Genomic DNA, 56,638 nt, shown 5'->3' with positions numbered 1-56,638 from the left:
GGGAGGCTGCGCCAGTACGCGGCGGACCGCTCGGGACCGTACCGGGAGCAGCTGCTGGCATTGGCCGCGCTGGCCGGCGAAGGCGACCTGATCGCCCAGACACTCGACGGTTTCCAGGACCAGCTCTCCGCCCGTTCGGTCAACAACGCGCTGGAGACGGACGGTTCTTCGCGGGTACGCAGCGCCGCGGTGGCGGAGCAGGCCGCCCTCATCCGGCCCCCCGGCCTGGGGTCGTTGCCCCATCCATTCGTCCTGTGGCCGACGTCCCGGTTCCAGGAGATCCGCTCCGGACAGTTCGCCTTCCACCGGCTGAGCATCGTCGACCGGTTCGGCCGAGCCCTGCCGGTGGTCGTGCCCGACGAGATCCAGCTGCGGGACTCCATCGGCAACGGCACACCCGCCCACGCCTTCCGTCCCTGGATCGCCGACGAGTTGCGTCCGGGCCTGGACGAGAACGGCCACCCGATCACCGTGGTCACCCAGGACGCCGGCCGCTTCGTGGAGGTCAAGCCGCGACTGCCGCAGCCCGCACGCACGCGGCTTCATCCCGTTTCCGCAGCCGACGACGACACCCCCGCCGAGGGAGATCACGCAGGCGCTGCCCTGTGCGGCTGGCTGATCTCCAACCACCTGGACCGCACCCTGCTGTGCTACGGCCCGGACGGGGCGGCCCTCGGCGCAGTCGACGCGGCGGTGACCACTACCGGAGTCACCCAGCTGGCCTGGCTGCCGCTTCCCGGTTCTCCCTACGAGCGGCGCGAGGACTTGGCCGAGGACCACCCGCACCTGCACGACCTGGTCGCCGCACTGCTGGCGCGCGACCCCCGCACCCTGGTCACCCTGCTGCGCGCCCTCGACCGCACCCTGACGACGATCGCACCGAACGGCGACCAGACCCCCGGGACCACCCTCGGACGCCTGCTCGGCCGCCCGCTGGCCCTGGTACGGGCCTGCGCCAGCATCGACCTGGACGGCCCCGCGCAGTACGACCCGTCCTGGCGCAACCTGCTGGACCCCGAGCCCCCGGCGCTGCTCGGCTACCGCTGGCCGGTGCGGCTCGGCGAGCGCGACGACCTGGACGACGGGCTGCTCGGCTACTTCCTGGAACGGGACTACGGCACCCTGCACACCGTCCTGGCCGACGAGGACCTCGGCGACCTGGACGATCCGGCCGGCTATCTGCGGCCGATCGCCGCCGGGTACGGACTGGCCCTGCCCGCGCGTGCACCGCGTGACCACGACACCGCGAGCTCGGCGCGGCTGACGCTCCTCGTCGACCCGTACGGGACGGTCCACGCCACCACCGGAATCCTGCCGACCGCGCACCTCCGACTGCCTGGGCAGGTGTTCGAGGAGCCGTTGGACGCCTTGGCCGCGGCGTTCCGGTTCGGGCCGATGCCCCTGCTCCCCGTACCGGGCGACGAGGGCCCGGCCCTGCCGCGTCCCTCGGACCGCCACGGCGCCTGGAGCTGGCAGCAGAAGTCCCCGGCCGGCGCATGGCACGGACTGCCGACCCGTCCGATCACTCCGGAACCACACTTTCCACTGCCGAGCCCGCAGTTGCGGACCGGCTGGCTCCAGCTGCGCCCAGCCGAGCCCGAGGAGGACCCCGCATGACGACCGGCATCACCGGCGAAGAGCTTCCCCCACCGGCCTACGCCTTGGGACGGGGAGGTCTCGACCACGCCCTGACCTCCGCTCCCTTCCCCCTGCAAGCCAGCCACACCACCGCGCCACTGAACCGCGCCGACCTGGACCTCGTCATTTCGGCGGCCCCCGGCGAGGAGGTACTGTGCCGGGGCCTGGTGATCGAACTGCCGATGGGAACCACCGCCCAGGACCTGGTGGAGTCCGCCGACGGCATCAGCATCACTCTGTCGGACGACTTCTGGAACCCGTCGCTGGAGACCACCGACACCGCGGTCCGCTGCCTGTTGACCCCCCAGGACGACGGATTCATCTTCGACGAGGACGGCCTGACGGTCGGGCTGCGTGGCCTGGGCATCAACCGCGAGCACGGCAATACGCGCATCAGGGTGTTCGAGGACTACGAGCCGCTGGAGCAGAGCACCACCAGGCAGCCGGTGACCCTCGTCTTCGCGAAGGCGCCCTACCGTCCGGAGATCGAATCCGGATCCCCCAACCGGTTCTCCGTGCACCGCTACTCGGGCAGCGGCGCCGACACCGCACCCGCCACCCTCGTCACAGCGGGGTCCACAGTCACCCTGCGCTGGCAATACCGGCAAGGCGTCGAACGCCACCTGTTCGGCCAGTACCTGACCGCGGACTACTCGGCGCCCGGGATCGACGTCTCCGACCTCAGCCGCTTCGACACCGAGCCGCTCGTACGAGCGACCACCTTCACCTTGCGCACCCGCGACCAGGAAACCGGCGAGACGACCTACGACACGGTGACCGTGCAGGTCGATGAGCCGACACTGGCCGGGCTCGCCCTCACGGGCCCCCTGAGCGGGTACGACGGCACGTTCACCCTCGCCGTACCGGTGACCGTGGCCGGAGAGCTCGTCGCACAACAGGGACTCGAGGCATCGAGGGCGTTCCACGCGTCCACCGCCGTCTCCGTGACGGACACCCTGACCGTGGAAGCGGGCGCGACTGTCGATGGCACGTTCCAGGCGGACGGCTCCATCGAGGTGCTCGGCGACGTCGAAGCGCAGCACATCACTACCGGGAACCTCACGGCGAAGAAGACCGTGAGGATGCTCGGCGGAGCGAGCGTGCCAACATCACCAGGCAGTTCCCTGACCGCCAATACCGACGGTCTGTTCGTGGGTTCTGCGTCCGTCCCTGGTTGGGGTGTCAGGCCAAGCTTCACCGTGCAAGTGAACGACGACCAGCGGACGATGCGCGCCATCACAGACGATGGCCATCCCAGCGAAGCCGTCTTCATGCCTGTGCTGCGTGGCGAGAAACTCACTGCCAGCGGCATTGACCTGGGCAACTACACGCCCCTGCTCTTCGTGTCCTTTGGCAGTTGACGAACGGCGTCCCCCCGAAGACCGCAGCCATTGAGAAGGGCCGACATGACCAACGAGGCCGCTGCCGCACCCCTGCTCACCCACAGCTTGTACACCGACCCCGATCCGCTGGAATCCAACCCTTCAGGTCCCACTGAAGCAAAGATCACTCTGCTGGTCAGCAACGGAGGCTGGAGCGAGGTGCGGTGTACCGGCATCACTGTCACCTTCCCCGTCGGCCAACGTGCCCGGGACCTGGCCGCAACCTCCCAGGACGTCATTGCCACATCGAAGCCGGACGACTGGGAGGCAGCGGACCCGATCCGCACCAACAGGTTCGTACGCTTCACCTTCACCCCGTCCGGAGGCTGCACGGTCATCACGGACAAGTCGCTTCGGTTCGACTTCTTCCCTATGGCCGTCAACAGCACCGTGGGCGTGTCCTACCCCGAGGTCACCGAGACGACCGCCACCGGAGAGGAGTCACCGGAGGAGCGGCCCGCCATCCTCAGGCTGCCCAAGTTCCCGGTCGGGATCCGCAGCGGTGCCGTCACGGGAACCAACCTCGCGGTCTTCGCCGAGAAACACACCGAAGCGGACCCTCCACTGGTCCGGGTCGCCCGCGGCAGCAAGGTCACCATCGCCTGGAAACCCGCGCCCGGGCTGGCCCGCATTCTGCACTGGGAGGACAGCGACACGGGAACCGAGATCGCGGACGGCGCGGGCAGCCTGACATGCGGCCCACTGCTCCGGGACACGACATTCACCCTTCAGACCGTCTCCGAGGCCGGAGGTGAGACCGTGAACCGGTACGACTCGGTGACCGTGGCAGTCGACGTGCCCTCGTACCCGAAGTTCACGGTGCCCGGTGAGGTGGGTACGCCTGATCCCTCCATGCCCCTGCACATCGACGGACAGCTCACGATCGGGCAGTCGCTCACCGCGCCGAGCGCCCTGGTCACCGGAGACCTGAAGACGCAGGCCACACTCAGCACGCCGTCGGTCGAAGCCAACCATCTGCGCTTCTCGGGAACGGTGAACGCCACACAGATACACGCCGCGACGGATCTCACCGCGGCCAGGGTCACCACCACGCAGGGGCTCACCGCGACCGGGACCGTACGCATCCTCAAAGCAGGCCGGGAGAAGCTGCCCGCCAACGGAGGCACACAGACCATGACCACGGACGGGATGGTGGTGGCCACCGCCCACGGAGGAAGCGAACTCACCATGAAGGTCACCTCCTTAGCACGCACATTCCGCACCACCACCGTGGGTGGATACGGCAATCTCATAGTCCCCGTCCACGCCGGCGGGGACGTCACTTGGGCCGTCGAGGGCACTCCTGACTCCGACCAAGTCGACTTCTACTGGTTCGCATTCGGCGTTTGACCGCGTGCACGGACTTCTCCCCGCCTCCATCGCGAAGGGCAGCCATGAAATCCCCCAGCCCGGCAGATGAAGAGACGCTGCTCACCTACACCTGTACAACGGTCCCGGAGCACGTGTACGCGAGCCCTCCGGACGGCGAGCTCTCCTTGTGCGACCTGCGGATCACGGTGACCAACCACCATACCGAGCCCGTGTACTGTGCACTCCTCACCATCCGGCTGCCCGTCGGCGCCGGGGCCCCGCAACTCGTGGCATCCGGTAGCGGGATCACCCCTCTCGCCGTACCCGCCACGTGGTCGGTGGTAGCGCTCCAGGAAGACGTGCTGATCGCCGTACCGCAGGACGGCATGGCCAGGTTCACCCCCACCGAACATGCGCTGCGGCAGACGGTGACGCCGAGCCTGGCCATCGAGCTGAAAGGGCTCCGGATCAGCCGTGAGCCGGGCACCGCAGTGGTCGAGGCCCTCGAATCCGCTGCTAACACCCCCGAGGGGCCACCGTCCGAACGCACCCGCTCCTTCGAGATCGTCAAGCGAGGGCTCGGACTCGCCACCGCGGGCCTTGCCGAGGAGGTCTGACCCATGGCGTCAACGGCTGCCAACTTCACTGCCCATCTGAATCTCCCTGGAGACCCGCCCCACCCCACCCCGGCAACCCTGGTTCGTCCGGGCGACACGGTCGTCCTGCAGTGGAGCGGGCCGGCAGGGCAACACACTTTGTACAGCGAGGACGAACCGTCGGGAAGGCTCATCACCTTTCCGTACGTCACCCAGCCCCTCGCCCGCGACTGCGTGTTCACACTGAAGACCGTCGCGAGCGGGATGAAGCGATACGACTCGCTCACGGTCACCGTCGACCGGCCCGTACTGCCCGGCGTCGAAATCGGCGAACTCGTGAGCGGCCCCGACCTCACCATCACGGCCCCGCTCACGGCTAACGGCCACCTCACCGTCGACGGCGAGACCGACGTGTCCGGTACCTGCACCGCCACCGCGGTTGTGGCCTCCGGCCCCGTGGAGACCAAGGCCCTGACTGTCACTGCAACCACTACCGGCGTCGACAGCGGGTCGCTGCTGAGCACGGATGATGAACTCACGGTGACTGGCACCCTCCAGAGCGACGAGTCGCTCAGCATTCAGGGAGGCCCCGTCGAGATCTTCGACAAGAACATCCGCAGCGGTACCGAGATCAGCCCTTACAACCCCGCTCCGAGCGACGGATTCATCGTCACCACATCCGATCCGGATTCCGGCACCTACCCCTCGGACGTCCAGCTCAGCGCAGGCAACTATCACACCAGTGCCGCCGCCCGCGATTACGCTCGTGGCACGGCACTGGCGGCACTGCCGGTCCACCAAGGCGAGCAGCTGAGCAGCACCGCGTCCGACGCCCACTACTACCTGATCCGGTTCTCAACCGGCTCGTAGCTGTTACTGAGGTTGTAGGCGTGGTGTCGTCAGTGTGAGCCCAGTCGCGGTGAGGCATCCGTCGATGACGCCGCTGCAGTACTGGATCTGACGGAGGCCATGTCGTAGTCGGCGGATGAGGTGGTCGGGGCTGGTGAAGGCGGTGTTTGCCTGGCTGGTCCGGCGGAGGACCGACCAAATGCCTTCGACAGGGTTGAGATCGGGTGCGTAGGCCGGTAGGTGATAGGCGTTGATCCAGTCGTGTGCGTCGATGAAGGCCCGCATGCGGCGGTCTTTGTGGACGGTGAAGTCGATCCGGGGCGCGGTTCCGGTCTCGTCGACCGGCCCGTTTCCCCGGACCGCTTCCCGCACCCGGCGTGCCCGTTTCCGAGCACCGGGCGCTCCACAAGCCCTGTTCAGGGCTTGTGTGTTGTCCTCATTCCAGGCCGGGCCATGGAGTCGGGATGACTGTTCCCCGGTAGCGGTAACGCGTGGTGGTCACCTTTGCCGGGTTGAACAGCGGTCTCTCCTCCGAGGCCGGCCACCATCCGACGTCGCAGTAGCGTCGACGGAGATCCTTCCATGTGGACCGGCGGTGCTTGCGACGCAACCAGCTCCCGACCTGGCGCCACGTGTAGTAGCTCAGGTAGGCGAAGGTTGCGCTGGACACGCCGGCCCGGAAGTAGACGCACCAGCCCTTCAGCGTCGGATTGAGGTGACGCAACAGGGCATCGAGCGGCTGGCTCGTGTCCATCGTCCGGCACAGTGTTCTGACCTTGCCCGTCACTGCCTTGACGGCTTTGCGGGACGGGTAGGTGTAGATGTAGTGCCGGTTGCTGCCCCGTTTCCGGTGGCGCTGGATGCGCCAGCCGAGAAAGTCAAGGCCCTCGTCAATGTGGGTAATCAGGGTCTTCTCCGGTGACAGGCGCAGGCCCATCGTGGACAGGACTCCTGCGATCTCCTCCCGGAGGGCTTCGGCGTCGGCCTTCGTGCCCGTAACCATCAAGCACCAGTCGTCCGCGTAGCGGACGAGCCGGTAGTTGGGCAGTCGGTGACGGCGGCGCTTGGCCCGTTCCGTCTGACTGGAAGCGGGCCCGCCGGGTCCTTGGGCGATGTGCTCGTCCAGGACCGTCAGGGCCACGTTGCTCAGCAGCGGCGAAAGGATCGAACCCTGCGGGGTTCCGGCGCGGTTCTCCCTCAGCATGCGATCCTCTCCGAGGATGCCTGCCTTGAGAAACGCCTTCACCAGTGCCAGGACGCGCTTGTCCCCGACTCGTGCCCGCACCCGGTCTATCAGGGCCGAGTGTGAGATCTCATCGAAACAGGCCGTGATGTCGCCTTCAACGACCCACTCATAGGAGCGGGATGCGAAGTAGCGCACCTCAGCCACTGCGTCATGAGCGCGACGGTTCGGACGGAACCCGTAGGAACACGGGTAGAAATCCGCCTCGAAAATCGGCTCCAGCACCAGCTTCAAGGAAGCCTGGACCACCCTGTCGGCGATGGTGGCGATCCCCAGGCGGCGCAACTTGCCACCCGACTTCGGGATCATCCGCTCCCGCACCGGCAGCGGGCGGAAACTGCGGTCCTTGACCTGCGACCGCAGCCCGTCGAGGAACTCCCCGACACCTTGCCCAGCCTCGATGGAACGGGCCGTATGTCCGTCCACTCCGGCCGTGCGTGCTCCCTTGTTGCCCCGCACCCGGTCCCACGCGACCAGAAGGAACGCGGGGTCGGCAACGAGGTTGTGTAGATCATCGAACCTGCGATGAGGATCATCACGGGCCCAACAGTGCAGCTTGGTCTGGATCTTCAGTACCCTGCGCTCCGCCCCAAACAGGACGGAGTCAAGCTCGTCGGTATTCACCGGCGACGGCCTCCTGACCTTCCAGTACGTCCACTGCTGACTTGCTGGTCTCCTTCGCCATGTACGCGCCTCTCGCGCGTTCGGACTACTACGAGACCTCCGCCCCGCCCGACGGCCATCAGTCGGCAACGGACCTGCCCGCCGCCGCACCGGATGCACGGCGGAAAGGGCGACCGCAGGCGGTTCCCACGTTCACCACAGAATCGATCGAGGAGGGAGGTGCCCGCCTCTACCCCGACAGCCTCGCCATGCCTACGCCGCAGACCTTCGGCATGGCCTCCCCACCGGACCTAAAAACCGGCTTCGGAGTTGAACGCCACCCAGACGAGTGACGGTCACGCGCTGCAACCCGGCCCGTATCCGTCAGATTTGAGCCGAGCGGGACACTTACGGGGCGTCAGACAGCGGTTCCTCTCGTACACCTTCTCCTCACTGCTTGCCGGACCCAGGCCGTCTGACAGTGCCGACCCGTCCCGTACTTTGTCAGGGCTGCTTCCCGCCGCCACCTGCGTTCCCAGGCAGCGACTGCCCTCAGCTTCACCGGACGGCTGCGACCGCCCAGCGGTGGAGTCCCTTCACCTCCACTCGATTCCGTCGCGCCTCGTGGCGCACTTCAAGTTGTCCCAGATGAGGACGATCGGGCCGTTGAGCTGCTGGTGGGCGGCGATGAGGAGGTCTCGGTAATCGGTCCAGGCGAAGCTCTTGCGACCGCCACTTTTGTGATCGGTATGCCGTTTGGGTCGGTAGATCAGGCGAGACCGTTCGCCGGGCTTGTAGCAGCACAGGGCGGCTATGGAGAATCGGCGCTGGGAACGGCCGCGGACCCGGATGACCGGGGTGGATCCGCGCCTGCTCCAGGTGCGGGAGGTCGGCGGCGTCATCGAGAACCCGGCCTCGTCTTCAAAAACGATCCAGGCCCCGAGCGCCGCCGCGGTGGTTCCAAGTGCGGCCACGCCTTCTTCACCCAGCCGGCCACGGCCGCCTCGTCACGCTCAACGGCCCGACGGGCCGGAACCTGGTGACTCCAGCCGTGCCGCCGCAGCATCTGCGAAATGCCCGACAGCGTCATGCTCTTGTGGAACCGCCGCCCGATCAGCGTCTTGATACGAGCCAGGGTCCATCGTTGATCCGGCCAGCCGTGAGCGACCGGGCCTTTGGCCAACTCCTCCTCAAGCACAGCGAACAGTGCCTCGCTCAGTTTCGGACGGGACGCCGGGCCACGGGAACGAACCGCGTCCTGGCCGGCCTCCCGCCAGGCCCGCCGCCACCGCTGGACGGACCGGACGCTGACCCGTAACTCCTTCGCGATCTCCGTACTGCCCCGCCCGGCAGCGAACATCCCGGCTGCTTCCATCCGGACCCGCTCGCGGAATGCTTGCCTCTCCGCCGTCAGGCCCCCACCCTGCGGATACCTCATACAACCGGCATACCGCAACGATCAACAACAGTCAGGCCCTACGACAACCCGCCTTCAAGGTCAGTAACCGGCCGATCTCAGGCAGCGCGAGAGCCGGTAAGTCCCTCTCATGGGCCGCTGGTTCAGACATAGCCGGGGAAGTTAGCAAGACCCCGCCTGACCTGCCACTTTCTTCAAGCTAGTTCAGTCAACTCATCGAGCGTGCCACTTCGCCCATCACCCGGATCCGGACAGACTGCCGCACGTGTGCGGACGCCACGCCCGCGGTGTCAACAGCGCGGATCACCTGTACGTGAAGTCCGCGGCCGCGGCATGGCTCGCCGACCGCGGCGAGCAGGCCAGCTTCGAGTACACCCGCCCCAACGGAGCGCCACTCGGTTCCGTCGTCGACGTCCGCTGGCCGCACGGCGGGCTGCGGGTGCACCTGGATCAGACGGTGGCACCGGTGTGGGACGGCGAGCGTGAGCCAGTGCTGGGCATGTCGGTGCCAGTGGACCGTGACACGCTGATCCGCCGCTGGTACGTGCATCGGATCCGCCTGGACAACGAGGGCACTGCGCGCCGCGTTCAGATCGGCACCGATGCCTTCGCTCGACCTACCGAGTGGTTCGCCCTGGACGAGTGCGAGGTGACCGAGCGGGGCCTGTCGACCCCGGCAGTCGAGCGAATCGTCCGTTCGCACACCACGCCCCCGCCGACTCGCCGGCCATCGGGGAAGGGCAGGAAGGCGCCAGACTCGCGGGCCCAAGCCCAAGTCCTCCTTCGCCGTCTCGATGAGGCCCGCACCGTGGGGGCCGTGGTCGTAGTGACCAGAGTGAGCAACACCCTTGCCGCCATGAACGGCGTGGACCAGGAGACGCGTACGCAGATCGACGCCGCCCTTGAGGAGGCGAAGGTCTGGCTGGAGGAACAGGCCATAGTGCGCCAGCAGATGTTCTCCCGTCTGGGCAAGGCTGTGACCGAAGAGAACGTTCAAGAGACCCGCGGGCTCCTGGCCCGTGTAAACGCGATCGCAGCCCACGACCGCACCAACGCCGAGAACCACACCGCAGAAGCAGCAGCCGAGTTCCTTGCCGCGCTGGTCAAGGAGCGGGTAGAGATTGCCCGGAAACTGCAAGCCGAAGCCGAAGCCGAAGCCCAGGATGAGGCCCGCCAGAGGAAAGTGGACGCGGCGCAGCGGATACGAGTGACTTTGCGCACCTTGCACCGCCACGGCAACTTCATGTCCCAGGCGAACAAGCGCCGCTTGGTCAAGCAGCTCGTCGAACTGGCCCCCATGGCCGATACTCAGCTCCCACCCCACGAAGCACGCCAGATCGACACCTGGAAGGCGCGCATGGAACGCGAGCGGGCGGCTGCACCCGAACGTGCACTCCCGGCTCAGAGGCAGACTGGCAGGGTGCGGCCGCCAAAGGCCCAGGACGAGAGGCCGGAGACGAAGAAGGACGAGCCCCGGCTGCATCACCAGGTGGCACGCGGGGACTGGTACACAGGGAAGTGTCCGCGATGCCACGCCGAGCCGGGGAAGCCTTGTGCCAACGACGACCGCGTCGGACCTGGTAAGACGCGACAGATTCCCCACGACGAACGCTTGCGCCGGATGCGGATGATCCTGCGAACCGGCAAGGCCAAAGCCCAACCTGCGCAGCCGCGTAGGGACAGGCGGGGAGAACGGGGGAGCGGTTCGCCGGCGCGCACCTGGCACGCGGTGGACGTCACTTGCCCGAAGTGCGATGCCGCACCTAACACCCCGTGCACACCCCACGGCACGCATCGCGAACGGGCGGATTGGGCAAAGGAATTCACCCGAAAGCTCTGGGGATGACCGGTGCATCGCCCGAGTCAACCCGGGCGGTCTTCGCGCTGTCAGGCCGACCGCGGTGGCCTGCGTCGGTAGCCGCGCCCTGCTTGAGGAGAGTCCGTCTTCAGGCCCGGCAGACGCCCTGCCGCTGCGCGTCCCTTACCACGCCGCGATCACCCCGCTCGCCGAGTAACCGGGGAATCCTGCGCAGCGCGCTGAACATCCGCGAGCTTGTAGATGGTCGGCCGCCTCCGATCGATGACACCGTCGAGGCGGCTGCAAGGGATCTCCACTCCGGCTCGCCGCAGCACGGACCGAATGGTGCGGCCGACCATGTTCAACCGGTCGCGCCGCCCCTCCCACTGCCCCCATGCGGCCGGGTCCACACCCACCAGGTGGTCGGCGATCTGCGCGAGAGTCAGCCACTCGGGATGGCCCCGCGCGGCGAAGGCATCCACGATCTGGCGAACGACCGCCGGGCAGTTCGTGGACACCTTCGCCGACGGAGTGGATGAACAGTCCGTCGGCTCCGGGCGCGGCTGCGGGACCACGGCGTCCTGCGCCAACTGCTGCCGCTCTTGCCCGACGACCGGTTCGAGGGTGGTCAAGATGCGGGCAATGTCCGGCCCAGGCGCTCCGGCAGCGATCGCCTGCGCCGTTAGCTCGGTCACGTGCGTGCTGGCGTTGCGCAGCGCGGCCACGCAGCTGTTGCGCAACGCCACTGCGTCTGCAAGCTCTTCAAGCAGCTGCGTCGATTCCACACCCAGCACAACGCCAGCCGCCGGGCCGGGTGCCGCCTCCAACCGACAAGTTCGCCCCAATGGCTCGTGCTGTTCTCCCACCGGGGCCTGGCCAGGGAGTCTGTTCAGCCTCTATGACGCTGCCCGGTCGATCGCCGGCAGCCGAGCCGCACTTCGGCCAGAGGCTCCCAGACGATCTCGCGTCGGTCGTGCCATTCGGCGACCAGCGTGAGGGTGTCGACCGGTACGGTCACCGACTCGCCCGGCAGGTCGGACAACACCACTTTCAGCGCGCCGCGGTCGGGCGTCAGGTGTACGTCGGAACCGGCATAGTGAGCTGCCCCGAGTTTCGTAGCGGCCGGTTTGCGTGTTTTCAGGCGGCGTTGGGGTTCGCCTGGGATCGGTAGTAGTGGGCCTCGAATTCCTCGGGTGGAAGGTAATCGAGGGCGGAGTGAAGGCGCTCGGTGTTGTACCAGCCGACCCACTGGACGACAGCGCGTTCGACCTGGCCAGCGTCGTGCCAGGGCCCTTGGTGTTCGATCAGTTCGGCCTTGAAGGTGCCGTTGAGGGCCTCGGCCATGGCGTTGTCATAGCTGTCGGCGACGGAGCCGACGGACGCGGTCGCGCCGGCCTCGATGAGCCGTTCGCCGTAGCGGATGGACACGTATTGCGAACCGCGGTCGCTGTGATGAATGAGACCCGAGCCCTTCTTGATCCCGCGCCGCCACAGGGCCATCTCCAGGGCGTCCAGTGGAAGATCGGTGCGCATGTGGGTGGCAAGCTGCCATCCGACGATCATCCGCGAGTACACGTCCAGGACGAAGGCGACGTAGACCCAGCCCGACCAGGTGCGGATGTAGGTGAGGTCGGCGACCCAGAGCTGGTTGGGGCGGTGGGCGGTGAAGTGCCGGTTGACCAGGTCCGGCGGTCTGGGAGCGGACGGCTCGGGGATGGTGGTGCGGCGCCGCTGCCCGCGGATCACGCCTTCCAGGCCGTCCTCGCGCATCAGCCGCTCGATGGTGCAGCGGGCCGCGGCGATGCCCTCGCGCCCCAGCTGGCGGTGGATGCGTCTGGCTCCGTAAGTCTCGCCGGAAGCAGCGTGGATACGGCGGATGCGTTCGGTGAGGTGTGCGTCGCGCTGGCGCCGGGCGGACATCGGGCGCTTGCGGCGGGCGTTGTATGCCGAGACCGACAGGTCCAGTTCCCGGCATACGGGCTCGACCCCGAAGTCGTCGCGGAGGTGGTTGATCACCGCGTCGGCCTCGTGCGGGGCTGGTCGAGCTCCTTCGCGAAAAACACGCTGGCGGCCTTCAGGATCTCGTTCGCCCGTCGCAACTCGGCTATCTCTTTGCGGAGTTGGGCCAGCTCAGTCCGCTCGGCCGTGGTCAGCAGGTCGGACCGGCTGCCCTGGTCGGCCTCGGCCTGGCGGACCCAGCCACGCAGGGCTTCCTTGTGGATACCGAGGTCACGGGCCACGTGAGCGACCGGACGGCCTGAGGTCTGGACTTCGCGGACGGCTCGCTCGCGCAGCTCGTCGGGGTACTTCCGTGGTGCGGGCATCGGACCTGCGTTCTCCCATCTGCCGAGGCGATCATGCCTGGCTTCAGGGCCGCTACAAAATCCGGTTCAGTTCATAGGCATGTGAGAGGTGGGGGTAGGACTGCGTGGGGATCAGCGGCCACCGGTCACCGACCACTGCCTGCTGTGCTCGCCAGGTCATCTCCCACAGTCGCCGGTGCTGTGCCCCGGGATACCCCTTGCTCTCGATCGCCACGGTGCCGATGTCCGGGCGGGCCAGGGCCAGGTCGAACGGCTCGATGCCGGCGGCGGCCCGGGTCACTTCGGCGACGAACTGGTCGACCTCGGCGGTGGTCGCGGTGTTCTGTGGCCCGGAGTGCAGAACGGTGTTGTGCATCCACTGCGGCTGGACCGGGATCAGGCCGGGCTGCTCCACGAGCGCGCGGTACGTGTAGGGCCGCATTCGGAAAGTCCCATTCCGGCTTGGCGACCTGGGTGTTTCCGGCCGTCTCATTTGAGGGACACGCCACTTCTGTCTCACGATCTTGTCCCCAGAGGTCTGCCGCCACGTACGTCCCGTCCTTCGGCAGCCCGATGCGCCGTCAAAGGCTGATCATCTGCGGACTCTTGCTTAAACGGCACGTTTCCGCCGTACTCCCTGGCGGCGCCCTCGATCAGTTACACCACACCAGGGGACATGACCCAGGCCCGCTGCCCGCCGCGCTCGGTGGTACGCCAGGGCCCACTCCAGGTCGCGGCGGATGTCCTTCGGACACCGCCAGACCGAGTGACCGTCAGCGGGAAGGGGCCTCTACCTGCGGCCGACCGGGGGCGCGTCGGAATGATGTGCTGTCACCAGGGCGCCTCGAAGGCACGGGCGCCCCGCGGATCTCGGGACTCAACGCGTTCCATGCCGCTGAAGGCGGCGACACGAGTCCCCCGGGTACGGGGTACATCGAAGCCGTCGATCCCGCCGCCGAATGCGCCGAGGAGATCTCCTTCCGTGGAGAGCAGACTTCCCTCCGTCGAGTAGTCCGAATTCGGCAGCGGGGATTTCCACGGGTCGGCGATGCGGAGGCCGCTGAGGTCGCTGATGCCCTCCGCGCGGTACAGCGTGGGCTTTGAGACACCCTCCGGGCCACGTACCTGGTCCCAGAAGCCCTTCCAGTCCTGGCCTCGCTTACGGAGGTAGTTGGCTTTGCGGGCGAGGAAGGTGTCGTCGTCCGGGGTCTGCTCGACGAGTACCCGGAAGGCGTCGGCGTTGTGCCCGAGCCTGGCTGCCAGCTTGACCGCTTTGGGCAGCAGGAACTTTTCGGTGAACCATGACCCCGCGTCGACGGCCAGCTCCGTCGCGATGCCGGGATTGCGTCGATGGAGTCGGTACTGCTCCCTGAACGTCTTTCCCCAGGTCTCCTTCTTCGGCGGCGCGGAGATCTTGTTGCCCATCCACCGCAGTGCCCGGATACCCTTGTTGGCCAGATTCGACCACTTCAGGAGATCGGCCAGGACAGGCGGAGCCAGCCCAACGGTGCACATGGTGACGGTGGCGTCGACGAGGAAGCTCTCGGCGCCCAGTACGCCGCCCAGGAGCGGGAGGCTGGTTGGCTTCCAGAGGAACTTCTGGTCATCGAACACGTCCTTGCGGAATTTCGTCGTATTCGGGTTCTCGGTCATGTCTCTCGTGATCTCCCACGGGTCAGTGAGTAGCCTCAGCTGATAGACCCAGGAGAGACCTGCGGAGGTCGAGGGAGAGGACCGAGGGGTGAGTTCTCGCTCCTTGCACAGTGTCCGCTCATTGATCGCCGATGCTTCACCGCGGATGGTGGAGAGGTTTTCGACGGCCTCGACCAGAGCCCGCAGCCCGGGATCTGCCTCCTTCTGTTGCTCGGTGACGGTCTTCATCTGCTCGGCGAAAGTCTCGGCGAACTCGCAGCTGCTTCTGGTGAGGGGTAGCGGTCCCACGGGCTCGTCGAACAGGAGGGCGCGATTGCGCCCCTGGTAGTAGCGCAGGGCGGTCTCGTTGCCCAGCACCTCGAAGGAGGACACATCGGAGACAGCCGTCTCGTACGAAGTCGTCTTGCGCACCTCGCTCTTGATCGGCAACTCGACCGGCGTATCCAGGTAGTTGCCCGATTGCAAGCTAGCAGCCGTTCGCAGGAGCGAGCCCAACATAATGTCGGGGCGGACGATCCGGCCCTCGGTCTGGACGGTCACTCCGTGCGGGAGCGACACGATCGCCCACGTACCGTGCGCGTTGCCGGCTAGCCTCTCGTCTCCCGCAACCACGGCCGCGCTGAGCGCCTCCGTCCCGCCGTTGGCGATCAGGACCCGGATCCCGCTGTCCTCACCGTACTTCTGGCCCTCCTCAGGGAGCAGCTCCAGGATCTGCTTGTTCCGGTTGGTTCGCTCGTCGCGCGTATAGAAATCCCGGAACCCGACCGGTTCGAACGCCTCCGGACTGCGACGGTCGTACTGCCCGGGGATGGGAACGAGCTTGCCAATGCTCTCCACAAGTCTCTTTCCCTGCGAGAGATTTCCCCCGTACCGGTCCTTGACGAGCATGTCCAGCAGCCTACGGGTATACGCCTCGAACCCGTTCTTCTCGGCCCAGCTGCGGGAGCCTCCTGCCGTCGGCTCGGTGAACTTCCGGTTGAGGTACTTCCGCCACTCCCTGTCGTCGCCACCCATCCTCAGGTGGTGCAGGACCCCTGCGATGTTCCAGTCGACAATGCCGATTCCGTTACCCAGGTCCTGCACCTTGAGGGTGATGGGGGCACCGGTGTCCGGGTCCCGGCCGAACCAGAGGGTCTTGCTCTCCGGTGGTGGCGGGTCGTCATAACCGTCCATGGGTACGCTTCCTATTCGTCGACGTAGCTGCCGGGGGCGTGGAAGAAGAGGTGGTCGTCGCCGAGGTGGGTGTGGGAGTCGAACAGGAAGTCGGGGCTGAGCCGCCCGCGGAGGATCTCGGACCTGGCGACCATCTTCTCGAACGGGACCGGCTTCGGAGCGTCCTCGATGGTCTCGGTCTGGGTGGCCAGCCGACCGCCGAACCAGAGGAAGGAGTCAGTCCCGAAGGCCCGCGGCAGCACGGTGTCGAGGCGACCGCCCAGAGCGGTGACGATCTTCGGCACCTGCGTCAGCGGCTCGCCCTTGTTGGGTGTGAGCGTCCCGTCGGCCGCCAGATAGAACGCCTGGCACTTCTGACCCTTGACCAGCACAACCGTGGTCTTGAGTGGGATATCTCCGCTCGCCTCGGGGAAGCTGTACGCGGTGTCGACATCGCGGGTAGCCGGATCGTTCGTATGCTCGCGCAGCAGGCGGGGTTTGGCCAGCCTCAGCACCGGGGCGCCATTGGTAGTGGAGGTGCCGGTCTTCTCCAGTTGGTAGACGCAGTCGCGCCAGAACACGACGTGAGACTTCGCCGGTTTGGAGGCATCGGGGTAGAGGCCCACGATGGCGTCCGGCGGCTCGGGCAGGCCGAGATCCCGGACCGGCAACTGGTTGAGGCCGTTCGGACTCACCACGGTGCAGACTCCACCCCGGTAGTTTCGCGGGGTCAGCCACACTGTGCAGCCATCGGACGCCGCTCCGGTGCGGGTGATCAGGAGGGACCGCCGGAAGCCCAGCCACTCGTACGACCATGAGCCCGCCGGATCGGTGGACCCCACCGCGAAGCCGTTCACATACTGGCCCAATCGCTCGGCGGGAACGGCGATTTCGATGGTCTTACGGCCCGGAGGGACAAACATCGTCCCGACCGGCGACTCGCCCCGGTATCGGAATCGGCCTGTCAGATCGGGCTTGACCGTGGGCAGAGCGACCGGGGAGAACATCGCCTTCACGTCATCCGCCGTCGGCTTGCACTTCTCTCGGACCAGGCTCATGGCTCGCACCAACCTGGAAATGATCGCCGGAAAGCCGTCCAGCGGATGATCCGGTACGGGCATCAGATTCGGGCGTTGCGGGTGAAGGGGCAGGCCGAGAAGCTTCGCGATCTCCTCCTCGGTGGTTCGGGGCCTCCGGTGGCCGATGATCTCCACCGTTCCGTACTCCCAATCGATCAGATAGGTCTGCAGAAACTGGATGGGAACCCAGTGGTGGACCTTGACCTCGACGCTCGGCGCAATCAGGTAGCCGAGCAGCCACGGCCCCCAAGGGATCGACCTCTTCTCGGTGGTCACATGGTCGGTTGTGATGGTGGTCAGGACGGTGAAGGCCGAGAACCGCGAGGGGTTAGCCTCCGGCCTCAGGGTGAACACCGCTTCGAGGTGCGGTGTCAGCGCGGACTTCGCCAACGCAGGGTCGGAGTCCTTGCTCGTGCGCTTGATCGACCAGGACACGTACGGACCGTCATGGGTGGTCGATCCAGCTGCGGCCAGCTCGTAGTCCTTCAGGGCCCAGGACGCCCCCGTGGTGTAGCTGTAGCTCAGCCCCGCAGTGGGGGTAGTGCCGAAGAAGCCAACGTTGGCACCGATGGTCGTCGACGTACTCACGGTCTTCTCACCATTGTGGGATGTCGGCGAGAAGTCACTGATCACCCAATCCGCGCTGTTCTGGGTGGTCGTTCCCGCCGGGGCGGTGGGAGTCACCGGCTGGACGGAGATAGCAAAGCTGTCCAGAATGTTGCCATTGTCGGCGAGGTCGCGTTTCTTTCCCAAGTCACCGGGGGCGAAGCGGCCGGCCAGATACGAATAGGAGGTGGTCGCGCCGGATCCCGCGTCGTGATGCTCTCGGATCCGCGCGGTGTCCACCACCGTGCCCCGTGTACTGATCCGCACCGCCCTGCCCCGGCGCCGCACGTTCGGCGTCGCCGCCTCTTCGATCAACTCGAACTGCAGCGACTGCTGATACGTGTGCGAGGGCTCGAAACTCGTGGCCCGCCGGGTCGCGTACCGGATGCTCTGTGCGTCGGAACTCGGCGCGTTGGCCGCAGGCCACCCTTCGATCGTCCCCGAGCGTGTCTGCGGCTGATCCTGAGCGTACTCCCCGTCTGATGAGTACACCTCCTCGGCTGTCTGCAACACGTGGTAGCCCTCGCCCGAACACTGCTCGTCCGTCTTGGCCATCGCGCACTCCCTTCGTCCACGTTCTGGTTTTATAGGTGGGAGCTAGCCACGTTTGTCGACGGCTTCCGAAGACTTGGCCGCCTCGCCGCCTCGGAATGGCGGTGAGTTTCAGCACCGCCTCGACTGTCGGCTGACGTCGCGTCTCAGCTGGAGCCCGCCGATTACGCAGGTAGGCGAGCATCCGGCGCCGCGCCGTGATGCTGCGGCCGGGTGTTGCCGGAACTCGTCGACACGGTTCCCCCCCACAAGAGGGGTGGTGTCGGCCGTCATCGACATCTGGTGTCGAGCCCTACGTATAAATTCAACGCTCTGCCGGATCCCGTGGAGAAGATACCTGTACTGACTGAGGTAATTCGGAATGACCCGAAGGCGCGAAGAAGTGAACGGCGGGAGCGCGATCACTACCCGCGCCTCCTGGCGACTGGACTGGCGCGGCCCTCCGGGCTCCGGCCGATTTCCTCAGTTCAGAGAAGGGGGCGGGCTGATCAATGCGGCGGAGAGCCTCCGGTGTACAGAGGAGACCTCAAGCTGCTCGGGGGCGGCATCGATGCTTCCCCGGGGCGCCCCGCCCCGCCCGCCCCGCCCGGCCCGGCCGACGCCGAGACCCCGGTAGTGCCGCCGCAGAGTCTTCAGTTGGCCCGGCATACCCCACCTCCGAGCAGCAGGAGCGGGGAGCAGAAATCCCGGTCACGATCAGCTGCGCCCTCTCCACGATCAGGCCGGAGAGAGCCGCTGCATAGATCGAGACCGGGATCAGCACTACGACGAGTGAACGATCACACGGGAGTTCGTCTCATCACGCCGTCCCTTGGGCCGGACAAAGGCTACGGTCAATGAGAAAGGGACAGGCGAAATGCGAGCCTACAATGTCCTGTCGCGTTGAGCTTGTCTGTGGATGTTGTGCTGCGCTGCGTGGTTGCCATTTTGGGTGAGAACGCTCGGCTCGGGATTCTCAGTGCACCTGGCTTCTGCGGAATCCGAAGTGGGGCTGGGAGCCGAGTCGTCGCAGGACCGCCAGGAGGAACCTGGCCTACACGTTCATTGCCCTCGTCACGAAGCTGGCGGGGATGGAGTGGTGTCGAGGGCCGCCGCGCGGAGGGCGGCTGCCACACGGATGACCGGCTCGGCCGATGGGTGGGGAAGGCGGGCTAGCAGCAGGCGTCGCTGTTCTTGGGGCCCGCCGCGGACAGGCAGGATGCGTACCCCCGGTGGCGCGGCGGCAGCGAGGGAGGGCGGCACGGTGGTCAGCCCGCAGCCGGCGGCGACGAGGTGGAGCTTGGCCAGCCAGTCACGGGCGGTGTGGGCGATCTCGGGCCGCTCATCCAGGCCGGGCCACACACCCATCAGCCGGTCCTCTCCGGAGGATGAGCCGGCGATCCAGCGCTGTCCGCGCAGGTCGGCCACGTCGACGAAGTCGCCGCGGGCAAGGGGGTGCGCGGCGGGCACCGCGAGGCACAGCGCACGTTCGGTGAGTGTCTGCAGCGCGAGCGCGGGCGACTCGGCGTCCGGCGGTCGGAACGGCGGTGCCGACGCGAGCAGGGCCAGGTCGAGACTGCCGGCTCGCAGGGCGCGCACCAGCGCCGGGGTGCTGCCCTCTCGGCCGACGACGTGCAGGCCGGGGTCCGTGCGGCGGAGCGCGGCCAGGGCTTGGGGCAGTAGGACGGCGCCGGCGCTGGGAAACCATCCCAGGCGGACCGTCCCGGACTGCCCGGGCAGTCCGGACAGCTCCCTCGCAGTCGCTCCGATCTCGTCGAGGACGATCGTCGCGCGGCGCATGACGACGCGGCCTGCCGGGGTGAGCCGTACTCCGTCGCGCCGCCGCTCCAGCAGCTCCGCGCCCGCCGCCCGCTCGATTGCGGCGATCTGCCGGGACACCGCCGACTGGGTGTAGCCCAGCGCTGCCGCGGCCGCGGTGAAGGTTCGTTGTTCGGCTACGGCGCGGAAGACGCGCAGCGCGGTCAGTGACACATCTGTGAATTCCATGACGATTGCGCATACTAACCGTGCTGAACTTTCGTTGGACTCATGAATGTGGCCCTTTCTAGTGTGGCCTGCATGAACACTTCACGCATCGCCCTCGTCACGGGTGCCAACCAAGGACTCGGTCGCGCCCTCGTCGAAGGATTGGCGTCCCGCATGAACCCGGACGACCTGGTCCTGCTCACCGGTCGCAACCACCAGCGCGTGAAGGACGCCGCCCGCGAGGTCACGCAGCTGCCCGGCGCACGCGCCCGCGTCGAGGGCCGGGTCCTGGACGTCACCGACACCGACGCCATCGCCCGCCTCGCCGACGAACTCGGGGGACGGTACGGCGGGGCCGACGTCGTCATCTCCAACGCGGTCGCCCGTTTGCTGCCCGAAGAATCACAGGCCGAGAGGGCCGACGAATTCATCGACGTCTCCAACACCGCCACCCACGCGATCCTGCGCTCCCTCGGCCCTGCCCTGCGCCCGAGGGGCCGACTGCTCGTCGTGGCCAGCAGATTCGGCACCCTCGGCCACCTCGACCCACGGCTGCACCACCTGTTCGACGGCGCGAACCTGGAGCAGGTGGAGTACGCCGTCGAGTCCTGGCGCCGAGCCATCCACACCAGAAACGCCGAAGAAGCGGGCTGGCCGCGCTGGCTGAATGTGCCCTCAAAGGTGGCCCAGGTCGCCGCCGTCCGCGCGATCGCCGCCGAACGCCGCGAACATGATCTCGCCACCGGCACTCTGATCGCCTCCGTGTGCCCCGGCATGGTCGACACCGCAACTTCCCGCCCCTGGTTCAGCGACTACAGCCAGGCCCAGTCCCCCTCCCAAGCCGCAGATGCGGTGCTCGACCTGGTCTTCGCCGACCCCGTGGATCCCGCCCTCTACGGCGAGTTGGTCCGCTTCGGCAAGGCCCTGCCCTGGCTCGACGGCACACCCCCGGTCGAGCAGGACCGAATGCTCACACCCTGAACACAGGGCCACCACGCACGATTCACCCCCCCCCAGCAAGGAGTTCACTCATGAGCGCCATCACCACCCCGTTCGGTTTCTCCAGCACGGCCGCCGAGGTCGCGGAAGGGATCGACCTCACTGCCCGCCGGGTTGTGGTCACCGGCGCCTCTTCCGGGCTCGGGGCAGAGACCGCCCGCGCCCTGGCCACCACCGGCGCGGCAGTCACTCTCGCCGTCCGAGACGTGGCAGCAGGCGAGCGGGTCGCCAAGGACATCACCGAGACAACCGGCAACCAGGAGGTGCGCGTCGCGCACCTGGACCTGACCGATCCTGCGTCCGTCACGGCCTTCACCGCCGCATGGCAGGGCCCACTGCAGGTCCTGGTGAACAACGCCGGCGTCATGGCCTGTCCCGAGCAATACACCGAACAGGGCTGGGAGTGACAGTTCGCCACCAACCACCTGGGCCACTTCGCCCTCGCCACCGGCCTGCACGATGCACTGACCGCCGCCGACGACGCCCGGATCGTCGTCGTCAGTTCCACAGGCCACCAGCAATCACCGATCGTGTGGGACGACGTCAACTTCGCCTTCCGCCCCTACGATCCGTGGCTGGCCTATGGTCAGTCCAAGACCGCCAACGTCCTCTTCGCGGTCGAAGCGACCCGCCGCTGGGCCAAGGACAACATCACCGCCAACGCGCTGATGCCTGGCGCCACCTACACCAACCTCCAGCGCCACACCGGCGGCCGCGGCAGCGGAAGGGTTCCCCTCCGCCTGATCAAGACCGTCGAACAGGGCGCCGCCACCTCCGTTCTCTTGGCCACCTCACGCCTCCTCGACGGCATCGGGGGCCGCCAGCGTTATCTAGTGCTGTCGAGCATTCTTGCAGGTCAGCAACCTGAATGCCTTTAAGGCACGTTAGGCAAGTAGCTCGCCCGCGTTCCCGTACCCGTCTCCCGAGGCCCCGGCACTCCGCCCGCTTCTGCTGGGCACGCGCCTGTGGCGCCGGGGGGAACTGCCCCACTAAGGCGTCTGCGGATCCGCACCCGGCTGGCCCCGATACCGCCCGCTCCCGAATCTGGGGCGGCCCTCTGCCAGCGGCCCCCCCACCACAAGTAGGCACCAAACCGCGTTAACCGGTTAAAAGTCACGATGAGAGCTTGTTGGAAAACCAGTGCGTCAGCGGGAGGCATTGCTGCCGCCTCGCCCTGCTCGGGTCGCCGACCGCAGGAGACCGTGCTGGAATTCTGGGCACTAGCCCGGTGCTGTGGGTCCGGTGGTTGCAGGGGGGAGCAAGGAGCTCGTCATGAAACTCTCCCGGCTTGTTCAAGCGTCCGTGCTGCTCACCCTGGCCCTTTTCACTTCCGCTGTTCCGGCAGTTGAGGCGCAAGCGCCTTCCTCGCAGCGTCGCGACACGGGATGCGGTGAAGGGGGCGGCGAGTACAAGGACGCGACCGTGCCCGCGGTGGGCCAGACGTGGACTGCGGATTTCGGGGTTGATACGCCCATCGGCAAGGGCCCGTTCCTGACCACGATCACGTTCCGTTCGGCGACCGAAGCGACGATCAAGGTGGTGAAGGGTCCGGGGACGCTCACGGGCCTGACGCAGCAGATCACCTACAGCACGACGCGGCTGCGGCCCTGCCAGTACGCTCTGTCCTGGCACGAACCCGTCAGCGGCGTCTACGTCACCCAGGTGGAGGACTACACCGAGCAGCAGGTGTTCGACACCATCGTCAACGGCACGCAGTTCTTCCACATGACCGGCAAGTTCTACGCGGGGGCCCCGGTCAAGCGCGGTGCTTGACCGTCCGTCGGGAGGCAGGGTCCGCGAGGGTGTGCGACGGTGAGGTCATGAAGGTGGGAATCATCGGCGCCGGGCGCCTTGGTGCCGCGCTGTCCGGGCACTTCACCCGGGCCGGGCACCAGGTGATGATGGCCGGCTCCCGCGGCCCGGAGAAGCTGGCCACGCTCGTCGGCGAGCTCGGCGAGAACGCGTCGGCCGGGACACCCCAGGAGGCCGCCGACTTCGGTGACATCGTCGTCCTGGCCGTCCAGTGGGACCAGAAGGAGAGCGCGGCGGCCGCTGTCTCTTCCTGGCAGGGACGAATCGTCCTCGTCCCGATCAATCCGCTGCGGGAGACGCCGAGCGGTCTGGAGCACGCCGACACCGGAGGGCGCCCGCCGACCGAGGTCGTCGCCTCGCTTCTCCCGGGCGCCCTTGTGGTTAAGGGCTTCAACACCTACCCGGCGCAGGTCCTCGCCGAGGACCCCGTCGTCAACGGCGGGCGCCGCATCGTCCTGCTCGCCGGGGACGATCTCGACGCCAAACGCAAAGTGGCCGAGCTGGTCGACAGTACGGGTTTCCAGGCCGTCGACACCGGATCGCTCGCCGAGGGCGGGCCCCTGTTCGACAGCGGCGGACCGCTGGGCGGCCCGCGCAAGGACCTGCTGGCCCTGTGACACCGCAGTCCTCGGCGTGCCGGGCGGCCGCTGAGCAGTCCGCGCCCGGCACTGACCACTGGTGAGGCAGGTGAGAGAGGTGGTACCCGTCCTGGGCCTTGGCTCCATCGGTATCTGGAGCAGTTGGTTCCGCTCGGATGATCCTGCCGAGGCCGGGCAGATCCGTGAGGCAGCGGCGGCGCTGGAAGACATGGGTTTCGCTGCCCTGTGGATCGGCGGCAGCCCGGGCTTCGACCACGCCGCTCGCCTGCTGGCGGCGACGAACCGTGTGGTGGTGGCCACCAGCATTCTCAGCATCTGGCAGTACGAGGCGGCCGATGTCGCCGCGCGGCAGGCTGCCCTCGACCCTGCCGACCGCGAACGTTTCCTCCTTGGTCTGGGCGTCAGCCACGCCCGGTTCGCCACGCGGTACGCCCGCCCGTACTCCGCGATGCAGGACTACCTGACCGGCCTCGACTCCGCCCCCGTGCCGGTGCCTGCCGAACGGCGTGTGCTGGCCGCTATCGGCCCGAAGATGCTCGGGCTGGCCCGTGACCGCGCGGCGGGTGCCATCCCGTACCTCGTCACGCCGGAGTTCACGGCGCAGGCCCGCGAAATCTTGGGGCAACGGCCGTTCCTCGGGCCGGAGATGAAGGTCGTCCTGGACGCCGACCTGAACCGCGCTCGCCATACTGCCCGTGACTACCTCGCCTCCTACCTGGCCCTGCCGAACTACACCAACAGCCTCAAGCGCGCGGGTTACACCGAGGAGGACTTCGCAGGCGGCGGCAGTGACCGCCTCCTCGACGCCCTCGTCGCGCTCGGCGGCGTGGAACGGATCCGTAGGCGCATCGAGGAGTTCCACAAGGCGGGGGCCGACCACGTCGCGGTGCAGGTGGTACTGCCACAAGGGCAGGGATACCACCAGCTTCTGGCGCAGTGGCGTGAACTGGCGCAGGCACTGCCCCTATGAGTGGGTGTTCCGCGAGCGTTCGGTTGTTGTGGATGCGCGCCAGCCGGTCCTGCGGCATGCCGATGCGCAACTGCGCGAGGGCGTAGCCGACCAGGGCGTGGTCGCGGGCCTGCCCGACCGAGCGGTGCGCCTGGCCGAGCCCCCGTGACTGCCACTTCGTCCCCGTCGCAGAGGGGTCGTTGCCGTCGGCCGCCGCTTCCCGCGCGGAGGCCAGGGAGTCGGCGGCGCGGTGCAGCCGGGAACCGGCATCGGCGGGAAGAGTTCCCCCCTCGACCCCTGTCAAGGTCACCGCCGCGTCGGCGTAGGAGGCGGAACCGGGGCAGGACGCCAGTTGTGATGGCCTGCCTGAGCCTGCCCTGCAGCTCCGGCAAGCTCGAGGGCACGTCAACCGCGTCATGCTCATGCGGCAGATGAGTAATAGTCAAGACTTGTGGATCGTTGAAGTTATCGTCTGATGCTCCGGTGCCATCGGATCTCGCCTTCGTGCCATTCGTCGGTGGGTGTGAGGCCGGCGGCAGTGGCGACGGCGGCGGATGCCCGGTGTTCGGGGTGGATGTGGGCGATGGCGGTGTGCACCGGCTGCCGGCTGAGCCAGTCGACGAGTCCTCGGGCTGCTTCGGTGGCGATGCCCCGCCCTTGCCACGGGGTCCCCACCACCCAGGCGATCTCGGCGATGAGTCCGTGGCCGGAGGGGCCGACCGTCGCCTGGACGGTGCCCGTCAGGGAGGACTCGTCCCGGAGCCGGATTACCCAGTTCAGCCAGGAGACGGCCGGGTCGGGAGAGCCTGCGGTCATGCGCTGGTAGCGCGAGCGCAGGGCTTGGGGGGTGTCCGGAGTGCCGCCGATGAAGGTGTGCAGGGCCGGGTCGGACAGCACGGCGGCCATCTCCTCGGCGTGCTCGACGTGCAGCGGCAGCAGGTCCAGCCGCCGGGTGCTGAGGGCCTGGGCCGCGAGGGTGCTCACGCTGCGACCGCCTCGGGGCGTTCGACGAGCTGACCGCGTTCGAAGCGGGCTCCGGCACGGACGAGGGCGACGAGGTGGGGCGCGTCCACCGCCCGCCACCGCTGCTGGGCGGACTCGACGAGTTTGAAGACCATGGCCAGGGCGGCGCCGCGGGAGCCGGCGCCGTGGGTGACCTTGGTCCGCAGCCGGACGGTGGAGAACGTGGACTCGATGGGGTTCGTGGTCCGCAGGTGGATCCAGTGTTCGGCCGGGAAGCCGTAGAACGCCAGCAGCTCCTCCTGGTCATCGGTGATCTTCTTGACCGCCTTGGGGAACTTCGCGCCGTAGAGCTGGGCGAACGTCTTGATCGCCGCCTCGGCGTGGTCGCGGTCCTCGGCGTTGTAGATGTCCTGGATGGCCTTCTTCGCGGCAGGCTGCGCGGACTTCGGCATGGAGTCGAGGACATTGGCGGTTTTGTGAACCCAGCACCTTTGCTCGCGGGTGTCGGGGAACACCTCGGCCAGCGCTTTCCAGAAGCCCAGGGCGCCGTCGCCGACCGCGAGGATGGGGGCGCGCATGCCCCGGCGGGCGCAGTCGCGCAGCAGGTCGGCCCACGACTCACCGGATTCGCGGTAGCCGTCCTTGAGGGCGACCAGTTCCTTGGAGCCGTCGGCGCGGACGCCGATGAGCACCAGGACGCAGGCTTTGGCCTCCTCCGGGCGGACGTTGAGGTGGATGCCGTCGGCCCATACGTAGACGTAGTCGACCTCCGCGAGGTCGCGGTCCATGAAGGCGGCGTGGTCGGCCTGCCACTGCGTCGTCAGCCGGGTGACCGTAGCCGCCGAGAGCCCGGCGGAGGAGCCGAGGAACTGCTCCAGGGCGGGCACGAAGTCGCCGGAGGACAGGCCGTGCAGGTAGAGCAGGGGCAGCACCTCGCTGATCTTCGGGGACTTGCGGCACCACGGCGGCAGGATCGCGGACGAGAACCGCTTGCGCTCGCCCGTGGCCTCGTCGACCCGCTTGTCGTTCACCCGCGGCGCCTTGACCTCGACCACGCCGGCCGCGGTGGTGACCTTCCGGGGCTGGTGATAGCCATTGCGGACCACCAGGCGGCGCCCCTTGTCGTCGCGCTCATCGGCCAACTCGGCTATGCAGGCGTTGACTTCGGCCTCAAGCGCGGCGGCCAGCATCCGCCGTGCGCCTTCCCGAACGACCTCATCCAGCAGCGAACTGCCGCTTGGTGTGGTGCCGTCCTCGTTGACCACCGTAAGCACGGACGTGCCTTCCCGACCGACGCTGCAACGTCGGCCTTGCTCGATGACCTGTCGATCGATCCATCAGGAAGGTACGCCTCCTTCCGTCAGGAGTGATCCACAGGTCATGAGCATTGCTCCCGCGGGGGCTGAATCGGCTCACCCGGCACCTGAAGAGGCAGATGTGGCACGGCCCTCCGATCGCTGATCCGGTGGGTTGGCCAATCGGTCGAGCGCTGCCGCGCCGGCGGCACTGTGCTGAGCCGCGATGCGACGACGGCCTGCTGCTGGGCTCGGACTGGAACTGCCCGCGGTGCAGGGGGACCGGCGACTCGATCGTCGTGCGCAGCGCCGCGCGGTCGCGGCCGCCATCGACGCTGCGATGCCCGGAGCCTCGGAAGCCGAGCAGCCTTGGCGGCGGAGCGGGAGGCGCTCACCGCACGCAGTGCCAAGTTGAGTCGCTCGCGTGTTCAACTTGCCTATGTCATGGGAACATTGACCGCATGAGTGGCCATAGCGCAAGGTCTTGGCGGTCGGTGGTGTGGCGGGTGGCGATCCCGGTCCTGGTCTTCGCGGGCAGTACGACGGTGATGATGACGCTCCGGTTCTCCTGGACCCCGCGAGCCGACGGTGACCGTTGGGCCGTGGCGATGGCCGTTGCCGCGTTCCTCAGCGGCTTGGCCGTCAGCGCCTTCGAGTGGATCCGCAGCAGCGGCAGCACGCCCGGGACCGGCCCGGGCTCGGCCGACAGACAGGAGGTCACCGCGGGCCGGGACAGCGAGAACATCGTGGCCCGCGGGGACATCGGCGTCGCCGGGACGGGCGCGCCAGGACCTGCCGGGCGACGTGGGCCGGCGGCACCGCTCGATCAGCGCGTGAAGTCGGGCCGCCGCAGCCGGAACATCGTGGCCGGCGGAAACGTCGCGCTCCCGCCGGAGGAGAGGGAGTAACAGCCGGTGGGTGACGGGGACCGCCGAGAGGTGCGTCAGCAGGTCCGCTCCGGCAGGGGGAGTGTCAACACCCTGGCTGCGGGGGACGTGGGCGACGTACATGTGACCAACAACTACTACAGGGCGAAATGGGCCGGTGTGATTGCGCTGGCCGTGGCCGTCGTCTTCGGCGTGGTCTACCACTTCGCCGGCGACCCGGATGTCAGGGACGCGTTTGCCAGCGGCCCGTCGCTGCATGTCACGGTCCAGACCAGAGACAGCGTCGTGAACCACAATGGGGCGTGGCTCTTCCCGGGAAGGCTGCTGAGCCCCGGACAGACGCTCCACACCGACCAGGTGGCCGCAGTCATGTCGAAGCGGTCCGACAAGGTGGACACCTACGAGACGACCACGCTGGTGACTGTTGAGGGCAACCGCAGCCACACCGTCGACATCACGGGCATCCACATCAAGGTCCGCACCAAGGCCACCCCGGCTCCGGGCGGGACCCTGCTTGTCTATCCGTCCCAGGGCGAGGACACCAACATCAAGATCGGGTTCAATCTCGACGAACCGGTCCCCGTCCCCCGGAACGCTGACCCCGAAGGAAAGGCGTTCGGCGGACACTACTTCGACGGCCACTCGGTCTCCGTCAAGGCGGGGGAGATCGTGAACTTCGGCTTCACCTTCCAGACCGTCAAATGGGATGTCACCTACGACCTCGTGCTCGACGAGGTCATCGACGGCGAGCACACCACACAGACAGTGACCAACGGATCCCGGCCGTTCCACACCAGGGGATTCGCCTCGGCCTACGACCAGGCGGTCGGCCCATACAGTCGGGACGGCTCCTTCGCCGTCACCGACCGCGCGAAGGCGATGGAAGCGATGTGCGGCACGCCCTGCACGGTCCGGCTTACCCAGGGCGCCGCGGCCACGGCGAAGTAGGTGGGAGCAGGTGAAGCCGACCAGGATGAGCACGAACCGCAGGATGACGCTGGTGCTGATCGTCGCCGTGATCGTGGCCGGGTTCGCCGGGTACCTGGCCAGACAGTGGGATGCCGGGGCTCCGCACTCCGCCACCCCGCACGCCGGCGCGACCACCCACACCCCGGCGAGGTCCACCCCCGCACCGAGCCCCAGCCCGACCGCCGACAAGCCGTCCGCCTGGTGCGCCGCCGTACCGAACGTGGTCACCGTCCCGCCGCCGAAGGTCGAGCTCCTGTTCTCCACCGCCACCTGGCGCAGCTGCACCACCAAGGTCACGCGCAGTGGAGCCGGAAAGGGAGGCGTCCAGTACAAGGTCGACGTGACCTTGCCGGTCTTCTGGTCGGCGAACCCGGCCGTCGACGCGCTCAACTCGGAGATCAGGAGCCGGATCGACGGCGACGTCAAGGGTTTCCTCGCCGCCGTCGACGAGACCACGTCCGACGTGGCTCAGGGTGCGGCCTTCACCTTCTCCGAGCAGCCCAGGATCAATCAGGTCGGCCGACTGGCCGTGATCCAGTTCACCGGCCAGGAATATGTCGGTGGATCCCACGGTGGGGTGATCGACGACTGGATCAACATCGACACGGGCACCTGGACGATCCTGGACAAGGACCAGATCCTTCTTCCCGCCGCCCGGCAAACCGCGGGTGCCACCAGGCTGGCCAGGTTGATCGCCCCAAAAATCATGGGTATGAACGGCGGCTCCTGCACCACGGACGCGGAAACCCTCCTCGCCGGCGGCCAGACGCCCGAGGGAACAGTCACGCCCAGCAGCTATCAGAAGAACATGAAGATGGGCCTGCAGTTCGGCGGCCAACTCGTCGTCGACTTTCCCCCCTACTACCTCTTCGCCTACGGCTGCGGCATCGGCTCCGCCACGCTCGATCTCGGCGATCTCAGCGGCCTGATCAACCCGGATATGGCCGCCCTGGCCAAGGCGACCGTCGCACCCGAGGTGGCCCCTTCACCCTTCAGCCGCTGAACCGAGGGCGCTACGAGCCATCCATCAGTGCCGGTCGCCGGTGTGTCCTGTGTGGCCGGAAGTGCGGCAGGCCCCCGCGCCGGGCATCGGCGCGGGGGCCTGGGCGGGCATGCGACGGCGGGGCCCGCCGAGGTCAGGGCAGGTCGGGCAGGGAACGGGTGGAGATCTCGTGGGCCTCGTCCGCCGGGAGTCCGAGCATGCGCAGGATCATCTCGGCCATCTGCTGACCGGCCTCCGCGTCGAGATCGCGCGCCGAGTTGAGCTGGATCAGGCCGATCAGCGCGCCGCCGACCGCGGACAGGGCCACGAGCGGGTCTTCGAAGGTGAAGCGGCCGGATGCCTTGCCGACCTCCAGGTCGCGCAGGGCGCGCGGCCCGAGCCCGGTGGCGGCGTTGATGTGGGGCAAGCCGCGCAGCCGCAGGATCTGGGTGATCTCGGGATGCGAGGCGGCCAGCCGAAGCGTGAGGCGGATGCTGGCGGCGAAGACAGCGGCGGGGTCGTCGATGCCCTCGGTGGCACCGTCGAGCAGCTGGCCGTACTCCTCCAAGGCGTCGCCGACCGCGGCGTCGAAGAGGTCGTTCTTGGTCTCGAAGTGGTTGTAGAACGTGCCGAAGCCCACGTCGGCGCGGTCGGCGATCTCCTGGATGCTGGCCGAGGTCTCGCCGGTCTCGGCCAGGATCTGCCGCGCGGCGCCGATCAGCGCCTGGCGGGTGCGTGCCCGGCGGCGTTCGAAGCGGTTCGCACTCGCCGGGCCGACGGTGGTGTCGGGCTGGTTCTGCATCTCGCCAGTCTAGGCGCATTCAGATCTGATGATTCCATCACTCCGGCGCTTGACGATCGGGTCCCTCAAGTCTGATGCTTCTATCAGTTCAGAGTTTCTCATCAGAAGCGTGTCCGTTCGAGCCACCACTAACGGAGCCCCTATGTCGGACGACCGAGCCCGCCCGCCCGGACCCACCACCGCACACCAGGACCTGCACAGCGAGCACGGGCCGCTGCGCGGGGAACATCCCGGCCGCGCCCGGCAGCCCGTGATCAAAGTGGCGGACCTGGCCTGGCTGGAGTTCGAGAAACCCGATCTGGCCCGCGCCGAGGTGTTCGCCCGCGACTTCGGCTTCGCCGTCGCCGCGCGCACCGGCCGGGCGCTGTACCTGCGCGGCACCCTGCCCGGCTCGGCGTGCGTGGTAGTGCGCCACGGCCGTGCCTCACGGTTCCTCGGCCCGGCATTCCGTGCCGCCGAGCGCGCAGACCTCGACCGCCTGGCCCGCGCCACCAGCCATCCGGTCCGCGACTTCCGGGAGTTCGGCGGCGGGCAGGTCGTGGACCTGACCGACCCGTCCGGCTTCCCGGTCCGCGTCGTCCGCGGCACCGAGCAGCTCCCGGCCATGCCCGAACAGCCCCCGCTCCCCCTCAACTTCGGCGGCCGCCGGGCCCGGACCAACGCCACCCAGCGCCCGCCCCGCGCACCCGCCCGCATCCAGCGGCTCGGCCACGTGGTCCTGGAGACGCCGAGGTTCACTCAGGCCCTGGACTGGTACCTGGACACCCTCGGCCTGATCGTCAGCGACTTCCTGTTCCTGGACGGCCAGCGCGACCGCGGACCCACCATGGCGTTCATCCGCTGCGACCAGGGCAGCACCCCGGTCGACCACCACACCCTCGCGATGCACCTGGGCCCGCGCACGGGCTACGTCCACTCCGCCTACCAGGTCACCGACCTCGACGCGATCGCCGCCGGAGGGCAGTACCTCGCCGAGCGCGGCTACAAGCGCAGCTGGGGCATCGGCCGGCACATCCAGGGAAGCCAGCTCTTCGACTACTGGCGCGACCCGGACAAGCTGATGGTCGAGCACTTCGCCGACGGCGACCTCTTCGACTGCGACCTGGAACCCGGCTGGGCCCCGATGTCCGCGAGCGGCCTGGCCCAGTGGGGCCCGCCCGCCACCCGCGACTTCCTCGGAGCCAACCCCACCCCCGCCCTCATCCGCGAGGTCGTGCGCGCACTGCGCGCCGACAACGAGATCGACCCCGGCCGCCTGCTGGGCCTGATGAAAGCGATGAACCGATGAGCGTCAACGTCCTGCGCACCGCCGACGGCTGGTACGCCGTCCGCGATCAGCGCGCCGTCCACGTCCGGACCGCGGCCGTCACCACCGCCGAACTGCTGGCCGACCGGGACGCCGTCACCGCCGCCGTGCACAGCACCGACGCCGGCGTTCCGGTCGCCGACCTCGTGGTGCTCTCACCGGTCACCCCAGGGTGCCGGGTCGTGGCCCAGATGGCGAACTTCGCCTCGCACGCGGCCGATGCGGGCCTTGCTCCGAAGAGCGTCCCGCTCGCGTTCTTCCGCAAGGCATCCGGATCGATCAGCGGCCCGTACGAGGGCATCGTCAAGCCCGCCCACGTCCGGCTGCTCGACTACGAAGTGGAGATCGGCCTCGTCATCGGCGCACCGCTCCCGGTCGGCACCCGGGTCTCCGCCGCGAACCTCGCCGACCACATCGCCGCCCTCGTGGTCACCAACGACGTCTCCGCCCGGGACCTGCAACTGCCCAAGACCCAGTTCTACGAGGCCAAGTCCTACCCCACGTTCACCCCCACCGGGCCGGCGCTGGTGCTGCTGGAGAAAGGCGACCTCGACCGGTTCGCCGAGCTGCGGCTACGCCTGTGGGTCAACGGCGAACTGCGGCAGGACATGCCCGCCTCCGACATGATCCACCGGCCTCTCAAGGCCCTCCAGGCGCTCACCGGCTTCCAACGGCTGGACCCCGGCGACCTGCTGCTCACCGGCACCCCCGTCGGCACCGCGCTCAGCGCGCCGCCCAAGCCGGTCGAGATCCTGGGCTCGCTGCTGCCGGCCGCGACTAAGTGGCGACTCTTCTTCAAAGCCCAGGCCAAGAACCCCAAGTACCTGCGGGACGGCGACCTGGTGGAGGCCGCCGTCGCCACCGACGACGGCAAGCTCGACCTGGGCCGCCAGCGCACGACGGTGAGGTACGCGCGGTGACCGAGGACCTGCTGTGGCCCCGCTACCGCGGCCCCGACGACCTGCCCTCGATCGAGGCGATCCCGCTGGAGACGCGAAGTCTGCCCGGCTCGACGTACGACCTGCTCGTGCGCGCGGCGAGCACCTGGCCGGACCGCACCGCCCTGACGGTGCTGCCCAACGCTGCCCGGTGGCGCGGGCCGGCGCGGTTGACGTTCGCCGGCCTGCTGGAGCGGGTGCACCGCTACGCGAACCTGCTGCACCGTCTCGGGGTGCGGCGCGGCGACGCCGTAGCCCTGATGGCGCCCAACTGCGCGGAACTCATACCGGCCACTCTGGCCGCCCAGCTCGCCGGGATCGCCGCGCCGCTCAACGGCGCACTCGCCCCGGCCCACCTGGGCGAGCTGCTGCGGCGCTCCGGCGCTCGGGTCCTCATCGCCGCAGGACCGGAGCTGGCCCCGGAGGTGTGGGCGAAGGTCCCCGAGCTGACCGGCGCGCTGGACGCGATCCTGGTGCTCCGCCCCACGGGGGCGCAGGCCCCTTCGGTGCCGCTGCCGGGACTCGCCGGAGTGCTGGTCGGCGAACTGGCGGAGCTGTCCCGGGACCACGACGCGTCCGGCTTCGAGGGCGAGGCGCCCGCAGCAGGTGACCTGGCGGCGTTCTTCCACACCGGGGGCACGACGGGGACCCCGAAGCTCGCGGCCCACACCCACGCGGGCGAGGTCGCCAACGCCTGGATGATCGCCGCCAACTCGATGCTCGACGGCGACGCCGCCATCTTCGCCGCCCTTCCCCTGTTCCACGTCAACGCCCTGGTCGTCACGCTGCTGGCGCCGCTGTTCAAGGGCCAGCAGGTGGTGTGGGCAGGCCCACTCGGCTATCGCGAACCGGCCCTGTACGCCGAGTTCTGGTCGATCGTCGAGCACTACGGCATCACCGCCATGAGCGCGGTACCGACCGTCTACCAGGTGCTCGCCCAATGCCCCGTCGGCGCGGCGGACATCAGCAGCCTGCGGCACGCCATGGTCGGCGCGTCGCCGCTGCCCGACGCCGTCCGCACCGCGTTCGAGGCCCACACCAAGGTGACGCTGATCGAGGGCTACGGCCTGACCGAGGCCACCTGCGCCAGCGCCCGCGGCTTCCCCGACGCGCCGCGCCCCGGCGCTGTCGGGCAGCGCATGCCCTACCAGCACGTGAAGGTCGTCCACCCGGACTCGTGGACGGAGCTCCCCGCCGGGCAGACCGGCCTGCTCGCGATCGGCGGCCCAACCGTGTTCGCCGGTTACGTCACCGGCCGCGACGACCGAGGCCGTCCGGTCCTCGACGGCCTTGGCAAGCTCGTGGACGGCTGGCTCGACACCGGCGACCTGGCCCGTCTCGACGCCGACGGGTTCGTCCATCTGGCCGGCCGCGCCAAGGACCTGATCATCCGTGGCGGCCACAACATCGCCCCGGCCGTCATCGAGGACGCGCTGCTCGCCCACCCGCACGTCACCGGCGCCGGCGCGGTCGGACGCCCAGACCCGCACGCGGGCGAGCTCCCGGTGGCGTACGTGACCCTCGCGCCGGAAGCGGACGTGAGCGAGGACGAGCTCCGCCAGTGGGCCGCCGAACACGTCCCGGAAGCCGCGGCCGCGCCGAAGACCGTCACCGTCCGCACCGCGCTGCCGGTCACCGATGTCGGCAAGCCCTACAAACTCGCCCTGCGAGCCGACGCCACCCGACTCGCCGTCGTGGAGGCCCTGGCCGCCCACGGCCACGATACCCACGTCGACGCGGCGATCGAGGACGGCTCCGTCCTCGTGTCCGTCACCCCCGGCACCGGTGACCGCGAGGCCATCAGCGCGGTCCTCGACCAGTACGCCCTGCGCTGGATCTGGTCCCGGCCGACGCCCGGACCGGTGATGTCATGACCGTCCGCGCCGTCCCGGTCGTCGTCATCGGCGCCGGCCCCACCGGGCTGGCCGCGGCGACACTGCTGGGCCAGTACGGCATCGAGACCCTCGTGCTGGACCGCTGGGAATCGGTCTACCCACTGCCGCGGGCGGTCCACCTGGACGACGAGATCTACCGGCTGCTCGCCCGCCTCGGCGTCGCCGAGGAGTTCGCCGCGATCTCCCGCCCCGCCCACGGCCTGCGGCTCCTGGACCGCGACCTGCGGGTGCTGGCCGAGTTCCGGCGCGGCGCCGACCTGGGCCGCCACGGCCACCCCGAGGCCAACATGTTCGACCAGCCCCAACTGGAGGAGCTGCTGCGCGCCAACCTCGAACGGCACCCGACCGTCACCCTGCGCGGCAACGTGGAGATCACCGCGATCGAGCAGTCCGACGGAGGGCCAGTACGAGTCCGACTCACCGACCGGAGCACCGGCGAAGCCGGCACCGTGACCGCCGGGTACGTGCTCGGCTGCGACGGCGCGAACAGCCTGACCCGCGCGACGATCGGCTCCACCATGCACGACCTGGCCTTCACACAACGCTGGCTGGTCGTCGACCTCGCCACCGACGCCGACCTGGCCCAGTGGGAGGGCGTGCACCAGGTCTGCGACCCGGCGCGTGCCGCCACCTACATGCGCATCGGCGAGCGCCGCCACCGCTGGGAGTTCCAGCTCCTCTCCTGTGAACACGCCGACGACTACCGCGACATGACCCGCCTGCACCCCCTCATCCGACCCTGGACCGGCGACCTCCCCGCGGAGCAACTGGAGATCGTGCGCACGGCCGAGTACACCTTCCGCGCCCAGATCGCCGACCACTGGCGCAAGCAGCGTCTCTTCCTGCTCGGCGACGCAGCCCACCTCACGCCGCCCTTCATCGGCCAGGGCATGGGCGCGGGCCTGCGCGACGCCGCCAACCTCACCTGGAAGCTCGCCGCCGTCCTCGACGGCCGCCTCCCCGAACACGTGCTGGACAGCTACGAGGCCGAACGCAAGCCCCACGCCCGCTCGATGATCACCCTCGCCAAACTGGTCGGCACCGCCATGACCGCGGGCGGGGATACCGGCAGTGCGCTTCGCCGTCTGCTCGCACCCCACCTGCACCGGCTTCCCGGCCTGAGCAATCGCATTCTCGACAGCTGCACCCCGGCCCTGCGCCGCTCAGCCCTGGTCGACCGCGGACGGCTCGGGCTCGGCCTCGCGGGACGTCTGTGCCCCAACGCCCCGTTGCCGGACGGCCGACGCTTCGACGACCTGGCCGCGGGCCGCTACGCGCTGGTCACCTCCGCAGCCGTCACGCCCGCACTGCGCTCCAAGGTCCACGACCGCGGCGGTGTCCTGGTCACCGCCCCGCCCGGCACCGCCCTGCACCGCTGGCTCCGCCGGGGCCACACCGCAGCGGCACTGGTCCGCCCCGACGGCACCGTCCAACGCACCGCACCTGACCCGAAGGCCCTGTGCGGGCTCCTGCCCGCACCGAGCTCCTGCGGGCGTTTCCGAGGGTGATTCTGTGTCAGTGCGAGGCGAGTTGACGGACGCGGCGGCTACACCACTCCAGCGGACGTGACCAACAGCTCCCTGTTCTCACTGGCGGGCCACCATCCACCGCCGCAGTAACGGTTGCGGATTTCCTTCCAGGTGGACCGGCGGTGTTTGCGCCGCATCCATCGCCATACCGTCTGCCACACGTAGTGGCTCAAGTAGGCGAAGGTCACAGAGGACACCCCGGGCCGGAAGTAGGCACACCAGCCCCGCAACGCCATATTCAGTCGACGCAGCAGGTCGTCCAACGGTTGATTCACTTCGACCTCTCGGCACAGCGTCTTCACTTTCCGCTTCACGGCCTGGACGGCCTTCTTTGCGGGGTATGTATAGACGTAGTGCTGGCTGGTTCCTCTCTTGCGGTGGCGCTGGAGGTGCCACCCGAGAAAATCCAGCCCTTCCTCGATATGGGTGATCAGGGTCTTCTCCGGTGATAGGCGCAACCCCATCGTGGACAAGACCTCTGCGATCTCCTCGCGCAGAACTTCGGCATCCGCTTGGGAACCGAATACCATCAGGCACCAGTCGTCCGCGTATCGCACAAGGTGATAGGTGGGCAGACCGTGACGGTGTCGTCTGGCTCGTTCCAGCTTCCCAGCTCCGGGGCCTCCTGGCGCCTGGGCGATGTACTCGTCCAGGACGGAAAGCGCCACGTTGCTGAGCAAAGGCGAGAGGATCGACCCCTGTGGGGTTCCGGCAGTGGTCTCCCGCAGCAGACGGTCCTCACCGAGGATGCCCGCCTTGAGGAATGCCTTCACCAGGTCCAGTACGCGCTTGTCTCCAACTCGACGCCGCACTCGGTCCATCAGGGCCGAATGTGAAATCTCGTCGAAACAGGCCGTGATGTCACCCTCAACGATCCACTCATAATTGCGTGGTCGCGAGGCGAGGTAGCGCACCTCGGCTACCGCGTCATGGGCCCGGCGATTCGGACGGAACCCGTAGGAGCACGGGAGGAAATCCGCCTCGAAAATCGGCTCCAACACCAGCTTCAATGATGCCTGGGCCACCCGGTCGGCGATGGTCGCGATCCCCAGGCGGCGAAGTCTCCCACCTGCCTTCGGGATCATGCGCTCCCGAACCGGAAGCGGGCGGAAACTACGGTCCTTCAACTGCGACCGCAGAGCGTCGAGAAAATCCCCGACCCCCTGCCCGGCCTCGACCGAACGAGCCGTTCGCCCGTCCACGCCAGCCGTGCGGGCACCCTTGTTACCCCGCACTCGATCCCATGCCACTAGAAGAAAGCCGGGATCGGCAACGAGGTTATAGAGGTCGTCGAACCTGCGATGAGGATCACCACGAGCCCAACGGTGCAGCTTGGTCTGGATATTCAGTACCCGTCGCTCCGCCATATATACGGCGTGCTCCAGTTCGTCGGTATTCACCAGCGAAAACCTCCCGATATTCCAGCAGCCTCGACTGCTGACTTGCTGGCCCCCTTGGCCCTGCAGCCGTCTCTCACGGCCTCCACGGCGGGTCGTCACGCCCGCGACTACTACGGGGCCTCCGCCCCATCCCACGGTCCTCAGCCGGCAACGGACCTGCCCGCCCCCGAAATGGCTATCCGGCAGGAGGGCGACCGCGGATGGTTCCCACGTTCACCATGTGATCGATCGGTCAGGGAGGTGCCCAGCTCTACCCCGGCAGCATCGCCACGTCTACGCCGCAGACCTTCGACGTGGCCTCCCCACCGACGGAACTAAACGGCTTCGGAGTTGAGGACCGGCCCGAAAGGCCCAGCCCTCACGCACTGCGCACCGGCCCATATCCACCAGATTTGACCCGGCTTCGCTGTTACGGGGCGTCAACCACTGGTTCGCTCTCGCTACACCTTCTGACCTCGCCGAACGGGCCCGCACCGTCTGGCAGTTCCGGCACGTCCCGCTGTTGTCGGGGCCGCTTGCCACCCTCCCCGGCGTTCCCCGGATCGGGCTGCCCCCAGGCTTCGATCAGGCCGCTGCGACGGCCCGACGGGTGTGGTCTTTCACCACCTCTCGATCAACATCGCGCCTCGTGGCGCACAGCTCCCGCACGAAGAAAGCCGGCGCCGCCTTCAGGATCTCGTTCGCCCGCCGGAGTTCCCGGTTCTCCCGTTTGAGTTCGACGATCCGCTGGGCGTCTGTGGTACTCGTTCCAGGCCGCTTGCTGTCATCGACCTCGGCCTGGCGCGCCCAGTTGCGCACCGCTTCGCGATTGATCCCGAACTGGTCGGCGACCCTCGCGATCGAGCCGGTGCTGGTTCCGGTCTGCTCTCGTATTTCGAACACCATCCGCACCGCCCACTCACGGAGCTCGTCCGGCTACTTCGTCATCGCTGGCATAGGGTCCCAATCCTCCAGGATTCGAATCCTCCAACGAAGCCGGGGCGGTTCACTTGAGAGGACCTCCCCCAGGTTGTGCCCTTTACTGACCGGTTCCCGGTCGGCTGGGCCGATGCCCCCGCCGGGAAGGCGGCAATGAGCAGAGCTGACGTGAGTATCGCAGCGGTGGGCAGCGTGATCGCTGCCCGCTTGCCTCTTCTGGTGCAGGCCGTCAAGGATCCCCCCCATATTTGATCAGCCATTGGCATGATCATGGCGCTTTCCTGAGGGATGGGAAGCAACGAGGGAATCGGCCCCTCCGGGCGACAAGTCAGCCAGCGTCCGCACAGAAGTCTTCAGCTCCGCTCGCGCCGGCGGCATTTGGAGGAACTCCCGGGCGTCACGTCGGGCGAGCCGTCACCGGATAGCCATACTCGTCGGACTTGGTTTCGTCGCGAACTGAGCCAGAGGTTCCCCAGGCGCGTCCGTGAGCCGGCGCGACTCACCAGGCGGAGCCCAACTGCATCGAACGGCGATTCAGTACTCACCGGCAAGCGGTTACGGCGAGGCATCCACGGGGACGTTCAGGCCCCGGGGGTAGCCGGGACGCTCCCACCGGCCATCGCCCGGCCACCGATACAGGGGGCAAAAGCGCTGGTCGGGCCGCTCTGAAACAGCAACTTCCCAGGGATTTTCAGGGACTTTCAGCCCTGTCTCAGGGACTTTCCAGGGACTTTTCGCTGAGTAAGCGGGAAAGGGGCCGACAGCTCTGAAAGACGCAAAGTCCCAGGTCAGGGCCGTTTTTCTACCCATCGATGACGTTCACCGCGTCGTTTCCTCGCGGGGACTTCGTCAGCCGGGCACGACTGCGTGGACGAGGGCCTGGCGAGGGCTGCAAGAGCCACTCGGTCGGCGCGCTGCCGTTGGCGCTGCCCCAGGTGAACTCGCCCTGAAACAGCGCCACTTGGCGGCGTCGGCGCACTCTCTAGTACGAGTAGAAACCCGAACCGCTCTTGCACCCGAGTCGCCCCGCGTCCACCATGCGCTGCAGCAGCGGGGGAGCGGCGTAGAGGGGCTCCTTGTAGTGGACGTACACGGCCAGGTACGGGATCTCCGGCGCGTGCTGGGCGATCAGGGGCATGGTGTCGGGCAGCGCCCCGAAGTGCGCGGTGTCGTGGACGGGCGGATCCGGGAGCTCGCCCCGGAGCACCAGGGCGCCGTGCGCGGTGAACAGCGCCTGGCCGTGCGCCCCGGGGACATCGGCGTCACAGCCGACCGTGCCGCCCACGGCGGTGATCGAGTCCTCGTCGGCGCCCTCGGCCACCAAGGTGTCGCGCAACCGCCGCCAGCGCAGAGCGAGGGCGACATCCGGATCGCCGCCGGTGCCCTCCCGCGAGGTGTCCACATAGACGGACACGAACGGGCCCGGCTGTTTGTAGAGCGGTTCCAGGAAGGTGAGTCGCATCGCCACCACCACGACGGCCTGAGGGGGCGGCACCACGCCGTACCGACCCGAACCGGGGCCCGGCCGGGCGGGGCCGCCGCCGCTCACCTCCAGCATGCGCCTGCCCGGCCACGGCGAGCGAGAATCGACGTGAGGGCACCCGCGCGGATGCCGCCCTCTTCAGGGCCCGTATCCGCCCGGTGCCGGGAAGGAGAGGTCCCCATGTTGTTCTGGTACGGCCACCACGGTGGCGCCGGGTGGGGCTGGCTCGCGGCCACGGTCGGCATGGTCCTGTTCTGGGCACTGGTGATCACGGTCGGCATCCTGCTCTTCCGCGCCCTGGTCCGTCCCGGCCCGTCCGGCGGGGGCGGGCCCGGCCGCTATCCCGGTTGGCACCACGAAGGTCCCCCGCCCGGCGCGTCGCCCACGGCGGAGCAGATCCTCGCCGAGCGCTACGCCCGCGGGGAGATCGAGGACGAGGAGTACCGGCGGCGGCTGGCCGTGCTCCGCTCGTCACCGGGCGGACCGAAGCAACCGGACGCCCCGGGACCGTGACCGCGCGGAGTCCCACCCGCCCCGTACGACACCGACACCGACACCGACACCGACACCGACACCGGCGGCGCGCGGTTCCGCGGTCTCCCCGGCCCCAGGGCTCGCTCCTTAATGCTGTAGCTGCGCCTTGAGGAGCACGATCACCAGGCCGAGGACCAGGTTCACGACGGCCGAGGCCACCACCAGGGCCCGCGAGGCCCCGGCGCGGGTCGCGGCCCTGGTCGCCCAGCCGATCTGCTCGGCCACGGCGACGGCGAGCGCGAACCACGCGGTGCCCTGGAGGCTCAACCGCAGCAGCGGGCTGATCGCCACCGCGACCGCCGGTGCCACCGCCGCCTGCGCGATCGGCCACTCGTGGACCGCCACATGCCGGACCCTGTTCCACGTCAGGTGCCGGTAGGTCGCCAGCTCGCCGACGAGCCGCGCGTAGACGTGCGCGATCCAGAAGACCAGCCCCGTGACGAGCAGCAGGAGCACCAGCCCCACCCGGGGGAACGGCCCGAACGTGGCGGCGCCGGCCACGACGGACGCGGCCTGGAGGGAGCCGTAGACCGCACCGTCGTAGTCGGTGGGTACCGCCGGCGGCTCGTCCGGCCGCCGAAGGGCTTCCCGGCTCTGGTCGTCCGCGCCTGCGCCATCCGCCATGCCCCACAGACTCGCCGCGGACTCCCCGGCCCGCACGGCGGGCTCGTGCGGCATCGGACCATGGGGGTGAAAGGTCGTCCGACGGCGGCCGGACCGCTCAGTGGTCGCCCGGCGCCGGACCACGGGGCACGGCGAAGGCGGTGAGCGCCGCGGCGCCCGGCTCCAGGCGGGCCCATCCGCCGGGCAGCGTCAGCACCGCCACCGCCGAGGTGGGGAACTTCCCACCGGCCCGCTCCAGCGCCTCGCCGTCCCCCTCCTCGCCGGCCAGCGCCAGGACCACGTCCTGCACGGCCGGCTGGTGGCCGATCACCAACGCGGTCCGGCATCGCTCCGGGATCCCGCTCAGCACCTGCAGCACGGCGGACGCGCTCGCCGCGTAGATCCGGGGCTCGAAGACCACGTCCGGGGCCACGGGGGCCACCGGGGCCGCATGGTCCCCTCGGGGCGCCGGTGGCGCATACTCCGGCTGGAGCTCCCCGGCGACCAACTCCCAGGTCTCTCGGGTCCGCCGGGACGTCGAGCAGATCACCAGGTCGGGCACGCAGCGCTGCCGCCGCAACCACCGGCCGGCCGCCGGCGCGTCCCGCCGCCCCCGGCCCGCGAGCGGACGCTCGTGATCGGAAACACCCTCCGGCCAGGCGGACTTCGCGTGCCGCAGCACGATCAGGCGGGTGGACGTGTCATCGGAGGCATTCATGCAACAACTCGCTGGAGTAGGGCCGACACCCGCAGGCTACCCGGCCCGGCGCGGCACTGTCCCGGGCATCCGCAGTGCCGCTCGGCCCGCCGCCCGGCCGCCGCCGTCGCGGTGCCGCACTGCTTCCGCCCGACCCGCTACTTCTGCGCGTGCGACCCGAGATAGAACAGCAGGGCCATGAACCCCAGGAGGAGATGGCTCCCGGCGATGTAGAGGAAGACCCGCACGGACGCGCCGCGTTCCTTCCGGGCCTCCGACATCCCGCCGCCGAAGGAGGGATCGGGCGCGGACGACGCCGCGTCGGTGGGCCGTCCGGTGCTGTGGTCGTCGGTCATGGCGTGCTCGTGCTGTCCGTATCCGGGAGCCCGGCGGCGCGGTCGTGGTCGGTGGGCCGGCGGACCTGCCCGTCCCCGCCCTCCGCCCGCGGCCGTCCCCCAGGCATGAGAGAAGAATGGCGAAACCCCGCAAGTCTAGGACACGGCGGGGAGCAGGCGGGGCTCGATGCGCTCCTCCACCGCCGCGTCGCCGTCGCGCGTGACGAGGTAGGCGCCCTTGCCCGGGACCTCGGTCACGGCCTCGACCAGCTCGGTGCCGCGGTAGACCAGCCCCACACCGTCATCCGTGCAGTGCGCCACCGGCAGGGTGCCGTCCGCCACCAGCCGGTGGGTCAGCGGCCGGCGGCCCCGGTCGACGTCGTAGTGGACGCCGTTGCCGTAGGGCAGGAAACCGAGGGCGTTGGTGACGGGCCGCAGCTCCGGTCCGAACGAGTCGGTCGCACCCCCTTGGAACCAGCACAGGGAACCCGCGCTCACCCCGCTCAGCACGACCCCGGCCTCCCACGCCCGCCGCATGACGCGGTCCAGCCCGTGCACGCGCCACACGGCCAGCAGATTGGCGACCGAGCCGCCCATGACCCAGACGACGTCCTGGTCGAGGACGGCGCCCTCGACGTCGTCGAGATTCGGCATGGGGAACAGGTGCAGCGGCGTCAGGTCGAACCCGGCCACCCGGGCGGCCTCGGTCATCCGGGAGGTGAAGTGCTCGGCGTCCCCGATGGCCGTGCCGACGTACATGACGCGGGGGCGGCGGCCGTGGGCGCCGGAGAGCTCGACGGCGTGGTGCACCAGGGAGTTGAACGTCACCATGGTGCGGCCACCCGTGCGGTGCCCTCCGGAGGTGGCGAGAACGGTCGGCGTCGGGGCGGTCATGATCACGACCCTACTGGTGGGTGCCGCGGCGACGCCACGGTCCCGCCTCAAATCGGTTGCGGGGCACGCCGCTTGCCCCGCTCGTCGCACGGCGGGACGTACCGGGCGCGCAGTGCGGCGGGACGAACGCCGCGGCGCCGCGCCGGGAAAAAGGGTTGGCCCCGTCGCCCCGGTCCGGGAGAAAGTGCCTGCGATCCGTGCGGAGTTCGTGAGTCGGGGAGGCAGGAGAGCTGTGGTGACTGGGGCGGTGCTGCCGGTGGGCGGCGAAGTGCACGTCACGCTGGCGAAAGCGGGGCGGACCAAGGTGCGGTACCCCGCGACCGTCGTGCACGACGACGGTGTGCACGCCGTCGTGCGGGCCCTCTGGGCGCGGCCCACCGCCCGGGACTTCGGCTTCGTCCGGTTCGAGCCGGGCGATGTCTTCACCGAGCACTACTGGCGCGACCGCTGGTACGCGGTCAAGGAGGTCCGGGCCGGCGACGGCACGGTCAAGGGCTGGTACTGCGATGTGACGCGCCCCGCGAAGATCGGCCCGGACGGCATCGCGGTCGAGGACCTGGACCTGGACCTGGACCTGTGGCAGTCGGCGGACGGCGCGACCGTGCTCCGCCTGGACGAGGACGAATTCGCGCAGAGCGGCATCGAGCACCGCGATCCGGCCGCGGCGGCCCGGGCACGGCAATCCCTGGACACCCTAGAAGACCTCGCCCGCGCCGGAAGGTTGGGAACGCTCTGACCCGGCCGGGCCGCCGTCCGGTCCGTCGACTTGCGCAACGGCCGAAGCTGTGCCTGGTGCCTGGTGTCGTGCTGTCGATGCCGGTGCGGAGGCCCGTGCGGCGACGCCGTCGGCCCATTCCGTTGCCGCGGTCGGAACGGTGTCGTGATGAGCCCGTGACGGCGGTATCGGCGCAGGTCATCGCCGTTGCGGCGATGTCTGGCCGGGCACCGGACGGCACGCGGAGCGGGGCGGTGGCCGGGGCGCACCGATTGCCTGGTCGGCGGGCCGGGCTCACAGTGGGAGGCAGCGTGGAAGGAGCGGGGGCGGTCTCACGGAGGAGTACCGCTATGACTGAGGCACTCTCCCGCCGGGAGCAATTCCTCCTGGCACAGATCGAACAGGACCTGAGTGCGGAGGACACGGAGCTGGACCGGCGCCTGACGACCATGCGCTGGGACGTCCCGCCGCCGCAGGAACCGCAGTCGGAAGGGCCGGGCGGCGTTCCTGCCGTGCGTGCGCTGGGCGTGTTGTTGCGGGGCCTGTTGGCCTCGGCCGCCTCGGCCTCCGTGACGGCGATGACCTCGGTGTGCGCGTCACTCTGGGGCCTCACGCTGGCCTGCCTGGCCCGGCTCGTGGGCCGGTGGGCGAGGCCGTTGAGCACGGACGATCCGGAGCCGGCGGACTGACCGCGGGAGCACAGGCGAGCGCCGAGGGCCGAAGGGGCAACCGCGTCAACGGCCGAGGGCCCTGCGCAGCTCCTCCTTGTTCATCGACGACCGGCCGTCGATGTGCCGCCGCCTGGCCTCCTCGTACAGCTGGTCCTTCGTGGGCCCCTGGGCGCCCTGGTGCGAGCGCTCGCCGCCGCGCTGCGAGGCGGACTTGGGGTCCTGGGTCGAGACCCGGCTCGCGGTCCGGGACTCGCCGGCACGCGCCCGTTCCTTGTTCACCGTCCGTGCCGCGATCTCCTTGGCCCGCTCGGGGGACTCGCCCCTCCGCTCCGCGCTCTCCTTGATGTGTTCGTACTGACGCTCACGCTTCCTGCTCGAACCGGCGGGCATGGGAATCTCCTCGCTCTGTCTGTGGTGTCCGGGACCGGCGGCGTCGGCCGGCGCCGATGGATGTCCGGGGCCTGCGGGCCGGTTTCTTCCTGGTGTCCGGACTGTGCCTGGCGCCGGTGTCGCGCGACCGCGATGCCCGGGCGCCGCACCTGACCGGCGGGCAGTGCCCCGCATCAGTTCACCGCCGATGGTGTGGCGGCGCTACTCCAGGCGGCGTCCGAGAGGGCTGGCCGGGCGATGCGCCGTGCAGGGGACGTGGGGCTTCACACGCGAGGAGTGGGGAGGACCTCGAAACCGCTCAGGCGCTCCGGCTCCTCGTCCTGCACCTCGACCTCCGTCACGGCCGCGGCCGGGGGCCCCTGGTGCGCCCAGTCGACCATCCTCGTGACGCGGTCCTCAGGGCCTTCGAAGACCGCCTCGACGTCCCCGCCGGGCAGGTTGCGCACCCACCCGGTGACGCCCTGTGCAACAGCGTTCCGGCGGCAGGTGTCCCGAAAGAAGACTCCCTGTACCCGCCCGGACACGATGACGTGCTTCCGCACCATGGGCAGGACTGTAGGGCAACGGGCCGGGCGGCAGTACGACACCGCGGCGACCGGCGTGCCTCCGGCTGGCTGCGGGACTGCCCGCCGGGGTGCGGCCGAGGGCCTGGACGGTCGTCCAGGCCCTCGGCGAGGAGGTGGGGAAGCGTCACCGTTCGGTGCCGGCCGGCGTCACGTGTTTGGTGTAGGCCGCGTCGAGATCGCGGACCTCGACGGAGGCGTGCACGGTCAGCTGCGTCGCCGCTGCCGTGTGGGCGCGTACCAGGTCCAGCACCGCCTGGCCGAGTGCGGTCTTGGTATCCGTGGTGCGGCCCGGCAGGATCGCGAAGTCCACGTGGATCAGGGCCTGTCGGGGAGCGTCATGGGCGATGACCACCTCCTCGACGCAGCGGAAACGGGTCTTGCAGCTCTCGATGGTGATGCCGTCGACGGTCTTCGCGGCGAGCGCGTGCAGCTCGTGCGCGAAGCGGCGGGTGTCCAGGAACTCGCGCAGGGCCGCGTCGTGGTCGACGAGGATGTGCGGCATGGGGATCTCCTTCCGAGGGGGCGGGTGGGCAGTGGTGCGGAGGGATGCCGTGGCCGGGCCGTCAGCGGACCGCCCAGCCGCGGTTGCGGAGGGCCTCGGTGAGTGGGCGTGCCACGTCCGGGGCGACCTTGAGCCGTACGGAGCCGGACGGGGCCGACGAGGACCGGGGGCCCGGCACGGTCGCGCCCTCCAGGTCGAGCCCCTCCAGGTGCAGTTGCGCCTCGTCCACGTCGTCGAGGAGCCGGGCGAGCGGCCGGCCGTGGTCGCCGAGGGCGACCGAGAGCACGGTGTGGGGGTGTGCCGCGGTGCCGCCGTAGGAGGGCGCGATGCGGGTACGCCCCTCGACGCCGCGGCGCAGCAGCGCGGTCAGGTCCGCCAGCGCGTCGGTCGTGGCGTCCGGCTCCCGGTCGGTGGCGGACAGGCGGGACAGGGCGTGCGCGGCGGTCGCCAGGTCCGCGCTGAGTTCGGTCAGGAGCGGGGTGAGGGCGGCGGCGTTGGCGGCGAGGATGTCGGCCCAGAGCCCGGCGTCGCCGGACGCGACCCGGGTGGCGTGGCCCATGCCGCGCCCGGCGAGCCGGACCGCGTACTCCTCGCCGTCCCGCAGCCGGGCGGCGGTGAGCGCCGCCATGAGGTGGGGGAGGTGGGAGACCAGGGCCACGGCGCGGTCGTGGTCGGGCGGATCCAGCAGCACCGGCACGGCGCCGCAGAGCGAGACGAGTTCCAGCGCGCGGTTGAGCGCGGACTCACGGGTCTCCGGGGTGGGGGTGAGCACCCAGTGGTGGTCCTGGAAGAGGTCGGCGCGGGCCGCGAGCGGGCCGGAGCGTTCCCGGCCGGCCAGCGGGTGCCCGCCGATCAGGGCGGTGGTGTCGCAGCCGAGGGCCAGGCACTCGGCGTGCGGCAGGGCCTTGACGCTCGCCACGTCGGTGTAGACGCGGGCCAGTCCGGCCTTCTGGTGGTCGGCGACGGCCCGGGCGGTGTGCGACGGCGGGACGGCGATCACGGCGATGTCCACCGGTTCGGACGGGGGCCCGGGGATGCCGGCGCCGCGCGCGGCCGCGATCCGGACGCGCTCGGGATCGTGGTCGATCAGATGGGTGGTCACTCCGCGTGCGGTCAGTGCCAGGGCGATGGAGGTACCGATGAGACCGGTGCCGACGACTGCGGCGGTGTCCAAGGTGGCGCTCCTCGGCCGTGAGGGGGGGGCGGGTGGCAGAGCAGGGCGGTGTGCGGGTGTCCCGGGCCCGGCCGGGACGGCGGACGGGCGGGCCCGGGACGGTCGGTGTGCGGTTCAGCGGTCGGCCGGGGCCGGTGCCGCGGGCTCCTGGGCCGGAGCCGGTCTGCCGGTCACCCGCCGGACCAGCGACGGGTTGACGACCATCACCAGGTTGCCGAGGAGGATCAGTGCGACGCCCGCCAGGTCCCGGGCCGTCCAGGTGAACTTCTCGAAGACCGTGGACAGCAGCAGCGCCACGATCGGGAAGAGCACCATCGCGTAGGCGGCGCGCTCACCGCCGATCCTGCCGAGCAGGGTGAGATAGGCGCCGAAGCCCACCACCGACCCGAAGACGGCGAGATAGAGCAGTGAGCCGGTGTACTTCAAGGTGGGCTGGAACAGCGCGCCGCCCCCGAAGATCGCGGCGAACGGGGCCATCAGCAGCGCCCCGTACGCCATGGCGTAGCCGGTGCCCTGCACCACCGGGATGCCCGCCGCCTGGGTCTTGCCGGAGACCACATTGCCCAGGCAGAAGACCAGGGTGCCGATCACCGAGAGGACGACGCCCTGGCCCGAACCGGAGGACAGGCCGAAGTTCTGGAACTCCGGCCAGAACACCGTGACGATCCCCAACAGCCCGACGGCCCCGCCGACCAGCATCTTCGCGGTGATGGTGCGCCGGAAGAAGACCCGGGCGAAGACCATGTTCACCAACAGGGACATGGCGAAGATGATCGACACCAGACCGGTGGTCAGATGCTGTTCGGCGAAGTAGAAGCAGACGAAGTTGGTGGAGAACATCAGCGCGCCCATGAGGACGAACTGGCCGTGCACCCGCAGCGGATAGCGCAGCGGCAACCCGCGCAACCGGGCCCAGGCCAGCAGGATCACGGCGGCCAGCGCGAAGCGGTAGGCGATCGATGCCGTGGGGTGCACGTCCCCCAGCTGCCCCTTGATGGCCAGCCAGGTGGAGCCCCAGATCAACACCGTCACGACGTACAGGACGGCGTTCATCCGCAGCTCCGTTCCAGCAGCCCGGCCAGCCGGCGGGCGCCCTCGGCCACTTGATCCGGCGTCAAATAGCTGAGGGAGAGGCGCATTTGGTGACGGCCGCCGTCACCCTCGGGATAGAAGTAGCTCATCGGTGTCCAGACCACTCCGTGCTCGCGGGCGGACTCTTCCAGCAGTGCATTGTCCGCCGGAACCGGGAGGTTCAGGGTGAGAAAGAAGCCACCCGCCGGAGTGTTCCAGCTGATTCCGGCCGCCTCGCGCCGGTCCCGGGGCAGCAGCCGGTCGAGGTTGTCGAGCAGGATCCGCAGGTTGGACTGGTAGAAGTCGGCGGCGGGTTTGTTGGCCTCCCGCAGCCGGTAGTCGTGGCTGACCAGCATGCCGCCGATGACCGCCTGGCTGAGCGCCGGGGTGTTCACCGTCACCATGCCCTTGATCTTCGACAGTTCGTCGGCCAGCAGGGTGCGGCTGCCGTCCGGGGCCTGAACCTGCTGGTCGGCGACCACATAGCCGACCCGGGCGCCCGGGAAGCAGGTCTTGGCGAACGAACCGAGGTAGATCACCCGCTGCCGGTCGTCCAGCGCCTTGAGCGTGGGCAGGCCGCTGCCCGTCGGCGTGAAGAACCCGTACGGGTTGTCCTCCAGGACGAGCAGGTCCTCGGCGTCCGCCGCCGCCAGCAGCCGGCGGCGCCCGGCGACCGGCAGACAGGTGCCGGTCGGGTTGGAGAAGTCGGGCACCACGTAGAACGCCCGCGGCCGCTTCCCGGCGGCGCGCAGCTCGGCGACCGTCCGCCGCAGGACGTCCGGATCACACCCCTCCGGCCCCTCCGGGACGTGCACGGTCTCGATGTCCAGCAGCCGGGCGGCGCCGGTGATGCCGACGTAGCACGGCGAGGACACCAGCAGGACGTCCGCGGGGTCGGCGAACAGGGCGCGCAGGACGAGGAACATCCCCTCCTGGGCGCCCACCGTGACCACCAGGGACTCCGGGTCGGCGGTGATGCCCTCGTCGTTGCGCAGGGCGCGGGCGACCAGTTCGTGGATCTGGCCGTTGGTGCGCCCGTACTGGAAGAGCAGGGTGCGGACCTGGTCCGGGGAGCAGCCGCGCTCCTCGGTGAGGTACCGCTGGTAGGCGGTGAGGTAGTCGCCGATCTGCTCGACCTCGAAGAGCCCCTCGTACGGGCGGCCCGGGCCGAAGGAGATCGCCTCCGGGTAGCGGGAGGTGACCTCGTTGAGGAAGTTCATCACCTCCATCAGCGGATCGGCGAGCGAACCGTGCAGGCCCTGGGCCGGCAGCACGGTGGTGGGAGGTTCCTGGCTCACCTGGCGTCCTCCCACAGGACCGGGCAGAAGTCCGGGTCGCTGTAGTCGGGGTTGCCGTTGGCGTCCTTCCGGACGAGCACGTCGTTGTTGTAGACCACCAGGTCACCGTCGGTCAGCTGGTAGGGGCGCCACTGGTTGGTGCGGTCCTGGAGGTGGAAGGAGATGGCGCGACGGGGCCGGTCGCTGACGTTGTAGCCGCTGCCGTGGTAGGTGCGGCAGTGGTGGAAGCTGATGTGTCCCTTCGGGATGGTCACGGGCACCTTGCGGACCTCCGCGTTGTTGAAGGCGGCGTTCTCCGCAAGCATGTCCTCGAGCTCGGAGCGATCGCGATCGGCGAAGTGGCGACTGGTGGAATCGTCGCCGCCGGTCTCCTTCCAACGGTGGCTGCCGTCCACCATCGTGATGGTCCCCATCTCCTCGCCGCAGTCGTGGAAGGGGATGAAGGCGGTGAGCATCTCGTCGGAGGAGCAGGTCTGCCAGTAGTGGCGGTCGAAGTGCCAGGGCACGATGTTGCGCTCGTCGTCCATCCGCTGCGGCTTGTGGATCAGGGTGCTGTTCCACAGCCGTATCTGACCGGTCTGCGCGATCCGCGCCGCGACCGCCGCGATGAGCGGCTTGGAGAGGATGGAGCGGATGGTGTCGTCCTCGTAGAAGATGTAGTCGTTGTGCCGGTGCACATCGCCCTTCTCCGGCTCCCAGTAGGCCAGCCGCGGCGGTCGGGTCGGCAGGGTGCGGTCCCGGTGGCCGGCGTAGAAGCGGTCGGCCGCGGAGTCCAGCAGATCGACCTCCTCGTCGGTGAGCAGCTTCTTGGACAGGTACCAGCCGTGCTCCTGGTAGAACTGCACTTCCTCTTCGGTCGGCAGCAGTTCCTGCTCGGCGGGGGTCAGCGTGAAGCGGGTGTCGTTCGGAGCGGTGTCGGTCATGCCAATTCCCTGTCGTCGTCGGTGCGGTGGGGGGAGAGGTGTGCGGAGCGGTGGAGCAGGTCCGGGGCGATCGCGTCGAGGCGGGGCCGGCCGGTCAGCGCCATCGCCTCTTCCAGTTCTTCCCGGAGGGCGGACAAAACCTGCGTGGCGCCGGCCTCGCCGTCGACGGCCAGGCCCCACAGGACGGGGCGGCCGACCAGGACCGCGCGGGCCCCGAGCGCCAGTGCCTTCAGCACGTCCGTCCCGCGGCGGACGCCGCCGTCGACGAGGACGTCGCACCGGTCCCCGGCCGCCGCGACGACCTCCGGGAGCGCCTCCAACGCCGGTACGACACCGTCGAGTTGGCGTCCGCCGTGGGTGGAGACGATCAGGCCCGCCACCCCGAGTCCGGCCGCCCGTCGGGCGTCCTCCGCGGTCAGGACGCCCTTGAGTACCAGTGGCAGATCGGTCAGCGACCGCAGCCACGCCAGATCGTCCCAGGTGAACGCGGCGTCGTGGTGCCGGGCGGCGTGTGCGGCGAGCGTGGAGCTGCCGGAACTGCCCTGGTACAGCCCGGGATCGTGGTCCTCGTCGAGGTTGGCGGGGCGGATGTGCGGCGGCAGACGGAAGCCGTTGCGCAGATCGCGCTCCCGACGGGCCATCCGCGGGGTGTCGACGGTGACCACCAGGGCCTGGTAGCCGGCGGCCTCGGCCCGGCGCACCAGGGACGCGGTGACCTCCCGGTGGCGCATCACGTACAGCTGGAGCCACAGCGGTCCGGCGGCGGCCCCCGCGATCTTCTCCAGCGAGACGCTGGAGAAGGTGCTGGCGATGGTGAGCGCGCCCACCGTACCGGCCGCGCGCACGGTGGCGGTCTCGCCGTCCGGGTGGACCAGTTGGTGGTAGGCCATGGGCGCGATGCCCACCGGAAACGCCACCGGACGGCCGAGCAGGGTGGTCGCCGTATCGCAGCGGGAGACGTCGACCAGGGCGCGGGGACGCAGTCGGTAGCGGTCGTAGGCCGCACGGTCCTCGCGCAGGGTGACCTCGTCGCCGCTGCCGCCGGCGATGTAGTCCCACACCGGCCGGTCGAGCCGGGCGCGGGCCGCCGATGCGTAGTCCCGCGGGTTCAGCAGCAGTTCGGGCCGGGTGGCGCGGGAGGCGGTCGGCGCGGTCACCCGCCGACCCTCGCCGCGGCGCCCGCCGGTACGGCGCTGTCGGCGCGCTCCCGCTCGACGGCCTCGTAGAGGGCCTTGATGTTGCCGCTGCCGAAGGTGCGGGCGTCGAGCCGCTGGATCAGCTCGAAGAACACCGTACGGCGGGCGTAGGGGGAGCGGGTGAAGACCTGCACCAGCTGGCCCCACTCGTCCCGGTCGGCCAGCAGGCCGAGGTCCTGGAGGACCGCCGGGTCGATGCCCACCTCGATGCCGCGCGCGGCCAGCGAGGCGTAGTAGCCGGCCGGCGTGGAGAGCAACTCCACGCCGGAACTGCGGAGTTCGCGGGCGGCGGTGACGATGTCGTCGGTGCCGTAGGCGACGTGCTGGACGCCCGGGCCGTCGAAGCCGTCGAGGAAGTCGTTGAGCTGTCCGCGGTTGCTGGTCGGGTCGGGCTCCACCATGGTGAAGGTGATGCCCCGGGTCGCGTCCTGGACGACCTTGGAGGCCATGGCCTGGCCGCCGACGACGATGTACTCGTCGTAGGTGTGCTTCAGGCCGAGTGCCCGCCCGTAGAAGTCGACCATGGTGTCCAGCGAGCCGGGGCGCAGGCACATGGCGAGGTGGTCGACGGAGCGCAGCAGCCCGGGGTCGGGCGCTCCGTCGTCGACGGGCAGGTACCGCTGCGGCAGGAACGGCCCTTCGGGGTCGTCGCGCTGGACGAAGGTGTGCACCAGGTCGTTGGTCGCGGCGATGGTGGCCCGGACGACCCGGCCGCCGGCGTCCTCGAACGTCTCGGGCTCGGACACCGCGTCGGCGCCCGCGGCCACCGCAGTTGCGAAGTCGCCGGCCGCGTCGGTGGACCGCAGGGCCACGTCCCGCACGCCGTCGCCGTGCTTGCGGACGAAGTGCGAAGCGGCGTGGTCGGCGTGCAGGGCCGAGGTCAGCACCAGGCGGACCCCGCCGTGGGCCAGGACCAGCGAGCGGGCGCCGGCGAGCCCGGTGAGCGGGCCGGCCTCGGCCACCACACGGAATCCGTAGGTGCCGCAGTAGTAGTGGGATGCCTGGTTGACGTCTCCGACGAAGAACTCGACGTGGTCGACGGAATGGGCGGTCACACTGATCCAATCTCTCGTGCGGAAGGGTGTGGTGGCGCACCGGACCGCCCCGCGGCGGAACGCAGCGGGGAGCCGGCCACGAGGTCAGGGCGAGGAGTTCGCCGGTGTCCCCGCCGCTTCGGCGAGGGCCCGGAAGACGTAGCAGGCCGAGGTGGCGCCGGGATCCTGGTGGCCGATGCTGCGCAGCCCCAGGTAGGAGGCCCGGCCCTTCCGGGCCTGGAGCGGGATGGTGGCCTGCATGCCGGCCTCGGCGGCCCGGGCCGCGGCGCACGCGGCGGCGGGCAGGCCGGCACCGGCCTCCGCGGCGGCCCTGAAGGCGCCGATCGCGGGGGAACAGGCATCGATCATGGTCTTGTCGCCGGGCACCGCCGCGCCCAGGCGCTGCATGGTGGCGAGCGCGGCGGTGAGGCCGGCGGCGAACCGGCGGGTGCCGACCTCGGGCTCGGTGCCGAGGGCCGCTCCCAGTGTGCGGAAGGCGCCCCCGTACAGCGGCCCGGAGGCACCTCCGACGGTGGAGATCAGCGTCTCGCCCGCGGCGGACAGCGCCGTGCCGGGCGAGGCGGGCGGTTGTGACGGGGCGTCCAGGGCGACGCGCACCGCGCTGAAGCCACGGGCCATGTTGGCCCCGTGATCCCCGTCCCCAATGGCGGAGTCGAGGTGGATGAGGTGGTCCTGGTGCTGATGCATGGCCGTGCTGACGCGCCGCAGCCAGTCGAGAACGAGGGAGTGGTCCAGCGCGTCCCGACCGGGCGCATTCGCACGGCCGTGTAACGTGCCGCGGTCCCTCTCAGGCTCCCGCATGGCAGGTGCTCCTTCGATCCCCCGTGCCGCAGCAATCGACGGCTAATGGATTACCAACGCATTACCGAAAGGCGTTCGGCATTACCGAATGCCGATAGGAAGCAAAACGCAGTGCCCCCGGTTGCGTCAAGGTTTTCTCGCACAAGCGAGCGGAGGCTTAACGGATCGGAAGGTGAACGGCGGCCGATGGAAGGCGAGTTGGTGAATCAGGGGTGACATGGGGGAGTGGCGGGCTCGGGTGGGGTGGCGGCCGGGTGGGCGTCGATCGGGTGCGCCCCGCCGGCCGTCGGTCCCGTGGCCCGTGTCTGGTGGCCCGGTCATCCGACGCGCGGGCTCAATTGCAGGCCCGCAGACCGGCGTTGCGCGGCGCGCCGAGATCCCTCGACAGGCTGCGAGCGACCTCCCGCACCGCAATGGCGTGTTCCTGGCGTGCGTTTTCGGCCAACAGTCTCTCGATCGGGCCCACCAGCCCCAGTCCGCCGACCACTTCACCGGTGCGGTCGAAGACCGGCGCCGCGATCCCCGCGTCGCCGAGCGTCAACTCGTTCTCGTCCAGCGCGTATCCGGTCTCCCGCACCCGGTCCAACTGCGCCTGCAGCTCCGCCGGGTCGTCGAGACTGGAGCCGGTGACCCGCGGCAACTCGCCCGTCAGCAGTGCGGTACGGCGTTCGGCGGGCAGGAAGGCCGCGATCGCCTTGCCCAGCGCACAGGCGTTCCACGGCAGACTGGCCCCCGTCTCCAGGACCTGCATCGCCCCGCCTGGCCGGAACGCATGGTGCACCACCAGCACATGGCCATCCGTCAGAATGCCGGTCCAGACGGCCGCGTCCGCCTGGGTGGCGAGCCGGTCGGCCCAGGTCGCCGCGCGGGTGCGCAGCTCGTGCGAGTCCAGGTAGGCGTTGCCCAGCGTCACCAGTCCGGGCCCCAGTTGGTACTTGCCGGACTCGCGGTCCTGGACGACCAGCCCCTCCGCCTCCAGGGTGCGCAGCAACGCGTGGGCGGTCGGCTTGGCGACTCCGATCCGGTCGGCCAGTTCCGTCACGCCCAACCGCGGGGTCGCCGTGGCGAGTTCCCGCAGCACATGGATCGCCCTGTGCACCGCCTGGACCATGAACCGCTCCTCGGTCAGTATTGCTGAACGGCGTTCCGAACCGTAGGGTCCCTGTTCATGACACCGCTGGTTGGCATCGTACTTGTGTCGCACCGTGCGGAGATCGCCCTGGGGGTACGGTCCCTGGTCGCTGAGATGGCCGGCGCCGAGGTCATCGTCGCCGCGGCGGGCGGTACCGACGACGGCGGTACCGGTACGAGCTACGCCCGCATCCTGGAGGCCCTGCACAGCACCTCCACCGATGCCGGCGTACTGGTTCTGCCCGACCTCGGCAGCTCGGTGCTCACCACGCGCCTGGTGTTGGACGACCACCCCGGCATCCGTGCCGTCCTCGCCGACGCCCCGTTCGTCGAGGGTGCCGTCGCCGCCGCCGTCACGGCCGCGACGGGCGCCGCCCTGCCCACCGTCGCCGAGGCCGCGGAACAGGCCCGCCGCATCAGCAAGTTCTGACGGGAGCAGCGGACCGCACGGACCACCGACGCCGTCCCCGTGATGCGCGCCCCGTCATGGACGGCACCAATGACCGCCATCGGAACTGCGTCATTGCCCCGGCGGCCTCGGTCGATCAAGGCGGGCACAGGTCGATGTGGCTCCCGCCTACAGGCTGGCCGCCCTCGAAGGCGTCAACGAGGCGCGAACCGCACTCGCCGGCGTCCTCGACCCCCTCGCCTTCTCGACTCCCTAACCTTCCTCGTGTTCCGCAAAGTTCCCTATGGATCTGCAGAGTGGGGAAGGTTAGGGTATTTTTATGAGTGATCGCTTCTACTCCGTCGAGCAGGTGGCCGAGCACCTCGGGCTGCATGTGCGCACCGTCCGCAACTACGTGCGCGACGGGCGGCTCCCCGCCGTCCGGATCGGCAAGCAGTACCGCATCGCGCACGAGGACCTGGAGACCTTCACCGGCCGCCCGGTGCCCGCACCCGATCACGGAACGGCCGTGCGGCAGCGGCATACCGAGGTGTCGAGCATCGTGGAGATCGAGGACATCGACTCCAGGACGGTCGACCGCCTGACCTCGCTGCTCATGACCGCGGCCGCGGGTCGCGGCCCGGGGGAGCGTCCGCTGCGGATCGAGACGGTGCATGACCGGGACCGGGCCCGGTTGAAGGTCATCGTCCTGGGCGGAGTGGCCGACACGGCACGGCTGTTGGACTACATGGAGGGGGTGCTCGCATCGTGAGCACGAGCGAGACCGCAGGCGAGGGCATGGGGGCAGACATGGGAACAGGCATGGGGGCCGGCATGGGAACAGGCACGGGAGCCGGCATGGGAATGGGGAAGGGGGCGGGCGCGAGCGTGGACCCGAGCGCGGACACGAGCGTGCTCTACAAGTCCGAGGCCGGGGAGCTGGAGATCCTGCGTCGCTATCGGGCGGCGCTGGATGCCTGGCCCGTCCCGGCCGAGCACCTGCGGGTGCCGACCCGCCAGGGGGAGACGTTCGTCGTGGTCTCCGGGCCGCCGGACGCACCGCCTGTGGTGCTGCTGCACGGTTCGGGCGCGAACACGTCGACGTGGTGGGACGATGTCGCCGCCTGGTCCAGGCACTTCCGCACCTACGCCGTGGACGTCATCGGGGAGCCGGGCTTCAGCGCGCCCGCCCGGCCGCCGCTGGCCTCGGACGCCCCCGCACAGTGGTTGGACGACGTGTTGGACGGGCTCGGCATCGCCCGGGCAGCCATCGTGGCGGCTTCCCTCGGCGGGTGGTGGGCACTGGACTACGCCCGCCGCCGACCGGAGCGGGTGACGCGGCTGGCGCTGTTGTGCCCGGGGGGCCTGGGGCGTCAGAAGGCGGGCTGGCTGCTCAAGACACTGCTGTTGCGCGCCCTCGGACGCAAGGGCGTCGAGCGTTCGGTGCGCACGACGACCGGCCTGGAAGACCCGAAACTCCAGCCCGTCCTCGACACCGTGATCCTCACCTTCACGCACTTCAAGCCGCGGACCGAGCGGCTGCCGGTCGTCCCGGACGAGGCGCTGCGCCGCCTCGCCATGCCGATGTTGGTCATCGCCGGGGAGCGGGACGCCCTGTTCGACTCCGCGGAGACCGCCCGGCGGGTGCGCAGGTGCGCACCACACGCGACGGTGCGCCTCCTGCCGGAGGCCGGACACGCACTCCTCGGGCAGACCGACACCGTCCTGGAGTTCTTGCGGGGGCCGGCTGCCGGGCGGTAGGCGGCCTGGGGCGGCCACGGAAAACCGGCTGCCGAGGCAGGGGCGGCAACAGGTAGAAAC

General features: G+C 69.4%; 53 protein-coding genes and 4 pseudogenes (1 of these 57 running past the window's edge). 26 read left to right on the top strand and 31 right to left on the bottom strand.

From position 1 onward, the window contains the following. The 5 genes in view from JNO44_RS02885 to JNO44_RS02865 are tightly spaced (at most 45 nt apart) and all read left to right on the top strand, a layout consistent with a single transcriptional unit that may run on beyond the window. Positions 1–1,617 carry the 3' end of a hypothetical protein gene (locus tag JNO44_RS02885; protein ID WP_205361044.1) on the top strand. It extends 2,037 nt beyond the left edge of the window, so the window shows 1,617 of its 3,654 coding nt (coding positions 2,038–3,654); the start codon falls outside the window, past its left edge; its stop codon occupies positions 1,615–1,617. Then, positions 1,614–2,999, top strand: a complete 1,386-nt coding sequence (locus tag JNO44_RS02880) for a polymer-forming cytoskeletal protein (protein WP_205361043.1) — start codon at positions 1,614–1,616, stop codon at positions 2,997–2,999. Before JNO44_RS02885 ends, JNO44_RS02880 begins: the two co-directional genes overlap by 4 nt. A 45-nt stretch (positions 3,000–3,044) precedes the next feature. Then, the gene (locus tag JNO44_RS02875; RefSeq protein WP_205361041.1) at positions 3,045–4,370 is read left to right on the top strand and encodes a hypothetical protein; all 1,326 of its coding nucleotides are present in this window, start codon (positions 3,045–3,047) and stop codon (positions 4,368–4,370) included. A gap of 44 nt (positions 4,371–4,414) precedes the next feature. Next, on the top strand, positions 4,415–4,948 hold the full coding sequence (locus JNO44_RS02870; RefSeq protein WP_205361040.1) for a hypothetical protein: 534 nt from the start codon (positions 4,415–4,417) through the stop codon (positions 4,946–4,948). 3 nt (positions 4,949–4,951) lie between these two features. Then, positions 4,952–5,797, top strand: coding sequence for a hypothetical protein (locus JNO44_RS02865; RefSeq protein ID WP_205361038.1), 846 nt, complete (start codon positions 4,952–4,954; stop codon positions 5,795–5,797). 3 nt (positions 5,798–5,800) lie between these two features. On the opposite strand, the pseudogene JNO44_RS02860 reads toward JNO44_RS02865, so the two are convergent. Beyond that, positions 5,801–6,079: pseudogene (locus tag JNO44_RS02860) on the bottom strand (transposase); the annotation flags it as partial. 133 nt (positions 6,080–6,212) lie between these two features. Then, on the bottom strand, positions 6,213–7,643 hold the full coding sequence (gene ltrA, locus JNO44_RS02855) for a group II intron reverse transcriptase/maturase (RefSeq protein WP_205360235.1): 1,431 nt from the start codon (positions 7,641–7,643) through the stop codon (positions 6,213–6,215). A gap of 41 nt (positions 7,644–7,684) precedes the next feature. Between ltrA (JNO44_RS02855) and JNO44_RS02850 the strand changes: the two genes are divergently transcribed. Beyond that, entirely contained in the window at positions 7,685–7,975 is a 291-nt protein-coding gene (locus JNO44_RS02850; RefSeq protein ID WP_205360237.1) for a hypothetical protein, read from the top strand. Between the two features lie 282 nt (positions 7,976–8,257). Here JNO44_RS02850 and JNO44_RS02840 read toward each other — a convergent pair. Further along, positions 8,258–9,060, bottom strand: a pseudogene (locus JNO44_RS02840) (winged helix-turn-helix domain-containing protein); the annotation flags it as partial. Positions 9,061–9,304: 244 nt separating this feature from the next. Between JNO44_RS02840 and JNO44_RS02835 the strand changes: the two are divergent. Then, on the top strand, positions 9,305–10,885 hold the full coding sequence (locus JNO44_RS02835; RefSeq protein ID WP_205361033.1) for a zinc finger domain-containing protein: 1,581 nt from the start codon (positions 9,305–9,307) through the stop codon (positions 10,883–10,885). 149 nt (positions 10,886–11,034) lie between these two features. Here the strand turns inward: JNO44_RS02835 and JNO44_RS02830 are convergent, their stop codons facing one another. The 7 genes from JNO44_RS02830 to JNO44_RS02800 form a co-directional block, all read right to left on the bottom strand. After that, positions 11,035–11,622 carry a hypothetical protein gene (locus JNO44_RS02830; RefSeq protein WP_205361031.1) on the bottom strand — a complete coding sequence of 196 codons (588 nt, stop codon included), beginning with the start codon at positions 11,620–11,622 and terminating at the stop codon, positions 11,035–11,037. Between the two features lie 104 nt (positions 11,623–11,726). Beyond that, entirely contained in the window at positions 11,727–11,882 is a 156-nt protein-coding gene (locus JNO44_RS02825; protein ID WP_205361030.1) for a hypothetical protein, read from the bottom strand. Positions 11,883–11,974: 92 nt separating this feature from the next. Beyond that, a protein-coding gene (locus JNO44_RS02820) for an IS3 family transposase (protein WP_420882600.1) occupies positions 11,975–13,161 on the bottom strand; the annotation gives its coding sequence in 2 pieces (ribosomal slippage) (positions 11,975–12,888 and positions 12,888–13,161; 1,188 coding nt in all). A 52-nt stretch (positions 13,162–13,213) separates the two neighbouring features. Beyond that, positions 13,214–13,582 (bottom strand): hypothetical protein, encoded by a 369-nt coding sequence (locus JNO44_RS02815; RefSeq protein ID WP_205361029.1) that lies wholly within the window; start codon positions 13,580–13,582, stop codon positions 13,214–13,216. Positions 13,583–13,971: 389 nt separating this feature from the next. Further along, positions 13,972–15,966 (bottom strand): hypothetical protein, encoded by a 1,995-nt coding sequence (locus tag JNO44_RS02810; protein WP_205361028.1) that lies wholly within the window; start codon positions 15,964–15,966, stop codon positions 13,972–13,974. Between the two features lie 11 nt (positions 15,967–15,977). Then, positions 15,978–18,185 carry a hypothetical protein gene (locus JNO44_RS02805; protein ID WP_205361027.1) on the bottom strand — a complete coding sequence of 736 codons (2,208 nt, stop codon included), beginning with the start codon at positions 18,183–18,185 and terminating at the stop codon, positions 15,978–15,980. 1,050 nt (positions 18,186–19,235) lie between these two features. Further along, positions 19,236–20,168: a LysR family transcriptional regulator gene (locus JNO44_RS02800; RefSeq protein WP_205361026.1), complete on the bottom strand. Its 933-nt coding sequence runs from the start codon at positions 20,166–20,168 to the stop codon at positions 19,236–19,238. A 72-nt stretch (positions 20,169–20,240) separates the two neighbouring features. On the opposite strand from JNO44_RS02800, the gene JNO44_RS02795 reads away from it, so the two are divergent. The 6 genes and pseudogenes from JNO44_RS02795 (at position 20,241) to JNO44_RS02770 (ending at position 24,675) form a co-directional block, all read left to right on the top strand. Beyond that, positions 20,241–21,128, top strand: coding sequence for an SDR family NAD(P)-dependent oxidoreductase (locus JNO44_RS02795; protein ID WP_205361025.1), 888 nt, complete (start codon positions 20,241–20,243; stop codon positions 21,126–21,128). Positions 21,129–21,178: 50 nt separating this feature from the next. After that, a pseudogene (locus JNO44_RS02790) lies at positions 21,179–21,967 on the top strand (SDR family NAD(P)-dependent oxidoreductase); the annotation flags it as partial. A gap of 451 nt (positions 21,968–22,418) precedes the next feature. Then, complete coding sequence (locus JNO44_RS02785; protein ID WP_205361021.1) at positions 22,419–22,919, top strand: MoaF-related domain-containing protein; 501 nt, start codon at positions 22,419–22,421, stop codon at positions 22,917–22,919. A 47-nt stretch (positions 22,920–22,966) separates the two neighbouring features. Continuing rightward, on the top strand, positions 22,967–23,575 hold the full coding sequence (locus JNO44_RS02780; protein ID WP_205361020.1) for an NADPH-dependent F420 reductase: 609 nt from the start codon (positions 22,967–22,969) through the stop codon (positions 23,573–23,575). Between the two features lie 79 nt (positions 23,576–23,654). Next, complete coding sequence (locus tag JNO44_RS02775) at positions 23,655–24,527, top strand: LLM class F420-dependent oxidoreductase (protein ID WP_240167384.1); 873 nt, start codon at positions 23,655–23,657, stop codon at positions 24,525–24,527. 4 nt (positions 24,528–24,531) lie between these two features. Continuing rightward, a complete protein-coding gene (locus JNO44_RS02770; protein ID WP_205361019.1) occupies positions 24,532–24,675 on the top strand; it encodes a hypothetical protein in 144 nt (47 codons plus the stop codon). Positions 24,676–24,971: 296 nt separating this feature from the next. Here the strand turns inward: JNO44_RS02770 and JNO44_RS02765 are convergent, their stop codons facing one another. Further along, on the bottom strand, positions 24,972–25,490 hold the full coding sequence (locus tag JNO44_RS02765; RefSeq protein WP_205361017.1) for a GNAT family N-acetyltransferase: 519 nt from the start codon (positions 25,488–25,490) through the stop codon (positions 24,972–24,974). Next, positions 25,487–26,743 (bottom strand): IS256 family transposase, encoded by a 1,257-nt coding sequence (locus tag JNO44_RS02760; protein WP_205361015.1) that lies wholly within the window; start codon positions 26,741–26,743, stop codon positions 25,487–25,489. The genes JNO44_RS02765 and JNO44_RS02760 overlap by 4 nt, the downstream gene beginning before the upstream one ends. A 482-nt stretch (positions 26,744–27,225) precedes the next feature. On the opposite strand from JNO44_RS02760, the gene JNO44_RS02755 reads away from it, so the two are divergent. From JNO44_RS02755 to JNO44_RS02745, 3 genes are read left to right on the top strand one after another with little or no spacing between them, the layout of a single operon-like run. Then, positions 27,226–27,672 carry a hypothetical protein gene (locus JNO44_RS02755; protein ID WP_205361013.1) on the top strand — a complete coding sequence of 149 codons (447 nt, stop codon included), beginning with the start codon at positions 27,226–27,228 and terminating at the stop codon, positions 27,670–27,672. Between the two features lie 6 nt (positions 27,673–27,678). Further along, positions 27,679–28,599, top strand: a complete 921-nt coding sequence (locus tag JNO44_RS02750; protein ID WP_205361011.1) for a hypothetical protein — start codon at positions 27,679–27,681, stop codon at positions 28,597–28,599. Between the two features lie 25 nt (positions 28,600–28,624). Beyond that, on the top strand, positions 28,625–29,623 hold the full coding sequence (locus JNO44_RS02745; RefSeq protein ID WP_205361009.1) for a hypothetical protein: 999 nt from the start codon (positions 28,625–28,627) through the stop codon (positions 29,621–29,623). Between the two features lie 133 nt (positions 29,624–29,756). Here the strand turns inward: JNO44_RS02745 and JNO44_RS02740 are convergent, their stop codons facing one another. Continuing rightward, positions 29,757–30,404 (bottom strand): TetR/AcrR family transcriptional regulator, encoded by a 648-nt coding sequence (locus tag JNO44_RS02740; protein WP_205361007.1) that lies wholly within the window; start codon positions 30,402–30,404, stop codon positions 29,757–29,759. Positions 30,405–30,546: 142 nt separating this feature from the next. Between JNO44_RS02740 and JNO44_RS02735 the strand changes: the two genes are divergently transcribed. The 4 genes from JNO44_RS02735 to mhpA are packed head-to-tail and all read left to right on the top strand — an operon-like array spanning position 30,547 to position 36,051. Further along, the gene (locus JNO44_RS02735; protein ID WP_205361005.1) at positions 30,547–31,692 is read left to right on the top strand and encodes a VOC family protein; all 1,146 of its coding nucleotides are present in this window, start codon (positions 30,547–30,549) and stop codon (positions 31,690–31,692) included. Further along, positions 31,689–32,630 (top strand): fumarylacetoacetate hydrolase family protein, encoded by a 942-nt coding sequence (locus JNO44_RS02730; RefSeq protein ID WP_205361003.1) that lies wholly within the window; start codon positions 31,689–31,691, stop codon positions 32,628–32,630. The genes JNO44_RS02735 and JNO44_RS02730 overlap by 4 nt, the downstream gene beginning before the upstream one ends. Continuing rightward, on the top strand, positions 32,627–34,522 hold the full coding sequence (locus JNO44_RS02725; protein WP_205361001.1) for an acyl-CoA synthetase: 1,896 nt from the start codon (positions 32,627–32,629) through the stop codon (positions 34,520–34,522). The genes JNO44_RS02730 and JNO44_RS02725 overlap by 4 nt, the downstream gene beginning before the upstream one ends. Further along, positions 34,519–36,051: a bifunctional 3-(3-hydroxy-phenyl)propionate/3-hydroxycinnamic acid hydroxylase MhpA gene (mhpA, locus tag JNO44_RS02720; protein ID WP_205360999.1), complete on the top strand. Its 1,533-nt coding sequence runs from the start codon at positions 34,519–34,521 to the stop codon at positions 36,049–36,051. Before JNO44_RS02725 ends, mhpA begins: the two co-directional genes overlap by 4 nt. Positions 36,052–36,089: 38 nt before the next feature. Here mhpA and ltrA (JNO44_RS02715) read toward each other — a convergent pair whose 3' ends face one another. The 3 genes and pseudogenes from ltrA (JNO44_RS02715) to JNO44_RS02705 form a co-directional block, all read right to left on the bottom strand. Continuing rightward, complete coding sequence (gene ltrA / locus JNO44_RS02715) at positions 36,090–37,472, bottom strand: group II intron reverse transcriptase/maturase (RefSeq protein ID WP_205360997.1); 1,383 nt, start codon at positions 37,470–37,472, stop codon at positions 36,090–36,092. 564 nt (positions 37,473–38,036) lie between these two features. Beyond that, a complete protein-coding gene (locus tag JNO44_RS02710; protein ID WP_205360995.1) occupies positions 38,037–38,357 on the bottom strand; it encodes a transposase in 321 nt (106 codons plus the stop codon). Positions 38,358–39,372: 1,015 nt separating this feature from the next. Beyond that, positions 39,373–39,486: pseudogene (locus JNO44_RS02705) on the bottom strand (3-hydroxyacyl-CoA dehydrogenase family protein); the annotation flags it as partial. Positions 39,487–40,053: 567 nt separating this feature from the next. Here JNO44_RS02705 and JNO44_RS02700 point away from each other — a divergent pair. Beyond that, complete coding sequence (locus tag JNO44_RS02700) at positions 40,054–40,386, top strand: SHOCT domain-containing protein (RefSeq protein WP_205360989.1); 333 nt, start codon at positions 40,054–40,056, stop codon at positions 40,384–40,386. Positions 40,387–40,494: 108 nt separating this feature from the next. Here JNO44_RS02700 and JNO44_RS02695 read toward each other — a convergent pair whose 3' ends face one another. The 4 genes from JNO44_RS02695 to JNO44_RS02680 all read right to left on the bottom strand — a co-directional run bounded on the left by JNO44_RS02695 (position 40,495) and on the right by JNO44_RS02680 (position 42,936). Further along, positions 40,495–41,031 carry a hypothetical protein gene (locus JNO44_RS02695; protein WP_235092109.1) on the bottom strand — a complete coding sequence of 179 codons (537 nt, stop codon included), beginning with the start codon at positions 41,029–41,031 and terminating at the stop codon, positions 40,495–40,497. A gap of 97 nt (positions 41,032–41,128) precedes the next feature. After that, positions 41,129–41,728 (bottom strand): SixA phosphatase family protein, encoded by a 600-nt coding sequence (locus JNO44_RS02690; protein WP_205360986.1) that lies wholly within the window; start codon positions 41,726–41,728, stop codon positions 41,129–41,131. Positions 41,729–41,865: 137 nt separating this feature from the next. After that, a complete protein-coding gene (locus JNO44_RS02685) occupies positions 41,866–42,063 on the bottom strand; it encodes a DUF6126 family protein (RefSeq protein WP_039639173.1) in 198 nt (65 codons plus the stop codon). Between the two features lie 135 nt (positions 42,064–42,198). Beyond that, positions 42,199–42,936: a Type 1 glutamine amidotransferase-like domain-containing protein gene (locus tag JNO44_RS02680; protein WP_205360985.1), complete on the bottom strand. Its 738-nt coding sequence runs from the start codon at positions 42,934–42,936 to the stop codon at positions 42,199–42,201. 232 nt (positions 42,937–43,168) lie between these two features. Between JNO44_RS02680 and JNO44_RS02675 the strand changes: the two genes are divergently transcribed. Together JNO44_RS02675 and JNO44_RS02670 are read left to right on the top strand one after the other, a co-directional pair. Beyond that, the gene (locus tag JNO44_RS02675; RefSeq protein ID WP_205360984.1) at positions 43,169–43,672 is read left to right on the top strand and encodes a ribonuclease FAU-1 family protein; all 504 of its coding nucleotides are present in this window, start codon (positions 43,169–43,171) and stop codon (positions 43,670–43,672) included. Positions 43,673–44,001: 329 nt separating this feature from the next. Continuing rightward, positions 44,002–44,340: a DUF3040 domain-containing protein gene (locus JNO44_RS02670; RefSeq protein WP_205360979.1), complete on the top strand. Its 339-nt coding sequence runs from the start codon at positions 44,002–44,004 to the stop codon at positions 44,338–44,340. 45 nt (positions 44,341–44,385) lie between these two features. On the opposite strand, the gene JNO44_RS02665 is transcribed toward JNO44_RS02670, so the two are convergent. The 11 genes from JNO44_RS02665 to JNO44_RS02615 all read right to left on the bottom strand — a co-directional run bounded on the left by JNO44_RS02665 (position 44,386) and on the right by JNO44_RS02615 (position 54,409). Beyond that, positions 44,386–44,712, bottom strand: coding sequence for a hypothetical protein (locus JNO44_RS02665; RefSeq protein WP_039639178.1), 327 nt, complete (start codon positions 44,710–44,712; stop codon positions 44,386–44,388). A gap of 263 nt (positions 44,713–44,975) precedes the next feature. After that, positions 44,976–45,257 carry an acylphosphatase gene (locus JNO44_RS02660; protein WP_205360978.1) on the bottom strand — a complete coding sequence of 94 codons (282 nt, stop codon included), beginning with the start codon at positions 45,255–45,257 and terminating at the stop codon, positions 44,976–44,978. A gap of 145 nt (positions 45,258–45,402) precedes the next feature. Next, the gene (locus JNO44_RS02655; RefSeq protein ID WP_205360977.1) at positions 45,403–45,780 is read right to left on the bottom strand and encodes a 5-carboxymethyl-2-hydroxymuconate Delta-isomerase; all 378 of its coding nucleotides are present in this window, start codon (positions 45,778–45,780) and stop codon (positions 45,403–45,405) included. A gap of 61 nt (positions 45,781–45,841) precedes the next feature. Next, positions 45,842–46,954 carry a prephenate dehydrogenase gene (locus JNO44_RS02650; protein ID WP_205360976.1) on the bottom strand — a complete coding sequence of 371 codons (1,113 nt, stop codon included), beginning with the start codon at positions 46,952–46,954 and terminating at the stop codon, positions 45,842–45,844. Positions 46,955–47,068: 114 nt separating this feature from the next. Next, positions 47,069–48,007, bottom strand: a complete 939-nt coding sequence (locus JNO44_RS02645; RefSeq protein WP_067356263.1) for a DMT family transporter — start codon at positions 48,005–48,007, stop codon at positions 47,069–47,071. Then, positions 48,004–49,323 carry an aminotransferase-like domain-containing protein gene (locus JNO44_RS02640; RefSeq protein ID WP_205360975.1) on the bottom strand — a complete coding sequence of 440 codons (1,320 nt, stop codon included), beginning with the start codon at positions 49,321–49,323 and terminating at the stop codon, positions 48,004–48,006. Before JNO44_RS02640 ends, JNO44_RS02645 begins: the two co-directional genes overlap by 4 nt. Beyond that, on the bottom strand, positions 49,320–50,246 hold the full coding sequence (locus JNO44_RS02635; protein WP_052287206.1) for a phytanoyl-CoA dioxygenase family protein: 927 nt from the start codon (positions 50,244–50,246) through the stop codon (positions 49,320–49,322). The genes JNO44_RS02640 and JNO44_RS02635 overlap by 4 nt, the downstream gene beginning before the upstream one ends. Further along, entirely contained in the window at positions 50,243–51,403 is a 1,161-nt protein-coding gene (locus tag JNO44_RS02630) for an alpha-hydroxy acid oxidase (protein WP_205360974.1), read from the bottom strand. The genes JNO44_RS02635 and JNO44_RS02630 overlap by 4 nt, the downstream gene beginning before the upstream one ends. After that, the gene (gene hppD / locus JNO44_RS02625; RefSeq protein ID WP_205360973.1) at positions 51,400–52,497 is read right to left on the bottom strand and encodes a 4-hydroxyphenylpyruvate dioxygenase; all 1,098 of its coding nucleotides are present in this window, start codon (positions 52,495–52,497) and stop codon (positions 51,400–51,402) included. Before hppD ends, JNO44_RS02630 begins: the two co-directional genes overlap by 4 nt. A gap of 84 nt (positions 52,498–52,581) precedes the next feature. Continuing rightward, the gene (gene dhaL, locus JNO44_RS02620) at positions 52,582–53,298 is read right to left on the bottom strand and encodes a dihydroxyacetone kinase subunit DhaL (RefSeq protein ID WP_205360971.1); all 717 of its coding nucleotides are present in this window, start codon (positions 53,296–53,298) and stop codon (positions 52,582–52,584) included. A 334-nt stretch (positions 53,299–53,632) separates the two neighbouring features. Then, positions 53,633–54,409 (bottom strand): IclR family transcriptional regulator, encoded by a 777-nt coding sequence (locus JNO44_RS02615; protein ID WP_205360969.1) that lies wholly within the window; start codon positions 54,407–54,409, stop codon positions 53,633–53,635. Positions 54,410–54,466: 57 nt separating this feature from the next. Between JNO44_RS02615 and dhaM the strand changes: the two genes are divergently transcribed. From dhaM to JNO44_RS02600, 3 genes are all read left to right on the top strand, one after another. Beyond that, positions 54,467–54,859, top strand: coding sequence for a dihydroxyacetone kinase phosphoryl donor subunit DhaM (dhaM, locus tag JNO44_RS02610; RefSeq protein WP_205360967.1), 393 nt, complete (start codon positions 54,467–54,469; stop codon positions 54,857–54,859). Between the two features lie 298 nt (positions 54,860–55,157). Beyond that, on the top strand, positions 55,158–55,589 hold the full coding sequence (locus JNO44_RS02605) for a helix-turn-helix domain-containing protein (RefSeq protein ID WP_205360965.1): 432 nt from the start codon (positions 55,158–55,160) through the stop codon (positions 55,587–55,589). An 86-nt stretch (positions 55,590–55,675) separates the two neighbouring features. Further along, complete coding sequence (locus JNO44_RS02600) at positions 55,676–56,578, top strand: alpha/beta fold hydrolase (RefSeq protein WP_240167383.1); 903 nt, start codon at positions 55,676–55,678, stop codon at positions 56,576–56,578. Positions 56,579–56,638 lie beyond the last annotated feature (60 nt).

It is taken from the genome of Streptomyces noursei (genome assembly GCF_016917755.1).
Lineage (GTDB): Bacteria > Actinomycetota > Actinomycetes > Streptomycetales > Streptomycetaceae > Streptomyces > Streptomyces yunnanensis.
The sequence above is the reverse complement of the archived record's forward strand: the minus strand, read 5'-3'. Positions and strand labels throughout refer to the sequence as shown.

Bases quoted from the DNA above. Each gene is read 5' to 3' on its own strand.
- JNO44_RS02880 (WP_205361043.1), top strand. From the start codon at position 1,614: ATGACGACCGGCATCACCGGCGAAGAGCTTCCCCCACCGGCCTACGCC.
- JNO44_RS02875 (WP_205361041.1), top strand. From the start codon at position 3,045: ATGACCAACGAGGCCGCTGCCGCACCCCTGCTCACCCACAGCTTGTAC.
- JNO44_RS02870 (WP_205361040.1), top strand. From the start codon at position 4,415: ATGAAATCCCCCAGCCCGGCAGATGAAGAGACGCTGCTCACCTACACC.
- JNO44_RS02865 (WP_205361038.1), top strand. From the start codon at position 4,952: ATGGCGTCAACGGCTGCCAACTTCACTGCCCATCTGAATCTCCCTGGA.
- JNO44_RS02815 (WP_205361029.1), bottom strand. From the start codon at position 13,582: ATGCGGCCCTACACGTACCGCGCGCTCGTGGAGCAGCCCGGCCTGATC.
- JNO44_RS02810 (WP_205361028.1), bottom strand. From the start codon at position 15,966: ATGGACGGTTATGACGACCCGCCACCACCGGAGAGCAAGACCCTCTGG.
- JNO44_RS02805 (WP_205361027.1), bottom strand. From the start codon at position 18,185: ATGGCCAAGACGGACGAGCAGTGTTCGGGCGAGGGCTACCACGTGTTG.
- JNO44_RS02800 (WP_205361026.1), bottom strand. From the start codon at position 20,168: ATGGAATTCACAGATGTGTCACTGACCGCGCTGCGCGTCTTCCGCGCC.
- JNO44_RS02795 (WP_205361025.1), top strand. From the start codon at position 20,241: ATGAACACTTCACGCATCGCCCTCGTCACGGGTGCCAACCAAGGACTC.
- JNO44_RS02785 (WP_205361021.1), top strand. From the start codon at position 22,419: ATGAAACTCTCCCGGCTTGTTCAAGCGTCCGTGCTGCTCACCCTGGCC.
- JNO44_RS02780 (WP_205361020.1), top strand. From the start codon at position 22,967: ATGAAGGTGGGAATCATCGGCGCCGGGCGCCTTGGTGCCGCGCTGTCC.
- JNO44_RS02755 (WP_205361013.1), top strand. From the start codon at position 27,226: ATGAGTGGCCATAGCGCAAGGTCTTGGCGGTCGGTGGTGTGGCGGGTG.
- JNO44_RS02745 (WP_205361009.1), top strand. From the start codon at position 28,625: ATGAGCACGAACCGCAGGATGACGCTGGTGCTGATCGTCGCCGTGATC.
- JNO44_RS02740 (WP_205361007.1), bottom strand. From the start codon at position 30,404: ATGCAGAACCAGCCCGACACCACCGTCGGCCCGGCGAGTGCGAACCGC.
- JNO44_RS02735 (WP_205361005.1), top strand. From the start codon at position 30,547: ATGTCGGACGACCGAGCCCGCCCGCCCGGACCCACCACCGCACACCAG.
- JNO44_RS02730 (WP_205361003.1), top strand. From the start codon at position 31,689: ATGAGCGTCAACGTCCTGCGCACCGCCGACGGCTGGTACGCCGTCCGC.
- mhpA (WP_205360999.1), top strand. From the start codon at position 34,519: ATGACCGTCCGCGCCGTCCCGGTCGTCGTCATCGGCGCCGGCCCCACC.
- JNO44_RS02710 (WP_205360995.1), bottom strand. From the start codon at position 38,357: ATGGTGTTCGAAATACGAGAGCAGACCGGAACCAGCACCGGCTCGATC.
- JNO44_RS02700 (WP_205360989.1), top strand. From the start codon at position 40,054: ATGTTGTTCTGGTACGGCCACCACGGTGGCGCCGGGTGGGGCTGGCTC.
- JNO44_RS02695 (WP_235092109.1), bottom strand. From the start codon at position 41,031: ATGGCGGATGGCGCAGGCGCGGACGACCAGAGCCGGGAAGCCCTTCGG.
- JNO44_RS02690 (WP_205360986.1), bottom strand. From the start codon at position 41,728: ATGAATGCCTCCGATGACACGTCCACCCGCCTGATCGTGCTGCGGCAC.
- JNO44_RS02685 (WP_039639173.1), bottom strand. From the start codon at position 42,063: ATGACCGACGACCACAGCACCGGACGGCCCACCGACGCGGCGTCGTCC.
- JNO44_RS02680 (WP_205360985.1), bottom strand. From the start codon at position 42,936: ATGACCGCCCCGACGCCGACCGTTCTCGCCACCTCCGGAGGGCACCGC.
- JNO44_RS02670 (WP_205360979.1), top strand. From the start codon at position 44,002: ATGACTGAGGCACTCTCCCGCCGGGAGCAATTCCTCCTGGCACAGATC.
- JNO44_RS02665 (WP_039639178.1), bottom strand. From the start codon at position 44,712: ATGCCCGCCGGTTCGAGCAGGAAGCGTGAGCGTCAGTACGAACACATC.
- JNO44_RS02660 (WP_205360978.1), bottom strand. From the start codon at position 45,257: ATGGTGCGGAAGCACGTCATCGTGTCCGGGCGGGTACAGGGAGTCTTC.
- JNO44_RS02655 (WP_205360977.1), bottom strand. From the start codon at position 45,780: ATGCCGCACATCCTCGTCGACCACGACGCGGCCCTGCGCGAGTTCCTG.
- JNO44_RS02645 (WP_067356263.1), bottom strand. From the start codon at position 48,007: ATGAACGCCGTCCTGTACGTCGTGACGGTGTTGATCTGGGGCTCCACC.
- JNO44_RS02635 (WP_052287206.1), bottom strand. From the start codon at position 50,246: ATGACCGACACCGCTCCGAACGACACCCGCTTCACGCTGACCCCCGCC.
- dhaL (WP_205360971.1), bottom strand. From the start codon at position 53,298: ATGCGGGAGCCTGAGAGGGACCGCGGCACGTTACACGGCCGTGCGAAT.
- JNO44_RS02615 (WP_205360969.1), bottom strand. From the start codon at position 54,409: ATGGTCCAGGCGGTGCACAGGGCGATCCATGTGCTGCGGGAACTCGCC.
- dhaM (WP_205360967.1), top strand. From the start codon at position 54,467: ATGACACCGCTGGTTGGCATCGTACTTGTGTCGCACCGTGCGGAGATC.
- JNO44_RS02605 (WP_205360965.1), top strand. From the start codon at position 55,158: ATGAGTGATCGCTTCTACTCCGTCGAGCAGGTGGCCGAGCACCTCGGG.
- JNO44_RS02600 (WP_240167383.1), top strand. From the start codon at position 55,676: ATGGGAATGGGGAAGGGGGCGGGCGCGAGCGTGGACCCGAGCGCGGAC.